Source organism: Mycolicibacterium iranicum, assembly GCF_002101705.1.
Taxonomy (GTDB): Bacteria; Actinomycetota; Actinomycetes; order Mycobacteriales; family Mycobacteriaceae; genus Mycobacterium; species Mycobacterium iranicum.
This window is the reverse complement of record NZ_LQPC01000039.1, coordinates 1-57118: the sequence shown is the minus strand read 5'-3', so window position 1 is coordinate 57118 and position 57118 is coordinate 1. Positions and strand designations below refer to the sequence as shown.

General features: G+C 67.1%; 53 protein-coding genes and 1 pseudogene (1 of these 54 cut by a window edge). 24 read left to right on the top strand and 30 right to left on the bottom strand.

Annotated features, from left to right (window positions below):
* A protein-coding gene (locus tag AWC12_RS19125) for a cysteine peptidase family C39 domain-containing protein (protein WP_085176387.1) crosses the window boundary here: on the bottom strand, window positions 1–324 show its 5' portion. The gene continues 198 nt to the left of window position 1, outside the view; the window shows 324 of its 522 coding nt (coding positions 1–324); its start codon is at window positions 322–324; its stop codon lies beyond the left edge, outside the window.
* A gap of 83 nt (window positions 325–407) precedes the next feature.
* On the opposite strand from AWC12_RS19125, the gene AWC12_RS19120 reads away from it, so the two are divergent.
* Complete coding sequence (locus AWC12_RS19120) at window positions 408–1790, top strand: acyl-CoA dehydrogenase family protein (RefSeq protein WP_024444165.1); 1383 nt, start codon at window positions 408–410, stop codon at window positions 1788–1790.
* A gap of 2 nt (window positions 1791–1792) precedes the next feature.
* Here the strand turns inward: AWC12_RS19120 and AWC12_RS19115 are convergent, their stop codons facing one another.
* Entirely contained in the window at window positions 1793–4261 is a 2469-nt protein-coding gene (locus AWC12_RS19115) for a hypothetical protein (protein ID WP_133057357.1), read from the bottom strand.
* Between the two features lie 131 nt (window positions 4262–4392).
* On the opposite strand from AWC12_RS19115, the gene AWC12_RS19110 reads away from it, so the two are divergent.
* The 7 genes from AWC12_RS19110 to glgX all read left to right on the top strand — a co-directional run bounded on the left by AWC12_RS19110 (window position 4393) and on the right by glgX (window position 11553).
* Entirely contained in the window at window positions 4393–6249 is a 1857-nt protein-coding gene (locus AWC12_RS19110; protein ID WP_085176322.1) for a hypothetical protein, read from the top strand.
* Window positions 6246–6395, top strand: coding sequence for a hypothetical protein (locus AWC12_RS31135; RefSeq protein ID WP_165762830.1), 150 nt, complete (start codon window positions 6246–6248; stop codon window positions 6393–6395). The genes AWC12_RS19110 and AWC12_RS31135 overlap by 4 nt, the downstream gene beginning before the upstream one ends.
* Window positions 6392–6811, top strand: a complete 420-nt coding sequence (locus tag AWC12_RS19105) for a hypothetical protein (protein ID WP_085176321.1) — start codon at window positions 6392–6394, stop codon at window positions 6809–6811. Before AWC12_RS31135 ends, AWC12_RS19105 begins: the two co-directional genes overlap by 4 nt.
* Window positions 6808–8094 carry a hypothetical protein gene (locus AWC12_RS19100; protein WP_024444169.1) on the top strand — a complete coding sequence of 429 codons (1287 nt, stop codon included), beginning with the start codon at window positions 6808–6810 and terminating at the stop codon, window positions 8092–8094. The genes AWC12_RS19105 and AWC12_RS19100 overlap by 4 nt, the downstream gene beginning before the upstream one ends.
* A gap of 14 nt (window positions 8095–8108) precedes the next feature.
* Window positions 8109–8786 carry a PAS and ANTAR domain-containing protein gene (locus AWC12_RS19095; RefSeq protein ID WP_085176319.1) on the top strand — a complete coding sequence of 226 codons (678 nt, stop codon included), beginning with the start codon at window positions 8109–8111 and terminating at the stop codon, window positions 8784–8786.
* Window positions 8783–9337: a pyrazinamidase PncA gene (gene pncA / locus AWC12_RS19090; protein ID WP_024444171.1), complete on the top strand. Its 555-nt coding sequence runs from the start codon at window positions 8783–8785 to the stop codon at window positions 9335–9337. The genes AWC12_RS19095 and pncA overlap by 4 nt, the downstream gene beginning before the upstream one ends.
* A gap of 68 nt (window positions 9338–9405) precedes the next feature.
* Window positions 9406–11553, top strand: coding sequence for a glycogen debranching protein GlgX (glgX, locus tag AWC12_RS19085; protein ID WP_024444172.1), 2148 nt, complete (start codon window positions 9406–9408; stop codon window positions 11551–11553).
* A gap of 223 nt (window positions 11554–11776) precedes the next feature.
* Here the strand turns inward: glgX and AWC12_RS19080 are convergent, their stop codons facing one another.
* On the bottom strand, window positions 11777–13078 hold the full coding sequence (locus AWC12_RS19080) for a maltokinase N-terminal cap-like domain-containing protein (RefSeq protein ID WP_085176318.1): 1302 nt from the start codon (window positions 13076–13078) through the stop codon (window positions 11777–11779).
* Between the two features lie 34 nt (window positions 13079–13112).
* On the bottom strand, window positions 13113–14174 hold the full coding sequence (locus AWC12_RS19075; RefSeq protein WP_085176316.1) for a hypothetical protein: 1062 nt from the start codon (window positions 14172–14174) through the stop codon (window positions 13113–13115).
* A gap of 156 nt (window positions 14175–14330) precedes the next feature.
* On the opposite strand from AWC12_RS19075, the gene AWC12_RS19070 reads away from it, so the two are divergent.
* Both AWC12_RS19070 and AWC12_RS19065 read left to right on the top strand, forming a co-directional pair.
* Entirely contained in the window at window positions 14331–15143 is an 813-nt protein-coding gene (locus AWC12_RS19070; protein WP_085176314.1) for a HugZ family pyridoxamine 5'-phosphate oxidase, read from the top strand.
* Between the two features lie 13 nt (window positions 15144–15156).
* Window positions 15157–15726, top strand: coding sequence for an orotate phosphoribosyltransferase (locus tag AWC12_RS19065; RefSeq protein ID WP_200864941.1), 570 nt, complete (start codon window positions 15157–15159; stop codon window positions 15724–15726).
* A gap of 88 nt (window positions 15727–15814) precedes the next feature.
* Here the strand turns inward: AWC12_RS19065 and AWC12_RS19060 are convergent, their stop codons facing one another.
* From AWC12_RS19060 to AWC12_RS19045, 4 genes and pseudogenes are all read right to left on the bottom strand, one after another.
* Complete coding sequence (locus tag AWC12_RS19060) at window positions 15815–16846, bottom strand: ABC transporter ATP-binding protein (RefSeq protein WP_085176312.1); 1032 nt, start codon at window positions 16844–16846, stop codon at window positions 15815–15817.
* A complete protein-coding gene (locus AWC12_RS19055) occupies window positions 16843–17622 on the bottom strand; it encodes an ABC transporter permease (protein WP_085176310.1) in 780 nt (259 codons plus the stop codon). The genes AWC12_RS19060 and AWC12_RS19055 overlap by 4 nt, the downstream gene beginning before the upstream one ends.
* A gap of 13 nt (window positions 17623–17635) precedes the next feature.
* Window positions 17636–18488, bottom strand: a pseudogene (locus tag AWC12_RS19050) (ABC transporter permease).
* A gap of 1 nt (window position 18489) precedes the next feature.
* Window positions 18490–19617 (bottom strand): ABC transporter substrate-binding protein, encoded by a 1128-nt coding sequence (locus tag AWC12_RS19045; protein ID WP_085176308.1) that lies wholly within the window; start codon window positions 19615–19617, stop codon window positions 18490–18492.
* Window positions 19618–19725: 108 nt separating this feature from the next.
* On the opposite strand from AWC12_RS19045, the gene AWC12_RS19040 reads away from it, so the two are divergent.
* On the top strand, window positions 19726–20163 hold the full coding sequence (locus AWC12_RS19040; protein ID WP_085176306.1) for a TIGR03668 family PPOX class F420-dependent oxidoreductase: 438 nt from the start codon (window positions 19726–19728) through the stop codon (window positions 20161–20163).
* Window positions 20164–20248: 85 nt separating this feature from the next.
* Window positions 20249–20815 carry a sigma-70 family RNA polymerase sigma factor gene (locus tag AWC12_RS19035; protein ID WP_024444182.1) on the top strand — a complete coding sequence of 189 codons (567 nt, stop codon included), beginning with the start codon at window positions 20249–20251 and terminating at the stop codon, window positions 20813–20815.
* On the opposite strand, the gene AWC12_RS19030 is transcribed toward AWC12_RS19035, so the two are convergent.
* The 4 genes from AWC12_RS19030 to AWC12_RS19015 all read right to left on the bottom strand — a co-directional run bounded on the left by AWC12_RS19030 (window position 20791) and on the right by AWC12_RS19015 (window position 24288).
* Complete coding sequence (locus AWC12_RS19030; protein ID WP_085176304.1) at window positions 20791–21699, bottom strand: DMT family transporter; 909 nt, start codon at window positions 21697–21699, stop codon at window positions 20791–20793. The genes AWC12_RS19035 and AWC12_RS19030 overlap by 25 nt on opposite strands.
* A 45-nt stretch (window positions 21700–21744) precedes the next feature.
* Complete coding sequence (locus AWC12_RS19025) at window positions 21745–22011, bottom strand: hypothetical protein (RefSeq protein ID WP_024444184.1); 267 nt, start codon at window positions 22009–22011, stop codon at window positions 21745–21747.
* On the bottom strand, window positions 22008–23312 hold the full coding sequence (locus AWC12_RS19020; protein ID WP_085176302.1) for an MFS transporter: 1305 nt from the start codon (window positions 23310–23312) through the stop codon (window positions 22008–22010). The genes AWC12_RS19025 and AWC12_RS19020 overlap by 4 nt, the downstream gene beginning before the upstream one ends.
* A 187-nt stretch (window positions 23313–23499) precedes the next feature.
* Window positions 23500–24288: a hypothetical protein gene (locus tag AWC12_RS19015; protein WP_085176300.1), complete on the bottom strand. Its 789-nt coding sequence runs from the start codon at window positions 24286–24288 to the stop codon at window positions 23500–23502.
* Window positions 24289–24308: 20 nt separating this feature from the next.
* On the opposite strand from AWC12_RS19015, the gene AWC12_RS19010 reads away from it, so the two are divergent.
* Window positions 24309–26237: a potassium transporter Kup gene (locus tag AWC12_RS19010; protein ID WP_234814095.1), complete on the top strand. Its 1929-nt coding sequence runs from the start codon at window positions 24309–24311 to the stop codon at window positions 26235–26237.
* Here AWC12_RS19010 and AWC12_RS19005 read toward each other — a convergent pair.
* Window positions 26220–28586: a glycoside hydrolase family 65 protein gene (locus AWC12_RS19005; protein WP_085176383.1), complete on the bottom strand. Its 2367-nt coding sequence runs from the start codon at window positions 28584–28586 to the stop codon at window positions 26220–26222. The genes AWC12_RS19010 and AWC12_RS19005 overlap by 18 nt on opposite strands.
* Complete coding sequence (locus tag AWC12_RS19000) at window positions 28586–29299, bottom strand: beta-phosphoglucomutase family hydrolase (protein WP_234814094.1); 714 nt, start codon at window positions 29297–29299, stop codon at window positions 28586–28588. Before AWC12_RS19000 ends, AWC12_RS19005 begins: the two co-directional genes overlap by 1 nt.
* Window positions 29300–29341: 42 nt before the next feature.
* Between AWC12_RS19000 and AWC12_RS18995 the strand changes: the two genes are divergently transcribed.
* Window positions 29342–30229, top strand: a complete 888-nt coding sequence (locus AWC12_RS18995; protein WP_085176296.1) for an LLM class F420-dependent oxidoreductase — start codon at window positions 29342–29344, stop codon at window positions 30227–30229.
* On the opposite strand, the gene AWC12_RS18990 is transcribed toward AWC12_RS18995, so the two are convergent.
* Genes AWC12_RS18990 through AWC12_RS18980 form a run of 3 tightly spaced genes read right to left on the bottom strand, consistent with a single transcriptional unit; the run spans window position 30206 to window position 32173 of the window.
* Window positions 30206–31066, bottom strand: a complete 861-nt coding sequence (locus AWC12_RS18990; protein ID WP_085176294.1) for a rhomboid family intramembrane serine protease — start codon at window positions 31064–31066, stop codon at window positions 30206–30208. The two genes, AWC12_RS18995 and AWC12_RS18990, sit on opposite strands and share 24 nt — an antisense overlap.
* A 1-nt stretch (window position 31067) precedes the next feature.
* Window positions 31068–31475 (bottom strand): VOC family protein, encoded by a 408-nt coding sequence (locus AWC12_RS18985; RefSeq protein ID WP_024444192.1) that lies wholly within the window; start codon window positions 31473–31475, stop codon window positions 31068–31070.
* A complete protein-coding gene (locus AWC12_RS18980) occupies window positions 31472–32173 on the bottom strand; it encodes a nitroreductase family protein (protein WP_085176292.1) in 702 nt (233 codons plus the stop codon). Before AWC12_RS18980 ends, AWC12_RS18985 begins: the two co-directional genes overlap by 4 nt.
* 306 nt (window positions 32174–32479) lie before the next feature.
* Between AWC12_RS18980 and AWC12_RS18975 the strand changes: the two genes are divergently transcribed.
* From AWC12_RS18975 to lipE, 3 genes are all read left to right on the top strand, one after another.
* A complete protein-coding gene (locus AWC12_RS18975) occupies window positions 32480–32881 on the top strand; it encodes a heme-binding protein (RefSeq protein ID WP_024444194.1) in 402 nt (133 codons plus the stop codon).
* 89 nt (window positions 32882–32970) lie between these two features.
* Window positions 32971–33441 carry an Rv1352/Rv1906c domain-containing protein gene (locus AWC12_RS18970; protein ID WP_085176290.1) on the top strand — a complete coding sequence of 157 codons (471 nt, stop codon included), beginning with the start codon at window positions 32971–32973 and terminating at the stop codon, window positions 33439–33441.
* Window positions 33438–34634, top strand: a complete 1197-nt coding sequence (lipE, locus tag AWC12_RS18965; protein WP_085176288.1) for a lipase LipE — start codon at window positions 33438–33440, stop codon at window positions 34632–34634. The genes AWC12_RS18970 and lipE overlap by 4 nt, the downstream gene beginning before the upstream one ends.
* Here lipE and AWC12_RS18960 read toward each other — a convergent pair.
* From AWC12_RS18960 to AWC12_RS18950, 3 genes are read right to left on the bottom strand one after another with little or no spacing between them, the layout of a single operon-like run.
* Window positions 34597–35733: an FAD-dependent oxidoreductase gene (locus AWC12_RS18960; RefSeq protein WP_085176286.1), complete on the bottom strand. Its 1137-nt coding sequence runs from the start codon at window positions 35731–35733 to the stop codon at window positions 34597–34599. The two genes, lipE and AWC12_RS18960, sit on opposite strands and share 38 nt — an antisense overlap.
* Window positions 35730–36602: a DUF1295 domain-containing protein gene (locus AWC12_RS18955; protein ID WP_234814093.1), complete on the bottom strand. Its 873-nt coding sequence runs from the start codon at window positions 36600–36602 to the stop codon at window positions 35730–35732. Before AWC12_RS18955 ends, AWC12_RS18960 begins: the two co-directional genes overlap by 4 nt.
* Window positions 36595–37386, bottom strand: coding sequence for a glutaminyl-peptide cyclotransferase (locus tag AWC12_RS18950; RefSeq protein WP_081659871.1), 792 nt, complete (start codon window positions 37384–37386; stop codon window positions 36595–36597). Before AWC12_RS18950 ends, AWC12_RS18955 begins: the two co-directional genes overlap by 8 nt.
* Before the next feature lie 30 nt (window positions 37387–37416).
* On the opposite strand from AWC12_RS18950, the gene AWC12_RS18945 reads away from it, so the two are divergent.
* Entirely contained in the window at window positions 37417–38577 is a 1161-nt protein-coding gene (locus AWC12_RS18945) for a zinc-binding dehydrogenase (RefSeq protein WP_024444200.1), read from the top strand.
* On the opposite strand, the gene AWC12_RS18940 is transcribed toward AWC12_RS18945, so the two are convergent.
* From AWC12_RS18940 to AWC12_RS18910, 7 genes are read right to left on the bottom strand one after another with little or no spacing between them, the layout of a single operon-like run.
* Window positions 38574–39008 (bottom strand): cupin domain-containing protein, encoded by a 435-nt coding sequence (locus AWC12_RS18940; protein WP_024444201.1) that lies wholly within the window; start codon window positions 39006–39008, stop codon window positions 38574–38576. The two genes, AWC12_RS18945 and AWC12_RS18940, sit on opposite strands and share 4 nt — an antisense overlap.
* A gap of 14 nt (window positions 39009–39022) precedes the next feature.
* Window positions 39023–40213 (bottom strand): FAD binding domain-containing protein, encoded by a 1191-nt coding sequence (locus tag AWC12_RS18935; RefSeq protein ID WP_024444202.1) that lies wholly within the window; start codon window positions 40211–40213, stop codon window positions 39023–39025.
* Window positions 40206–41186: an amidohydrolase family protein gene (locus AWC12_RS18930; RefSeq protein ID WP_085176284.1), complete on the bottom strand. Its 981-nt coding sequence runs from the start codon at window positions 41184–41186 to the stop codon at window positions 40206–40208. The genes AWC12_RS18935 and AWC12_RS18930 overlap by 8 nt, the downstream gene beginning before the upstream one ends.
* 2 nt (window positions 41187–41188) lie before the next feature.
* Window positions 41189–41935 carry an ABC transporter ATP-binding protein gene (locus tag AWC12_RS18925; RefSeq protein WP_024444204.1) on the bottom strand — a complete coding sequence of 249 codons (747 nt, stop codon included), beginning with the start codon at window positions 41933–41935 and terminating at the stop codon, window positions 41189–41191.
* 13 nt (window positions 41936–41948) lie between these two features.
* Entirely contained in the window at window positions 41949–42725 is a 777-nt protein-coding gene (locus AWC12_RS18920; protein WP_024444205.1) for an ABC transporter permease, read from the bottom strand.
* A complete protein-coding gene (locus AWC12_RS18915; RefSeq protein WP_085176282.1) occupies window positions 42722–43549 on the bottom strand; it encodes an ABC transporter permease in 828 nt (275 codons plus the stop codon). Before AWC12_RS18915 ends, AWC12_RS18920 begins: the two co-directional genes overlap by 4 nt.
* A complete protein-coding gene (locus AWC12_RS18910; protein ID WP_036463570.1) occupies window positions 43546–44583 on the bottom strand; it encodes an ABC transporter substrate-binding protein in 1038 nt (345 codons plus the stop codon). Before AWC12_RS18910 ends, AWC12_RS18915 begins: the two co-directional genes overlap by 4 nt.
* 115 nt (window positions 44584–44698) lie before the next feature.
* Here AWC12_RS18910 and AWC12_RS18905 point away from each other — a divergent pair, with 115 nt between their 5' ends.
* Complete coding sequence (locus AWC12_RS18905; RefSeq protein ID WP_085176280.1) at window positions 44699–46384, top strand: helix-turn-helix domain-containing protein; 1686 nt, start codon at window positions 44699–44701, stop codon at window positions 46382–46384.
* On the opposite strand, the gene hrpA is transcribed toward AWC12_RS18905, so the two are convergent.
* Window positions 46317–50219, bottom strand: a complete 3903-nt coding sequence (gene hrpA / locus AWC12_RS18900) for an ATP-dependent RNA helicase HrpA (RefSeq protein WP_234814092.1) — start codon at window positions 50217–50219, stop codon at window positions 46317–46319. The two genes, AWC12_RS18905 and hrpA, sit on opposite strands and share 68 nt — an antisense overlap.
* A gap of 24 nt (window positions 50220–50243) precedes the next feature.
* On the bottom strand, window positions 50244–50594 hold the full coding sequence (locus tag AWC12_RS18895; protein WP_024444210.1) for a hypothetical protein: 351 nt from the start codon (window positions 50592–50594) through the stop codon (window positions 50244–50246).
* A gap of 114 nt (window positions 50595–50708) precedes the next feature.
* On the opposite strand from AWC12_RS18895, the gene AWC12_RS18890 reads away from it, so the two are divergent.
* On the top strand, window positions 50709–51329 hold the full coding sequence (locus AWC12_RS18890; RefSeq protein WP_085176379.1) for an MspA family porin: 621 nt from the start codon (window positions 50709–50711) through the stop codon (window positions 51327–51329).
* Window positions 51280–51879 carry a hypothetical protein gene (locus AWC12_RS18885; RefSeq protein ID WP_133057356.1) on the top strand — a complete coding sequence of 200 codons (600 nt, stop codon included), beginning with the start codon at window positions 51280–51282 and terminating at the stop codon, window positions 51877–51879. Before AWC12_RS18890 ends, AWC12_RS18885 begins: the two co-directional genes overlap by 50 nt.
* Window position 51880: 1 nt before the next feature.
* Here the strand turns inward: AWC12_RS18885 and AWC12_RS18880 are convergent, their stop codons facing one another.
* Window positions 51881–52774 carry a mycobacterial-type methylenetetrahydrofolate reductase gene (locus AWC12_RS18880; protein WP_085176377.1) on the bottom strand — a complete coding sequence of 298 codons (894 nt, stop codon included), beginning with the start codon at window positions 52772–52774 and terminating at the stop codon, window positions 51881–51883.
* A gap of 149 nt (window positions 52775–52923) precedes the next feature.
* Here AWC12_RS18880 and AWC12_RS18875 point away from each other — a divergent pair, with 149 nt between their 5' ends.
* Genes AWC12_RS18875 through AWC12_RS18865 form a run of 3 tightly spaced genes read left to right on the top strand, consistent with a single transcriptional unit; the run spans window position 52924 to window position 56993 of the window.
* The gene (locus AWC12_RS18875) at window positions 52924–54078 is read left to right on the top strand and encodes a hypothetical protein (protein WP_085176274.1); all 1155 of its coding nucleotides are present in this window, start codon (window positions 52924–52926) and stop codon (window positions 54076–54078) included.
* A gap of 10 nt (window positions 54079–54088) precedes the next feature.
* A complete protein-coding gene (locus tag AWC12_RS18870) occupies window positions 54089–55546 on the top strand; it encodes a protein adenylyltransferase SelO (RefSeq protein WP_085176272.1) in 1458 nt (485 codons plus the stop codon).
* Between the two features lie 22 nt (window positions 55547–55568).
* Window positions 55569–56993, top strand: coding sequence for a WS/DGAT/MGAT family O-acyltransferase (locus tag AWC12_RS18865; protein WP_024444216.1), 1425 nt, complete (start codon window positions 55569–55571; stop codon window positions 56991–56993).
* The last annotated feature ends 125 nt before the right edge of the window (window positions 56994–57118 follow it).

Below are 57118 nucleotides of genomic sequence, written 5' to 3'. Positions count from 1 at the left end.
GACGAGCATCGCCACCGGCCGCCCCGCGTCGAGCGCATCGAGCACGTCGGCCAGCCCGTCGCGCCTGCCCCACCACAGCCGCCACCGGTAGCGGGAGCCTCGGGAGAGAACCGTGATCGCCCGCGACATCGCCGGCGGCGTCGTCCCCAACCGACGAGGCCACAGCAGGTTGATCGACGCATGCACCCGTACCTGCTCGTCCGAGAACCGGCCCTGACCTGCGAGCACGGGCCGAAAGCCGGGGTGCAGGAGCGCGGCCGCCATGACGGCGACGGCCGGCCCACATGTCGTGCCGTCCCGTTGGCGAAGCCGTGAGATCCGCATCCCACCACGGTAGAACTGGCCGATTCCCGCCGTGGCGAACTGGGTACCAGTGAACAGGTGTGCACTCAAACCGGGAGTTCTTCATGACCTTCGACATCACCCCCACAGCTGCCCAGCACGACCTCGCACGGCGCGCGCACGAGTTCGCCGAACAGGTCGTCCGGCCCGTCGCCGCCGACTACGACCAGCGCCAGGAGTTCCCGTGGCCGGTATTGGAGGAGGCGGCCACGAGAGGCTTCTACAGCCCGCTGTTCTATCGCGATCTCATCGGCGACCCGACTGGCCTGTCGCTGCCGATGTTCATGGAAGAGCTGTTCTGGGGGTGTGCAGGCATCGGGCTCGCTGTGGTCATGCCCGCTCTCGCGCTGTCGGCGATCGGCCAGGCCGCATCTCCGGAGCAGATGCTGCAGTGGGCGCCGGAGTGTTTCGGCACGCCGGGCGATCTCAAGCTGGCGGCGCTGGCGATCTCGGAGCCCGAGGGCGGCAGTGACGTCCGAAATCTGCGAACCACTGCCCGCCGCGACGGTGATGACTGGATCATCGACGGCCACAAGATGTGGATCGGCAACGGCGGTATCGCCAATGTCCACGTCGTCAATGCCGTCGTCGATCAGGAGCTCGGACACAAGGGGCAGGCCCTGTTCATCGTGCCCGGCGGCACACCTGGTCTCGACATGGTGCGAAAGCTGGACAAGCTCGGCTGCCGCGCCTCCCACACCGCGGAGTTGAAGTTCAACTCCGTCCGGGTGCCGGGCGATCACCTTCTGGGCGGACAGGAGAAGCTCGACCACAAGTTGGCTCGCGCTCGCGAAGCGGTCGAGGGCGGAAAGCACTCGGGCTCTGCGACGCTGGGTACGTTCGAGCAGACCCGGCCGATGGTTGCCGCGCAGGCGCTCGGGATCACCAGGGCCGCCTTGGAGTACGTGACGGAGTACGCCAACCGGCGTGAGGCGTTCGGGGCGCCGATCATCGACAACCAGGGCATCGCGTTCCCGCTCGCCGATATCGCCACAGCCCTGGATGCCGCGCGGCTGCTCACCTGGCGGGCGTCCTGGATGGCTGCCACGGGCGTGCCGTTCGAACGGGGCGAGGGGTCGATGTCGAAGCTGGCGGCCAGCGAGCTCGCCGTGAAGGCCACCGAGCGCGCCATCCAGACCATGGGCGGCTACGGGTACGTCAAAGACCACCCCGTGGAGAAGTGGTATCGAGATGCCAAGCTGTACACCATCTTCGAGGGCACCAGCGAGATTCAGCGAATGGTCATCTCCAACGCACTCGGCGCCGCCGACGGCAGACCGCCATTGCACGTCGATCTGGAACCGAGCGGGGGTCCGCTCAACCGCACTTTCGGCCGCGGTACCCCGATACGGACGCAGGTGGGCGCCTCGGCGCTGACGATGAAGGACCGCATTCCGTCCCCGATCATGCAGATGGCGATGAAAGTTCTTCGTCCACCGCGGAAGTAAGGCTACATTTGATCGGATCTCGCCATGGAGGTCATGTCGAGCACACCTTCTTCGCCGACCACGAGCGTCTGCAACGCGCATACTGCCTTGATGTATTCGCCGCGATTCCAGAAGCCCGAATGTCCGCATATGGCAGCAGTACTCGACACATCATAAAGACCTGCTCGCGGAACCAACTGCATCACATCGAAAATGCGGCAATCCACGTCGGCGATCATGTCGACCATCGGTTTGGGCTCCGGATCGCCCCCGAGATACACGGTTGACTGATCGAAGACCCAGCTGCCGATCGGATCGGTCAACGCCCACAGGTTCATCCACCGCGGAGTCCGCTCCTCGGGTGACTTCCTGATGTTTTCCAGTGCGCAGCTGTTGAAGTACGCCGGGAAGTTGCGCGCGTAGAGGCGCCGCAACGGGGAGCCGAAAGTCAAGAGAGGATAGCGTTCCCAAGACTCGGTGGCCTGCATCATTGTCGCCGCCGCGATGACGGTGCCCTGGCTGTGCGCCACCAGAATGACCTCGGCCGATTCCTCCGACTCCCTGAGCACCCGCATCCGGAGTCGCAAGTCGAAGACTGTCCTGCCGCCGTAGGACGGTGGGGTGAGCGGGTGGTTGGCGCGGGGCCAAAATGTGATGACATCCCACAGGATCGCCACGGTGCGTCGCGTGTTCCTATTGCGAGCGGCCAGCACGACCAGACCCACGAAGCCCGAAATGATTGCCACGGTGGCGGTTACAGATATGCCTCCCAAGCGATCTCGCACAAACGTGTTGACCGCGGGCGCAGTTACCAGATACAGCAGCACGATGGCGGCAAGCCCGAGCGCGGCCGCAACCAGGGCCAGCAAGGCGGCGAGATTGATTCCACGGTCGGTCAACGTGGCAAGTTGTCGGCTTCGTCGGATCTTCTTGAGCACCGCTGCAGCGGCGTTGGTCTCGATGTCTCGGCCCGACGAAGCCAGCTTGTCCGTGCGGTCGACGGCGCGTTGACCGAGCGCTCGCCGATACACGCAGAATGCGGCCACGAATGCGACGACTACGACCACGAGGGCGGCTACCGCAGTCCATACATACACCGGCGGCACTATCAGGGGTGCCGGTGCACTGACGGCACGCACGCTGTCCGCGACGTCCGCCCCGTTCAACTCCGCCTGCCGATTCGTCTTCATCGCTGTCGCCTCTTCGACGGAAGAGACCCAGGTGCCGAAGGTTTGGGCCGTCCAGAGACCGACCGCCGCGCTGAAACCTATGCCGATGAGCCAGCCCAACAGCGCCACGAACCACGCCGTGTAGCCCTTGAGCGTCGGCTCGTAACCGTCTGTTGCGCCCAGACGGGCCTTCGACCAGATAAGGCAGACCAGCACCAGGAGCAACATCAGCGCCTGTGCGGCGGTCAGCCAACTGACAAAGGATTGAAGGCCAGGAAGGAACGACGGCGGTTCCTGCTTCGGCGGTCGGTACGACGCCGCAACCCACACCAAGGACATCGCGAGAACTACCAGGGCCCACCAGCGCATCACGTGCAGACCACGGCGAATCCGCGCCGACGCACACGTGCCTCCCCGCCCCGTCATGGTGGTCGACGCTGTCGCCAGCACCGACAGCGCCAGCAGCACAAGATTCACAATGAGAAGTGCGCAGTCGACCGTGTCTGCCGATTCTCCGCGGCTGTCGCTCACCGGCGCCGCGAGCACCAACGCGCCGAGACTTGCCGTCCACGCGGTGACATGGCATGCGCGCATGCACCCCACCGAATCGTCGCGATTCCAGAACGTGGACTTCGTCAGCGGCGAGGGATCCTTCTCACTGACAACTGCTTCAGGTGGTGAAGCGGTGTTGTCGAGCAGTACGCGATCGGGACCCTGGACCGCGGCTCCGGTCAGCACCGGATCCGGGGGGATTGTTGCCTCCTCCCGCCCGAGCCGCCACAACGCCACGATCACCATCACCAGGGGAACGGCGCCGATCGCAAGCCGGACTCCCATTGGCCATGACGACAGCAGCGCCAGCGGTCCCCACCCGGCGTTGCAGTAGTCGATGCTCGTGCACTGCCAGACGATGATGTCGAGGACGGCTGCGGCCATCGCCGCGAGCAAGGTCAAGGTGAACGACAGGGCGAGCAACCTCAGAAGTCTGACGGCCCAGCCGGCCGCGCGAGGCCGCGCGGCGATCGGCAGCATCCAGTGCGCAAGGTTGATGAGGCTGAAGGGCAGGAAGAGCAGCCACACCGCGCGGGTCGCCTTACGGGACGTCAACCCACCCCAGGAGTACGCCTCCATCCGGCGCCACCATTTCTTCTCGTCCGGCGGCATCGCGGCCCGATCCACCCAGTCGGGCCTTCGGAAGAACCCGGCGTCGTCATCGCCGGCAACTTGTTCGAGAAACTCTTTCGGACATCCCAGCATCGCTTCTGGCGGCGTACCGGAGACCCCGTGTACGCGCAGCTCAATGACGGTCTTCCCCCCGGACATGCAGTCATATTGACGCTGTTGATCACATTTCGGAGGCGTTCAACAAAACCCGGTACCCCTGGTTTCACCTGGGTCTGTTCTGGCAACATTACCGCCCAGTAGGTTCGGCCACGCGAAAGCAAGGGGCGGCAATGGAGCAATCTCAGCTGGCGGTATCGGTGCTGGCTCAGCAGTCGGGCGGGAGCGAAGGCGGCGGCACCGCGATTCACGAGATCATCGCGCTGACGGTGGCGGGCGGGATCGTCGCGGCGATCTTGTTGTGGATCGGGTGGATGCACCGCAACCACAAGATCACGTGGCTGACCAGCCTTGCCGACTGGACGGGGCGCCGGTTCAAACGGCCGTCCTGGGTCGCTCTGCCGGTCGCGCTGTTCACGTCGTCGATCATCTGTGCGCTGTTCGGCTTCATCTGGGACGTCAGCCTGCACATCGGCAACGGTCGCGACGACGGCGCGCTGGCCAACCCGGCCCACTACTTCATCCTGATCGGTTTGTTCGGCATCTTCGTGGCCGGCTGCACCGCGATGGTGCTGCCGCTGGGCGCAGAGAACCGGCCGGGTCCGGCCGCGGTCCGCATCACCGACGACTGGTACGCGCCGGTCGGCGGCATCGTGATGGCCGGTTGCGGTATGTACGCCCTCCTCGGCTTCCCGCTCGACGACATCTGGCACCGCATCTTCGGCCAGGACGTCACGCTGTGGGGGCCTACCCACCTGATGATGATCGGCGGAGCGGGCTTCTCGACGCTGGCGGCGGCCTACCTGGAGTACGAGGGCAAGCGCTCGGTCGCGCCTGATATTCCGCGCGACGGCATCGGCCTGAAGTTTGTTCTCTACCTCGCCTTCGCGGGCGTGCTGATCGGCGCCTCGGTGTACCAGATCGAGTTCGACTTCGGCGTTCCGCAGTTCCGGCAGGTCTTCCAGCCCATGCTGATCGCTGCGGCCGCAGCCCTGGCGTTGGTGATGGCGCGGATCTTCCTGGGCCGGGGCGCCGCCCTGATCGCGGCGGTCATCGCCATCGGGCTGCGCGGCATCGTGGCATTCCTGGTGGCACCTGTGCTCGACGCACCGGTCAACTGGTTTCCGCTCTATCTCGGCGCCGCACTGGTCGTGGAACTGGTGGCGCTGACGCCACTGTTCAAGCGGCCCATCGTGTTCGGCGCGGTCTCCGGTCTCGGCATCGCCACCGTCGGGCTTTGGCTCGAGTCGCTGTGGATCAACGCCGTCTACCCGCTCGCCTGGCCGACGAGCATCTGGCCCGAGGCACTCGCGATGGCGATTCCGGTCGCCGTGCTGGTGGGCACCTGCGGGGCAATGGCGGGCATGGTGATCACCGGCCAGCGCATCCCGGGACGCAAGCTCGGTGCCGGACTGGTCGCGTTGACCGTGCTCGTCATCGGCATCGCGGCAGCCAACGGCCTGCGCTACAACACGCCGCAGGACGCGACCGCGTCGGTCACGCTCACCGAGGCCCAGGGGCCCGGCGAGGGCCGCTACGTCACCGCCGACGTACGGTTCAACCCGCCGACCCTCATCAGCGACAATCCGAACTGGGTGGCCGTGCTGGGCTGGCAGGGCGGGCTGGCCAACCAGACGGGTCAATTCGTCGACCCGCTGGAGAAGGTCGGTCCCGGCCACTACGTCTCGACCGAGCCGATGCCGGTGTCGGGAACGTGGAAGACACTGCTGCGCGTCCACGATGGACGCATGCTCACGGCGGTCCCGATCTACCTTGCGGGTGACCCCGGCATCGGTGCGCAGGAGGTGCCGGCCGAGGCGCAGTTCACGCGGCCGTTCGTCTCCGAGATCACGATTCTTCAGCGCGAGCGCAGCCCGGACATCCCCGCGTCGCTGTGGCTCATCGGATGCCTGGTGGTGCTGGTCTGCACGCTTGCGATGATTGCCGGAATCACCTGGGGCGGTGGACGGATCAACAACAGCGAATCCAGCGGCAGCGAGGCCGAGTACCAGCCGTCCGCCCAATCATGAACGCGAGGCCAGAGGTGGTCGTCCTCGCCGACCACCCGATCTGGCTCGCGGTGCCAGCGTTCGCGCCGGCCATCGTCGTGGCCGGGGTGATCGTGTACATCGCTGCAAAGAACCGGCGCAAGCCCGATCAAGACAGGGAACAGTGACAACGACTGCACAGAAATTCCTGGCCATCTCCGCTACGGCGCTACTACTCGCGGGCTGCGGGAGCACCACCGAAACAGCTGACACCCCGACACAATCCAATACAGCGACGGTGAATCCCACCGAGATGACCGACACCCAGCATGCGCCTGAGCGGCTGGTCGTCGACGTCACGATCAAGGGCGGCAAGGTCACCCCCACCAACGAGCAGCTGCAGGCAGGCCTCGATGAGCAGATCGTGATCCGCGTCGACAGCGATGCCACCGACGAGCTGCATGTGCACTCCTCCCCCGAGCACACCTTCCCCGTGGCCATCGGTCCGGCTCAGTCGTTCCAGTTCAGTGTCGGCGTCCCGGGCCGCGTCGATATCGAACTGCACGAGTTGGGCACCACCATCGCCACCGTCCAGGTGCAGTGACCTCTCAGATCCTCGCCCACGGTCTCGGTGGATCGGCAGATCTCCCAATTCCGTTCACCTACGCGCTGATCGGCGCTGCCTGGGCGTTGACGTTCACCTTCGCTGTCGTCGCGCTGGCATGGCGTAAACCACGGTTCGACGCGGCGCGACCCGGCCGGCCACTTCCCGGGTGGGTGACCCGCGCCGTCGACGCCCCGGCGACGCGCTGGGCACTGGCCGCGGCGGCGCTCCTTTTCACCGCCTGGGTCGCCGTGGCGTCGTTCTTCGGTCCCCAGAACGCCGAAAATCCGCTTCCTGGCGTGTTTTACGTACTGATGTGGGTCGGTCTGGTAGCGCTCTCGGTGGCCATCGGCCCGGTGTGGCGGGTGCTCTCGCCGGTGCGGGCGCTGCGCCGGTTCCTCGGCGGCCCGACGTTCGGTGGCAGGTATCCCGATGCGCTCGGCTACTGGCCGGCCGCAGCCGGGTTGTTCGCGTTCGTGTGGCTGGAGTTGGCGAGTCCCGACCCCGGGTCGCTCGGGGCGATCCGGACGTGGCTGCTCATCTACCTCGCCGTGACGCTGGCCGGCGCCTTCTGGTGCGGCACCCGGTGGTGTGCGCGTGCCGACCCGTTCGAGGTCTACGGCGTTGTAGCATCCCGGTTCTCGCCCTTGCGCCGCAACGCAGACGGCCGGATCGCCTTCGGCAATCCGTTCGACAACCTGCTGACGTTGCCGGTGCGACCCGGCATCGTCGCTGTCCTGTCGGTGCTGTTGGGATCCACGGCGTTCGACAGTTTCTCGGCGCTGCCGAAGATGCGCAGCTTCGTCGACGAGGTGACCGATACGGCATTCGCCGCGAGCGCATTGCGGACCGCGGGGTTGCTGCTTTTCGTGACCGTCGTCGGCGTGACGTTCAGCCTCGCGGCGCGCGCCACCGGAGGTGTCGATGCCGGCACGCGGCGCAAACTGCCTGGGCTGCTTGCTCATTCGCTGATCCCGATCGTGCTGGGATATGTGTTCGCCCACTACCTGACCTATCTGGTGGAGCGGGGCCAGCAGACGGTGCACCGGCTGTTCGGGATGGCCGATGCCGAAGTGGTGTACGTACTTTCGATGCATCCCGCGGTGCTGGCGACACTCAAGGTGGGCTTCGTGGTCGTCGGCCACGTGGCCGGGGTGATAGCCGCCCACGACCGCGCCCTGGCGGTGTTGCCGCAGCGTCATCAGCTCACCGGTCAGCTGGCGATGATGCTGGTGATGGTGGGCTACACGTTCACAGGTTTGTACCTGCTTTTCGGCGGCTGATCTAGAATTTGCCGGTGACGAGCGAAGACTCCTTGGAGCAGGCGCTTGCCGGCGGCGCACCCGAGCGCGTCGGTTGGTTCCGGTTCTACTTCGCCGACGAACGGTGGGAGTGGTCCGAGCAGGTCCAGATCCTGCACGGCTACGAGCCCGGTTCGGTCACACCGACTACCGAATTGGTGCTGTCGCACAAACATCCGGACGACCGCAAGCAGGTGGCCGGCACGCTGGAGGAGATGCGGCGCACCCACCGCACCTTCTCCACCCGCCACCGCATCATCGACACCCGCGGCGGCATCCACGAGGTAGTGGTCATCGGTGATCAGCTTCTCGACGACACGGGCCGTCTCATCGGCACGCACGGCTTCTACGTGGACTTGACTCCGACCGAGGCACAGACCACGGCGATGGTGTCGGCTGCAGTGGCCGAGATCACCGAGAACCGCGCGGTCATCGAACAGGTCAAGGGCATGCTGATGCTGATCTACCGCGTCGATGCCGCGGCGGCGTTCGACCTGCTGCGCTGGCGCTCGCAGGAGACGAACGTCAAGCTGCGCGTGCTGGCCGAACAGTTGCTGGCCGCATACGGCGAGCTCGTGTACGACGAGACGCTGCCGCCGCGCGCGGCATTCGACCATCTGCTGCTCACGGCACATCAGCGGGTGGAGCGCAGCGGCGATACCGTAAAGCCATGAAGGCACTGATCATCGTGGACGTGCAGAACGACTTCTGCGAGGGTGGCTCGTTGGCCGTCGACGGCGGAGCGGCAGTGGCCCGAGGTATCAACGACCTTCTCGCCGCTCCTCACGACTATCGACATGTCGTGGCCACCAAAGATTTTCACATCGACCCCGGGTCACACTTCTCGGCCGATCCCGACTTCGTCGACTCGTGGCCGGTGCACTGCGTCGCCGAGACGCCCGGCGCCGACTTCCACCCCGACCTGGACGTCACGCCGATAGAGGCCGTCTTCAAGAAGGGCCACTATTCGGCCGCCTACAGCGGGTTCGAGGGCGCTGACGACGACGGCACGCCGCTGGCCGAATGGCTCCGTCAGCGCGGTGTCCGCGACGTCGACGTGGTGGGTATCGCCACCGACTACTGCGTGAAAGCCACGGCCGCCGACGCGGTCACCAACGGGTTCGCCACGAAGGTTCTGCTGAACCTGACGGCCGGTGTCTCGCCGACCACGACCGCCGACGCCGTCGACGCGATGCGGATTGCCGGGGTCGATGTGACGGACTGAACCCGGCCCCATTGTTTGCAATGCCCGTTAATTGGGCAGTTTCGCGTTGACCGGAAGGAAGGTGTTCTTTGACCACAGCCGCGCAGCCCACGGCCCAAACGCCCGTTCTCGAGGTGTGGCCCGGCAAGGCCTACCCGTTGGGGGCCACATACGACGGCTATGGCACCAACTTCGCGCTGTTCAGCGAGGCCGCGGAGAAGGTTGAACTGTGCCTGTTCGACAGCGAGGGTGAGCAGACCGCGTGCATCCGGTTGCCGGAGGTCGACGGCTTCGTCTGGCACGGCTTCATCCCCAACATCGAACCCGGCCAGCGCTACGGCTACCGCGTGTACGGCCCCTACGACCCACCCAGCGGCCTGCGGTGCAATCCGAACAAGCTGCTGCTCGACCCCTACTCGAAAGCCATCGACGGGACCTTCGACTGGAACCAGTCGCTGTTCTCCTACAACTTCGGCGACCCCGACAGCCGCAACGACGACGACTCGGCCCCGAGCATGCCGAAGTCGGTGGTCATCAACCCCTACTTCGACTGGGGGGTGGATCGCCCGCCCAGCCACGAGTACGCCGACACCGTCATCTACGAAGCCCACGTCAAAGGCCTCACGCAGACCCACCCGGACATCCCGGAACAGATCCGCGGCACGTACGCCGCCGTCGCGCACCCGGCGATCATCGAGCACCTGACCTCGCTCGGCGTCAACGCCATCGAGTTGATGCCGGTGCATCACTTCGCCAACGACTCGACGCTGATCGACAAGGGCCTGTCCAACTACTGGGGCTACAACACCATCGGCTTCTTCGCCCCTGACGCGAAGTACAGCTCCAACCCGAATCCGGGCGGGCAGGTGCAAGAGTTCAAGGCGATGGTCCGGGCGCTGCACGAAGCGGGCATCGAGGTCATCCTCGACGTCGTCTACAACCACACCGCCGAGGGCAACCACATGGGGCCGACGCTGTCGATGCGCGGCATCGACAACGCCGCGTACTACCACCTTGTCGACGACGACAAGCGGTACTACATGGACTACACCGGGACCGGCAACAGCCTCAACGTCAGCCATCCGCACGCGCTGCAGCTGCTGATGGACTCACTTCGGTACTGGGTCACCGAGATGCATGTGGACGGCTTCCGTTTCGACCTGGCCTCGACGCTGGCCCGCGAGTTCTACGAAGTGGACCGGCTGGCCACGTTCTTCGAACTCGTCCAGCAGGACCCGACGGTCAGCCAGGTCAAGCTGATCGCCGAACCGTGGGACGTCGGCCCCGGCGGCTACCAGGTCGGCAACTTCCCGCCGCAGTGGACGGAATGGAACGGTAAGTACCGCGACACCGTCCGCGACTTCTGGCGGGGCGAACCAGCCACCCTCGACGAGTTCGCCTACCGGCTCACCGGTTCGGCCGATCTCTACGAACACACGGCGCGCAGGCCCGTCGCCTCCATCAACTTCGTCGTCGCGCACGACGGGTTCACGCTGCGTGACCTTGTCTCGTACAACGAGAAGCACAACGAGGCCAACGGCGAGGACAACAACGACGGCGAGAGCCACAACCGGTCGTGGAACTGCGGGGTGGAGGGGCCGACCGACGATCCGGAGATCCTGGCGCTGAGAGGTCAGCAGGAACGGAACTTCCTGACCACCTTGTTGCTGTCGCAGGGTGTTCCGATGATCTGTCACGGCGACGAGCTGGGCCGCACCCAGGGCGGCAACAACAACGGCTACTGCCAGGACAACGAGATCACCTGGATCGACTGGGACAACGTCGACACCGAGCTGCTGGAGTTCACCCGCTCGGTGTCGCAGCTGCGTGCCAACCACCCGGTCTTCCGTCGGCGTCGCTTCTTCAGCGGCAAGCCGGTGGGCCGCCGCGGGCAGGGCCTGCCGGACATCGCCTGGTTCACCCCGGATGGCGCCGAGATGACGGGCGAGGACTGGGGCTCAGGCTTCGCCAAGTCCGTCGGTGTGTTCCTCAACGGTCAGGGAATTCCCGACATGGACCCACGCGGACAGCGTGTTGTCGACGACTCGTTCCTGCTGTTCTTCAACGCCCATTACGAGCCGATCGACTTCACGCTTCCACCGACAGAGTTCGGCAAGAAGTGGCAGCCGGTGGTCTATTCGGTCGCGGGCGCGGTCATGGAGGGTTCGCGGCCACTTCCGGCGGGTGCGCAGCTCACTGTCGAGGCACGCGCTGTCATGGTGCTTCAGTCGGTCTGAGCGCTGCGTGAAAGCTGTTGTGCGCCATCACGCTTAAGCAGCCGAGTTGCGTCCGTTTCAGGATTTCGTATGTTAGCTTGAAGTTGCTGTTGCAACCGTGGCCGCCGAGCGGGCATCGGATTTTCGTTTGCCACCGGCCGGGCGGGCCGGGTGTAGGAGCCGAAGAGCGGCGGCGACCTACCTGGCGGCCACGGTTGCCAGCTTGAGGTCGACCGAGCGCGAGTTAGCCGGCGAGAATGCGGTCGATCGAGCGGATAGGAATCGGCAGCCACGACGGGCGGAACCGGGCCTCATACGCGGCTTCATAGACAGCCTTGTCCAGCTCATAGGCCGCGAGCACGTCGGCGGAGTCCCTCGGGTCTGCTCCTGCGACCGCCGCGTAGCCACTGCAGAACGCGGCACTGTTGCGATCCACCCAGCTTTGAGCCGCGGCGGCCTGCTCGGGATCACGGTTCTGATAGGCGGCGTACTCGAACGAGCGAAGGACGCCCGCCACATCCCGTAGCGGCGAGTCGGGCCTGCGACGTTCCTCCAGGGGCTGGCCGGGTTCGCCCTCGAAGTCGATCAGCAGCCAGTTCTCCGGGGTGCGCAGCACCTGGCCGAGGTGCAGGTCGCCGTGCACACGCTGCACGGTGATCGCCTTACCTGCCAGCTTGCGATACCGCTCCTCGATCAGCGCAACGTGTGACTCGAGCACCGGCGCAGCCTGCGCGGCGGACGCCAGTCGCTGCAGAGATGTGTCGACGGGGAACGGTTCCTCGGACGCGCCCAAGGTGTCGGCCAGCGTGGCATGCACGGATGCGACCGCTTGGCCGAGCCGGTAGGACTCGCCGGTGAAGTCGCCGCCCTCCCGGTCGGCGAAGAGATCCTGCGTGCTGGCCGTCGCCATGTCCCAACCCTCGGCGCTGTTGGCCGCGAACGCAGTGACCATGCCGAGGGCGCACGGTTCCGATTCGTCACCCGACCAGGACGTCTCGTAGGACCCGAGCAGGGTGGCCACATGCGGGTTGCCTGCACGGGCGAGAATGCGGTTGAGTTCGATGTCGGGGTTGATGCCGGGAGTGACCCGGCGGAACACCTTGAGCATCGCGTCTTTGCCGAAGATCACGCTGGTGTTGCTCTGCTCGGCGCCCGACACCTTCGGCGGCGCGTCGACCGGTAGCGTCACGTTCGGTTCCTTGCTGAACGTCAACCCGTCCACCGTCACCGAGGAGTCGATCAGCGACAGCAGGTGTCGCGCAGACCGCGGGTCGAACAGCGCGTCATAGGCCGTCCGCGTTCCGCCGGGGCCGGTCGCCGTCCCGATGAGAGCCCCGTCCCCGTAGCCGTCGCCGGGGGTGTCCTCCCAACGGATCAGCACCTGGTAGCGCTCGGTGCACCCGTCGGTATAGGTGACGTCGAGGAGTACATGTTCCAGGTCCTGGCCGAGTGAGGTCACCGAAGATGGTTCGGCCGAGGCGAGTTGACGGGTGCGGCCGGCGTACCAGCGCCGGTGAATGATCCATTCGCCGAATGCCAGCGTCATGGTCTGGAACCTACCCAGGTCGACCGCAAAGCAATCAGGGCAGGAAGCGCTCCGCGCCGGCCGTCCGCACGAAGCGGGCGCTGTTGGCCTGGCGATAGCCGATCATCCCGCCGCTGAACGTGAGGAACAGCAGGCCGGCGACGCCCGGCAGTGCCACCGCGGCGATCTCGGCCAGCGTCGGACTCGTCATACCGCGTGTATAGGCCCCAGCCCGGGGCGACTGTCCGCCGGCGGGAGTCGCGGGCAGCGGGGCGGTGGCGCCCGGGGTCGGCGCGACCGAACCGCGGATCACCGGGGTCCGGACACCGGCGACGCCTGGCTGCGTGACGCCGGGAGGCGCGGCCGTACCCGCGGGCGCGCCCGGCGGAGTCTTGGTCGGGCGGCCCGCCACTGTGCTCGCCCTCGGCACGCTCACCAGCGGGGCGCGGAACACCACCGGTTCGGCCATTGCACCGCCTCCACCACCGCCGCCGGCCGTGGTGGTCCCCGTCGTGGCATCGGCCACCGGAGGCGCCTCCTCCTGGATCCGGAAGGCCGGACCCGGCGCGGGCGCCGGCGCGGGGACAACCCGCAATGCCTGGAGGAACTCTTCCAGGGTCGGTACCGGGATGGCGATGGTCGTGTAGAACGTCGACGCGGTCGGCCAGGTCCCCGCGGGGATCTCGCCGGCTGCGGGTAACCGCACCCACGGAATCCTGATCGAGTTCTCGTACGTCGGAACGGCTGCGGGCGGCGGCTTGGGTGCGGGCTCTTCGCGAACCCCGGAATCGCCGCCGCCGATCTCCTCGGCGTCGGAATCGTCGGGTTCGGGGTCTTTGTCGCGGCTGATCTCGGGTTCGCCGGATTCGTCGACTGAGCCGCCGCCGGCCGGCTCGTCAGGTTGCTCGGGTTCGTCGGGCTCGTCCGGGTTCGCCTCGTCGGGGCTCTGCTCCTCCGACCCGCTGCCGGTGTCGTCGGGCTCGTTGGTGTCCTGGCTGGTGGCCTCGTCGTCGCCCGGTTGGGCAACCACGGGCGCCGCGGCGGGCACACCGCCGAACACGAACGTCGCAGCGAGCACGCCAGCAACTGCCCAGGAACGCAGCGCAGGCCCGACCATGGTGCACCCGATTCCGGAAGTTCTGTTGCTCGACTAGGGATAAAACCCCTGCAATTCTAAAACATCGACGCAAGCCGCAGAGTCCAATGCGTAGGCCGTGCAAACGCAAGTAATCAACGCCGACGTCAGTAGCCTCGCACCAGATAGGGTGCCGTCGTGACGACCGGAAGCGCGACTCGCGATCACGGGGACCCCGGTGACGCCCCCACCGTCCCACCGCCGCTCACCGCGCCGGCCAACACCGCCCGCCCGTCGGCGGCCGAGGAGGCGCGCACCATCGCCGCGTCGACCAACAGCGGCACCCTTGCCACGCTGACCGCCGACGGCGACCCGTGGGCGTCGTTCGTCACGTACGGCTTGCTCGGCGGGGCACCGGTGCTGTGTGTCTCGAATCTGGCTGAGCACGGACGCAACCTCGCGGCCGACCCGAGGGCGAGCATCGCGATTGTCGCCCCGGCCACCGAGTCGGATCCGCTCGCCAACGCCAGGATCACGCTCGCCGGACGCGTCGAGGCGCCCCTCGGTGACGAGCGCGACGCCGCGAGGGAGGCACATCTGGCCGCGGTGGCCGCGGCCAAGTACTACATCGACTACAGCGACTTCTCGCTGTGGGTCCTGCGGGTATCGCGGGTCCGCTGGGTGGGCGGTTACGGACGGATGGACTCGACCAGTGGGCAGGCCTACACCGCCGCCGAACCCGACCCCGTGACGCCGCACTCCGCGGGGGCCATCGCCCACCTCAACGCCGACCACGCCGATTCGCTCGTCGCGATGGCGCGCACGCTCGGCGGATATCCCGATACGACGGCCGCGACGTGTACCGGTGCCGACCGCTACGGGCTCGATTTGAGGTTGACCACCGACCGCGGCCTGGCCTACACCCGGATCGGCTATGCCGACCCGATCGATGCGATCGACGAATTACGTTCGGCGACCGTCGAGTTGGCACGTCGGGCGCGCCAGGGCTGAATAGGATATCGGCGTGTCCAACCGCTCACAGACCTGGCAAGCCGCATTCGACCTGATCCGCACGCGCGGACACGAGCGTCGTGAGGAGCCTTTCAGGCTCGCCAGCGGTCAGCTCAGCCACGACTACATCGACGGCAAGTACGCCGTCGACACCGGTGAGCGGCTGACGATCGTGTCCCGGGCGGTCGCCGATCTCGCCGCGGAGAACGGCATCGAGTTCGACGCCGTGGGCGGGCTGACGATGGGGGCCGACCCCCTCGCGCACGGTGTCGCGATGGTGACCGGCAAGGCCTGGTTCTCCGTGCGCAAGGAGCAGAAGAAACGCGGACGCGAGCAATGGGTCGAAGGCACCCGGCTGGCGTCTGGCACCAAGGTGCTGCTCGTCGACGACGTGATCAGCACGGGCGGTTCGACGGAGCTGGCGCTGGAGCGGATCGCACCGCTCGGCGTCGTCGTCACCGGAGTCATTCCGATGGTCGACCGCGGCGATATCGCCGCGGGCCGCTTCGCCAAACGCAACGTCCCGTTCCACGCGCTGGTGACATACCGCGATCTCGGCATCGAACCCGTCAAGGACGTTTAGAGCGACGCCCGGTTGAAGACTTCGACGTTTTGCAGGGGTTCACTCGCACTAATGCTGCACAACGTTCGAACGTGCGCTGGTGTGACGTCTAGGTGACGAGCACGCCGCCTGATTCGAGTCCCACGGTGACCTTGTCACCGGCCGAGAACTCCCGTGCCGCGGAACTGGCCATCTGAGCGCTGATCGCCGAGCCGTCGGACAGCGTCATGTTGACCCGGGAGATCGCGCCGAGGAACGACACCGACGCCACGGTCGACGTCCCGGCCGAATCGAGGGCCACGGTGACCGCTTCGGGCCGCACCATCGCCACCCCCTCCCCCTCGACGGATCCGGCGAGCGCAGGCACCGACACCCCGAGCAACGACGCCGTCCCACCCGAAACCGTGGCGGACACTTTGTTGTTGAGCCCGACGAAGTCCGCGACGAACGGCGTTGCCGGATTGGCGTAGAGCTCCGCGGGCGCGGCCAGCTGCTCCAGCTTGCCTTGACTCATCACCCCGACCCGATCGGCGACGGCCAGCGCCTCCTCCTGGTCGTGGGTGACGAACAACGTCGTCGTTCCGACCTCGAGCTGTACCCGCCGGATCTCCTCGCGTAACTGCGTGCGCACCTTGGCATCCAGCGCCGACAGCGGTTCGTCGAGCAGCAGCACCCTCGGCTGGATCGCCAGCGCCCGGGCCAGCGCGACCCGCTGCTGCTGGCCTCCGGACAACTCCTTGGCATAGCGCCCACCCAGCGCACCCAGACCCACCAGGTCGAGCATGTCGGAAGCCCGGGACAGCCTGTCCTGCTTGCCTTTTCCACGCATCTTCAGCCCGAACGCGACGTTGTCGAGGACGGTCAGATGTGGGAACAGGCTGTAGGCCTGGAACACCATGCCCATGTCGCGCTTGCTGGCGGGGACCCGGCTGATGTCGACGCCGCCCACCGTTACGGTTCCCGACGTCGCCTCGTCGAGGCCGGCGAGGATGCGCAGCGCCGTGGTCTTCCCGCAGCCCGACGGGCCGAGCAAGGCCACCATCTCCCCCGGCTCGATGTGCAGGGTGAGCCCGTCGAGTGCCCGGGTGGTCCCGTACACGCGGGTGAGATCGGTCAATTCGACTGCAACACCGTTTGTCATGTCGTCACCCCTGCTCCTGGGCCCCGTCGGCGCCCGCGCGTGACCAGCGACAGAATCAGCAGCAGCGCGAATCCGAACAGCAGTGTGGCCAGCGAAGCCGCCACCGACGTGGGACCGTCGCTCTTGCCGATCAGGACGATCTGCACCTGCAGCGTCTCGTAACCGGACAGCGACGCGATGGTGTACTCGCCGAGCACCACCGCGATGGAAATGAAAGCGGCCGAGAGGATTCCCGACCAGATGTTGGGGACCACCACACGGGTGATCGTCGTCAGCCATCCCGCACCGAGCGACCTGGCGGCCTCCGAAAGCGTCTGTAGATCGATCGAGGACAGGGCGGCGTCGATCGCGCGATACGCGAACGGCAGCACCAGGATCACGTAGACGAACGTCAGCGTCAGCGCCGATTCGCCGAGGAAGTACGTCACCCACAGGTAGACGTTGCGCAGTCCGACGACGATCACCAGAGCCGGAATGGTCAAGGGCAGCAGGCACAAGAACTCCACGAAGCCCTTGGCCCACGGAGCCCGCAGCCGCACCCAGATCATCGTCGGCACCAGCAGCACCAGCATTGCGACCACGGTGAACACGGCGAGCAGCAGCGACACGATGATCGACTGGTACAGCGCTTCGTTGGACACCAGGTTGGCCCAGGCCTGCCACGTGCGACCGCCCGCCATCAGGTTGCGGGTGGAGAAGTCGGCCATGGCATACAGCGGGAAGAGGAAGAACAACCCGAAGATGACCCAGAGTGTGCCCCGCACAAGCTTTGTCATGGCAGCCACCGCGTCACGACAACCACCGCGAACTGCGACGCACCAACAGGTTGTAGGCGACCATGACCACCGCCACCACGACGATCATCTCCAGCGCCAGCGCGTAGGCGAACCCGGCCTGCCCCCAGCACCACCTCGCTGACCAGCGAGGCCCGGATCAGCAGCGGCAGGATCGGGCTGCCCTGGCTGACCAGTGCCGCCGCGGTCGCGTACGCGGCGAACGCGTTGGCGAACAGCAGCAGCGCCGAGCCCAGAAACGCCGGCGTCAGCAGCGGGATCGCCACCTCACGCCAGTACGCGAAAGTCGACGCCCCGAGACTGACCGCCGCTTCCCGCCATTGGTCGCGCAAGCCTTCGAGCGCGGGGACGAACACGATCACCATGAGCGGGATCTGGAAGTAGGTGTAGACGAGGATCAGGCCGGCCAGGCTGTACAGCCAGCCCGAGCCTGCGAGGTTGAATCCGAACGCCTGCTGCACCCACAGGGTCAGCACCCCGTTCAGCCCGACGGTGGCCAGGAACGCGAATGCCAGTGCCACACCGCCGAACTGGGCGAGCACGCTGCACAGCGCCAGGACACCCCGGCGGATCATCGACGTCGGCGGGCTGCTCACGATCAGCCACGCCATCACCGCACCGAGGAACGCCCCGAGCAGCGCTGTCGCCCCGGACAGCAGCACGCTGTTGGCCAGCGCGGTGAGCGCCGTCCCGGTGAACAGCGCTGCGATGCGGTCGAGCGAGAAGACCCCCTCGGCGTATACCGAGCTGACCACGACCGTGACCGTCGGGATGATCAGGAAGATCACCACGACGATCAGAAACGGCAGCAGCGGCAAGGAATCCCGTAGCCGCCTACCCACACTCACCTCAGCCAACCGCGGCCGCCCAGTTCTGCGCCAGGTACTGCGAGGCGGCCTCGGTCTGCGCAGGCGTAGGCACGGTCACCGGTCCATCGACGACGGGCAGCGCGGCGGCGACGGTCGGGTCCAGGGTGCCGTCGGCAGCCATGTTGTCGGCGCGCACCGGCCGAACTCCGCCTTGGGCGAACAGGTTCTGGCCTTCGTCGCTGTAGAGGAACTCCTGCCAGAGCCGCGCAGCGGCCGGGTGTGGCGCATCCTTGTTGATCGCCTGATAGTAGTAGCCGGCGACGGGAAACTCGGGCGGCACCACGACCGTCCACGACGGCAGCTTCTTCGTCTCCGCGGTATTGGTGTAGTTCCAGTCGATGACGACCGGGGTCTGTCCGGACTCGATGGTCGCGGGCGTCGGGTCGACGGGCAGGAAGTTGCCTGCCTCTTTGAGCTTGCGGAAGAACTCGACACCCGGCGCGATGTCGTCGACCGAACCTCCTTGCGACAGCGCCACCATCAGCACACCGGAGAACGCCGCGCCGGCCTGGGTCGGGTCACCGTTGAGCGCGACCTTGCCCTGATACTCGGGCTTGAGCAGATCGTTGACACTGGTCACCGGTGGCACCTTTGACGAGTCGAAACCGATCGACATGTAACCGCCATAGTCGTTGACCCAGGTGCCGTCGGCATCTTTGAACGCCGCGGGGATGTCGTCGAACGTCTCCACCTTGTACGGCGCGAACATCGAGGTGTTGGCCAGCGCGACCGACTGTCCGAGGTCGAACACGTCGGGTGCGCTGCTGCGGCCCTTCTGCTGATTGGCGGCGTTGATCTCGTCCTGGCTCGACGCGTCGGGCTGCGCGGAGTTGACCGTGATCCCGTACTTGTCGGAGAAAGCCTTGATGATCGCCCCGTAGTTCGCCCAATCCGGCGGCAGCGCAATCACATTGAGCTCACCCTCGGCTTTGGCGGCCTCGACGAGGCCCTCCATGCCGCCGAAATCCTCGGCCGACGTCGCTTCGGCGGCGTTCACACCCGATTCGGTCTGCGCACCCGCGCTCTCTCTGTCCGGCGGCGCGCACGCGACTGCGCCGGTGAGCAGGAGTGCGCCGAGTGTGGCGGTGAGGACTCTGGAGAAGGGCATGCAGAACCTTCCGATGGGCAGGAAGCCACGCAGTGGCCCGACGGTTACCGCCGCACAACTGGGCGGTGAATGAATCCAACCAGCAGAGCGCAACCCTACCCTGGTTGCATGCCGGTACCCGATGGCTTCGACGACACCGACGCTGCCGCCGCGTTTTCCGTCGCGCCCGTGGCGATGCTCGCGACGGCCGGCACCGACGCCGTGCCGCACCTCGTCCCGGTGGTGTTCGCCGTGCCCGAGCACCGCCGCGACATCCTCTACACCGCAGTCGACGCGAAACCCAAGTCCACCCAACGGCTGCGCCGGCTGGCCAACATCGAGAACAATCCCGCCGTCACCCTGCTTGTCGACCACTACGACGACGACTGGTCGCAGCTGTGGTGGGTGCGCGCCGACGGGCTCGCGACCATCCACTACGGCGGGGTGGAGATGACGACCGGTTACGCGCTGTTGCGCGCGAAATATCCCCAGTATCAGCGCATCGAACTCGACGGCCCGGTGGTCACCGTCGAGATCCGTCGATGGACGTCCTGGCATGGGGGTTAACCGGTAGTCCGGCGTCCGGTTCTCCGGAACGCATTGGGGGGCCAGCAGGGCAGACTCGGCGCGCCGCGGACGCGAGAGTTCAATCATGCCTCACGACGAACTCCTCGCCCACCGTTTCGAACGCGACGCCGTTCCGCTGTTCGCCGAGCTCTATCGACACGCCTTCAAGTTGACCCGCGACCACGCCGACGCCGAAGACCTGCTGCAGGAGACCGCAGCGAAGGCGTACGCCGCCTTCGGCAGCTTCACAGAGGGCACCAACCTGATCGGGTGGCTGTACCGCATCATGCACAACACCCACATCAGCGCCTACCGCAGGCAGCAGCACCGCCCGGCGTTGCAGTTCACCGACGAATTCAGCGACGGTCAGCTGTTCGAACACGGGACGGAGGCCGGGTCTACCGAGGACGTTGTGCTGGCCGCGACCACCGACCCGGCGATCGCCGCGGCGATGCGTGCACTGCCCGAAAAGTACCGCACCGCGGTCTATTACGCCGACATCGAAGGACGGAAGTTCAAGGAGATCGCCGCGCTGATGAACGTGCCGATCGGCACGGTGATGTCCCGACTGCACCGCGGCCGCAAGCAGCTGCGCGCCGTGCTGGCCGACCTGGCGCTGACCCGGGGCTATCCCCTGCCCGATGCCGCGTGAGCTGACTCCTCGCCGCCGCTGAGGCTTTCCTCGTAGGCACCTTCATCGCGGCCCAGCGCGATGGTGCCCGCAGCCATCGCAATCGTCGACATCACCAGCGCAACGGCGTCCCACCGTCCGACGTCGAGGTGCTCACCGAGCACCACCGCACCCAGGACGACCGCGATCACCGGTTCCAGAACGAGCATGGTCGGCACCGAGGTCTGCAGAGAACCGGCGTGGAAGGCCGACTGCTGCAACATCATGGCGATGACGCCGAGTAACGCCAGCAGGTAGAGAACGGGCGTCGTCAGGACGGCTGTCAGACCGCCGTGCGTCAGCATGTGCATGACGAGCTTGGTCAGCACCGCCACCACACCGAAGAGCACTCCGACCGCGACCGCGAGGAGCACGGCGCGGATCCAACCGATGATGCGCGTCGCGACGATCACGCACGCCAGCACCGCCACCGTGCACACGATGGCCACCACCGTCGATGTCGTCAGCGAGGCTTCGTAGTCGCCGGGACTGGCCTTGGCCAACAACACGAACACCGCGAGCGCGACGGTCAGCAGCACCGCCCACGCCCATTCGCCGCGGGTCACGGTGCGGTGGGCCAGTCGCGCGCTCAGCGGAAGGGCGAACAGCAACGCCGAGACGAGGATGGGTTGCACGAGAAGCAGCGAGCCGTTGGCCAGCGCGAGAGCTTGGAAGACGAAACCTGCGATGGCCGATGCGGTGCCCGCCCACCAGAGCGGTCTGCGTAGCAGCGTCCGGAACATGGCGGCGCTGATGCCGTCTTCAGCCGGAACGTCGAGGGTGGCGCGTTGGCGGACGACGATGCCGACAGCGAGGAACACCGCGGCCAGGAATGCCAGCAGGACGGTAAGACCATGGCCGATCACTGCACAAGGACAGCACACATCACGGCGTAGCGCCCAGTCCGGCAGCTAGGAGGCCTCGCGACCACCGACCACCCTGAGTCGGGGCGATTCCGTGGGTTGCTGGCCGCCGTCCGGACTGATCTTGTTGTTGACTCCGGCGACCACCGAGTCGACGCGGCGAATGGCGCTGTCGACGGCGGTGTCGACATCATCGGCAGCACTGAGCAGGTACGCGCGCACGTTGACGCGGAACCGCTCGCCTGCACGTCGCAACCGGCGCCGGAACCGGTCGTCCACCTCGACGGTGACGTAGGGCAACACCTGAAGCTTCATAGTCGCGACTCTATTGCACTCGCCCCTGGTTGCACCTGCGTCAGCGGACGGCCCGCGGTTTCACGCAGGGTCAGCACCGCCACCAGGGACACGACCGCCGCGGTGATCAGATAGAAGGCCGGTGCGATCGAGTTGCCTGTCGCGGCGGTCAGCCACGTGACGACGTAGGGCGTCGTGCCACCGAACAGGGCGACGCACATGTTGTAACCAACCGAGAACCCACTGAACCGGACGCGGGTCGCGAACAGTTCGACCCCGGCCGACACCGCACAGGAGATGTAGACGGACTCGATCGCCGCGAGGAGGCAGTGCGCGGTGATCGCGGCGACGAGCGACCCCGACGTCAGCAGCAGGAACAGCGGGTAGCCGGCCAATGCGAAGGCTACCGCCCCGCCGATGAGCAGGGGGCGACGCCCGATCCGGTCCGACAGTGCGGCCAGCGGCAGGATCAGGACAAGCGCCACCAGGCAGGCCAGCGTGATCGAGGTGAACGCATCCGACTTGGAGAAGTTCAGCGTCTTGATGAAATACGTTGGCAGGAAGGTGAATACGACGTAATAGCCGATGTTGAACACGATGAACAGGCCGATCACCTGCAGAATCTGGCGCCACGATGTGCTCAGCGCCTCCCGCAGCGGTTTGTCCGCCGTCTGGTCGGCCTTGTTCAGCTCGGCGAACTGCGGGGTGTCGCCCAGCCGCAGCCGGATGTAGAGGCCGACGAGCCCTAGCGGGCCGGCGATCAGGAACGGGATGCGCCAGCCGTAGCTGTCCATCGCCGCGGCGGGCAGCAGCGCCTGCAGCAGCGTCACCGTAACCGAGCCGAGTAGGAAGCCGACCACGCCCGACCACGCCATGAACGTGATCGTCAGGCCCCGGCGCCGATCGCTGGCGAACTCCGCGAGGTACACCGCGCCGCCGCCGTACTCTCCGCCCGCCGAGAAGCCTTGCAGGCATCGAAGCCCGAGCAGCAGCAGTGGCGCCGCGACGCCGATCGCCTGGTAGGTGGGAAGAAGCCCGATGCACAGTGTGGCGCCCGACATCAGCAGGATGACTATCGCGAGCACCTTCTGGCGGCCGATCCTGTCGCCGAGCGGACCGAAGAAGAACCCGCCGAGCGGACGCATAAAGAACGCCGCGGCGAAGATCGCGAACGTGTTCAGCAGAGCCGCCGTCTCGTTGCCGGCGGGGAAGAAGTGCGCGGCGATGTACGTCGCGAGGAACCCGTAGATGGCGAAGTCGAACCATTCGACCGCGTTGCCGATCGAGGCTCCCGTCACCACACGGCGGATGTCGTGCTCCATGGCGAACTCCCGAATTTAAGCGTGGCGCTGAGCATTTCGCTTACCGCACCTGGTGAGGACGCGACCTTGCTGGGAACATATCGCCTGACACGTGGTCACGGCAGCGGGGTCCGCGAATGCACGGATTGTGATGGAAAGTTCGGGTGCGAACGTCACCAACCGTGCGCTCGCGGCCGCCGGCGGGACGTCAGTTGCCGACGGCCTTCTTGGCCGCTTTCACGGCATCCGCGGCTTCCTTGCTGGCCCGCTTTCCCGCGGCGTAGGCATCCTCGGCCGCCTTCAGCGCCTGCTCGGCGGCGGCCAGTCGGCGCTGCGCATCCTGATGCTTCAGGCGTGCAGTGGCGAGGTCGGACTGTAGCTCGGTGAGTGCGGCGTCGGCGTCGGCCTTCGCGCGCTCGGCGACGGCGACGGCGCGCCTGTCCGGCTCGGCCTTCTTGGGCACGGCCTTCTTGGGGTCGGCCTTCTTGGGCACGGCCTTCTGGGGCGCGGGCCCGACCGCGGCCGTGAACCCGAAGTCCCCGAATCCCGACCACTGCTCCGCCTTCGCCAGGCGACCGAGCCGCGCGGCGACGTCCGGGTCGGCGACGGCGGCCTGCCACGTGGACGTGACATCGTCGCGCAGTGCGCCCGACGGGGATGCCAGACCGCTGTTGCGCAGTGCGGTGCGGGTGAGCTCGTCGACGAGCCTGCGCTGCTCGGCGGTCAGCGCACGGATCGCCTCGCCGTCCATCGCCGCGTGCGCCTCGCGCAGCCGCGAACCGAGATCGGTCAGCTCGGTCCTGGCGGTTCCTTGCAGGGCAAGGGCGTTGACCACCCACGCCGCCGCCGTCGGTTTGCGGCTGCCGCTGATCCGCCGCGCTGCCTCCGCGTCGCCGCTCTTCTTGGCGGCCGCGGCCAGCTTCGTCCGCAGCGCCGTGAAGTCCTCGGGTTTGGCGGCATAGAGCTCGTCGAGCGCTTCCTCCACCGCAAACTGCATGACGTCCGTTCTAACGCGAAATGTCGATCGCGTCAGCGACAATGATGCCCATCGACAAGAATCTGCTGCGGCCGGCGATCGTGGTCGGCGCGCTGGGTGTGGTGTTCGGCGACATCGGGACCAGTCCCATCTACACCCTGGCCACGGTGTTCGACCCCACCGATCCGCATCCGGTGCCGGTCTCGGCCAACAACGTCTACGGCGTCGTCTCGCTGATCTTCTGGTCGGTGATGACGATCGTGACGTTGACGTACGTGACGCTGGTGATGCGCGCCGACAACCACGGCGAGGGCGGCATCATGGCGCTCATCACGCTGGTCAGAAGATTCGGAGCACCCAGGAAACGCCACACCACCGTATTCCTGTCCGCACTCGGTCTCTTCGGCGCTGCACTGTTTTTCGGCGACAGCATGATCACCCCCGCAATCTCCGTGCTGTCGGCCGTGGAGGGTCTCGAAGTCGTCGACCCCGACTTCAAGGACCTCGTCGTCCCCGTCACCGCCGTGATCATCGTCGCGCTGTTCTCGGTTCAGCGTCGCGGCACCGCAACGGTCGGCCGGTTCTTCGGCCCGGTAATGATCCTCTGGTTCGTCTCGATCGCCGCCCTGGGTGTCGGCGGCATCGCCCGCAATCCCGACATCTTGCGCGCACTGTCACCGACGTACGCCCTCGGTTTTCTCGCGGGCCATTTCCACATCGCGTTCTTCGCGCTGGCCGCCGTGGTGCTCGCGGTGACCGGCGCCGAAGCTTTGTACGCCGACATGGGACATTTCGGGCGCAAAGCCATCACCGTGGGTTGGCTCGGTCTGGTGTTGCCCGCGTGCACGCTGAACTACTTCGGCCAGGGCGCCCTGGTGCTCAGCGACGAACGCACGGTCAGCGCACCGTTCTTCCTCCTCATGCCGGAGTGGTCGCGGATCCCGCTGATCCTGCTGGCGACCGCGGCCACCGTGATCGCCTCTCAGGCCGTCATCACCGGGGCGTTCTCGGTCGCGTCGCAAGCTGCGCAGCTGGGGTATCTGCCGCGCCTGCGTATCCACCACACCTCGGCGTCGACGATCGGGCAGATCTACGTCCCGTGGATCAACGGCGTACTGCTGGTCGCCGTGCTGATTCTGGTGTTCGCGTTCCGCAGCTCCTCTGCGCTGGCGTACGCGTTCGGTATGGCGGTGACGGGCACCATGACGATCACCACGCTGCTGTTCCTGTACCTGGCGCGCACCCGCGCCGGCGCGCCGCTGTGGCTGGTGATCCTCGGGGGCGGCGCGCTGCTGTTCGTCGACCTGATGTTCGTCGCGGCCAACATGACCAAGCTGGTCCATGGCGCGTGGCTGCCACTGCTGATCGCGATCGGTGCGTTCACCATCATGACGACGTGGCAGCGCGGACGGGTGCTCGTCACGGACGCCAGACGCGAGGCCGAAGGCCCGATGCGTGAATTCATCGAGGGGCTCAGCACCCGAGAGCCGCCTTTGGTGCGGCTGCCCGGTACGGCGGTGTTTCTCAATCGCGGGGACGACACCGCGCCGTTGTCGATGCGTGCCAACGTCGAGCACAACCATGTGCTCGCCGAGCACGTGGTGATCATCTCGCTGCACATCCTGCCCGTGCCCCGTGTTCCGGATTCGGACCGGATCAGCGTCGACGATCTGGGCGTTCCCGACGACGGGATCATCCATGTGAAAGCAGCTTTCGGCTACATGGAGCGCACCGACGTGCCGCATGCGTTGAGCCTGGTCGACCCGGCGCAGACCGAGGGTCCGCTCGACCTGGACCGGGCCACCTACTTTCTTTCGCGGCTGGAGCTGTGTCAGGGAGATGCACCGACGATGGCACCGTGGCGCAAGCGGCTCTTCATCGCGACGTCCTACCTCACGGCCGACGCGGCTGCCCACTTCGGTCTGCCGCTGGACCGCACGGTGCTGATCGGGTCACGACTCCAGGTCTGATCTCCGTTGCCGCCGCAGCGGTTCGCGGCCGGGCGGCTGCAGCGGGGGCGCCAGCAATGCCTTGCGATGCTTGACCTTCACCGTCGTCGGCTTCTCGGTGCTCAGTTCGAGGTTCTCGCCGGCATGGCGGATCTCCAGCGTGCCCCCCGGCCCGTCGCGCAGCGTGTAGGTCACCGACGTGTGGTTGGCCTCGACGGTCACCCGAAAGTTGCGCCAGCACAACCGGAAACACAACCGTGAGATCCCGCTGGGTAATTGTGGGTCCAGCGACAGGATCCCTTCGTCGTCGCGTAGACCACCGAATCCCCCCACCAGCGCGGTCCAGCTCCCCGCCAGCGATGCCAGGTGCAGCCCGTCGCCGGTGTTGTTGTGCAGATCCCGCAGATCGATCAGTGCCGCCTCGTAGGCGTAGTCATGTGCGAGCTCCAGGTGCCCGACGTCGGCACACATCACCGCCTGGGTGCACGCCGACAGTGACGAATCCCGTGTGGTGCGCCGCTCGTAGTAGTCGACATTGCGGGCCTTCTGCTCGGGGGTGAAGGCGTGGCTCTGCCACTGCATCGCCAGCACCAGGTCGGCCTGCTTGATCACCTGGGCGGGATAGAGGCGCACATATGGTTCATGCAGCAGCAGTGGATATTTCGTGTTTTCGGTGAAGTTCCACTCCCGCAGGGTGGTGAAGCCTTCGCACTGGGGATGCACACCCAGTTCCCGGTCGTAGGGGATGTACACCGCGTCGGCCGCATCCCGCCACGAGGCGGTCTCCTCGGTGTCGACGCCGAGGTCGCGTGCCGCGTCCGGGTGGCGCGTACACGCGCCGACGGCGCTGCGCAGGTTCGCGGCCGCCATCAGGTTGGTGAAGATGTTGTCACGCACGACGGCGGTGTATTCGTCGGGGCCGGTCACCCCGTCAATCCGCCATCTGCCGTAGCGGTCGTGGTGCCCCAGCGACAACCACATTCGCGCGGTCTCGACGAGAACCGCCAGCCCGCACTCCTTTTCGATCGAGTCGTCGCCGCTCACCACGCGGTAGCGTTCGAACGCCATCGCGATGTCGGCGTTGACGTGGAAGGCCGCAGTGCCGGCGGGCCAGTACGCAGAGCACTCCTCGCCACGGATGGTGCGCCACGGAAAGCTGGCGCCTTTGAGATCCAGTTCAGCGGCGCGCGACCGCGCCAGGTCGAGTGTCGACGCCCGCCACCTCAGAGCATCGGCGGCCGCGCGCGGTGCCGTGTAGGTGAGCACAGGAAGAACGAATCCCTCCATGTCCCAGAACGCATGTCCGTCGTACCCGGTTCCGGTGAGGCCCTTGCCCGGGATCGCCCGCCGCTCGGCACGCGCGCTGGCCTGCAGGACGTGGAACAGCCCGAACCGCACGGCTTGCTGACAGTCGGCGTCGCCGTGCACCTCGACGTCGGCACAGTCCCAGAAATCGTCGAGGAATTCGCGCTGGGCGTCCAGGAGTCCCTGCCAGCCGGTGTATCTGGCGCCGGCGATCGCCGCGGCCACCTGGTCGCGCAGCGCGGGCCGGGAGCGCAGACTGGACCAGCCGTAGGCCAGGTACTTGACAAGGCGCAGCTGCTCACCGGATTTCAGCGCGCATACGACGGTGGTACGTGCCCAGTCTTCGCCGGCATCGCCGCTGATGTCGACCCGGCCGTCGCCCTCGATGAGGTGGTCCATCGCCGCGGCCATCGTCAGATCGCTGGCGCGGGTTCGGTGGATCAGCATCGCGCCTCGTTCGCTGACCTCATGCTGCACGGCTTCGAGCGGCTTGTTCAGGACCGCTGCCACCCGCGGGTCGTCCGACTGCGCTGGCTGATCCTCGTTGGCGACGAGTTCGGACTGCACCGTCAACAGGACGTCGTCGACCGCCTCCACGATGTACTCGACGGCGGCCAGACCCCGCTGCGCCAGGGAGACCAGCCGGGTCGAATTGACCTTGACCGATTTGCCCGACGGCGCAGTCCATTCGACCGTGCGGGTCAGCGTCCCCGCACGAAGATCGAGAACCCTTTCGTGCGAGTGCAATTCGCCGTACCGGACGTCGAACGGTTCGTCGTCGACCAGCAGTCGGATGATCTTGCCGTTGGTGACGTCGACGATCGACTGGCCCTCCTCCGGGTAGCCGAACCCGGCCTCGGCGTAGGGCAGCGGCCGGTTCTCGTAGAAGCCGTTGAGATAGGTGCCGGGCAGTCCGTAGGGTTCGCCCTCGTCGAGATTGCCCCGCAACCCGATGTGGCCGTTGGACAGCGCGAACAGCGACTCGGTCTGCGGCAGCAGGTCCACCTGCAGCTGCGTCTCGCGGACCTGCCACGGTTCGACCGGGAAGGCTTCGTCGGTGATCATCATGACGAGAGCAACTCCCCGAGGTCTGTGACAACGATGTCGGCGCCGTTGTCCCGTAACGCATCTGACTGTCCGACGCGGTCCACACCGACCACGAGTCCGAACTTTCCCGCGCGGCCCGCGGCCACGCCGGCAAGCGCGTCCTCGAACACGGCCGCCTCCTGCGGTGTCACGCCCAGGAGCTCAGCTGCGCGCAGGAACGTGTCCGGTGCGGGCTTGCCCCGCAAATGTTCCTCGCGCAGCGTGACACCGTCGACCCTCTGCTCGACGAACTCGTCCAACCCGGTCAGCTCCAGAACCTCGCGGGTGTTGGCGCTCGAGGACACCACGGCGCGCCGCAGGCCCGCCTCGGCGGCCGCCTCCAGATAGCGACGCGATCCCTCGAACACCTGCACCCCGTCGCTCTCCAGGGTCTGGCGGAACATGTGGTTCTTCCTGTCGCCCAACCGGGTCACGGTTGCGTCGTCGGCCGAGATGTCGCGGCTTTCCAGGAACGAGCGGATCCCGTCCGCGCGAGGCTTCCCGTCGACGTAGTTTTCGTAGTCCGCGCCCGCATCGAACGCACGGAACGGGACGCCGTCGAGCGAGTGGAGGTATTCGTCGAACATCGCCTTCCAGGCGCGCCGGTGGACGCTGGCGGTGTCGGTGAGCACCCCGTCGAGGTCAAAAAGGCATGCGCGTATTCGATCCGGAAGTCCGAGCTGTCCTGGCATGCCCCCACCCATACCCCCTTTCGCCTCAATAGCCTGTGTCTCATGCAGATCGGTGTGGTGTTTCCCCAGACGGAGCTCGGCGGCGATCCGATGGCGGTGCGCGCCTACGGACAGCGCGTCGAGGAGCTCGGCTTCGCGCACCTGCTCGCCTACGACCATGTGCTTGGTGCGGATCCCGCGGTACACACAGGGTGGGCGGGTCCGTACGACATCGACACGACGTTTCACGAACCATTGGTCATGTTCGGCTTCCTGGCCGCCGCGACCACCACGCTCGAGCTGGTCACCGGCGTGATCGTGCTGCCGCAGCGGCAGACCGCGCTGGTCGCCAAACAGGCCGCCGAGGTCGACCTGCTCAGCGGCGGACGGCTGCGGTTCGGGGTGGGGCTGGGCTGGAACGCGGTCGAGTACGAGGCGCTGGGCGAGCAGTTCGACAACCGCGGACGGCGGTCCGAGGAGCAGATCGCGCTGTTGCGGGACCTGTGGACGCAGCGGTCGGTGACGATGGACGGGCGCTATCACCGCGTGACAGGTGCCGGCATCGCGCCGCTGCCGGTGCAACGCCCCATCCCGGTCTGGATCGGCGCGGCGGTCCCGCGCGGCTATGCCAGGGCAGGCCGACTCGCCGACGGTTGGTTCCCGATGCATCCGCCGGGTCCCCGGTTGGACGAAGCCAAGGCCATCGTCGAGGCCGCCGCGCGCGAGGCTGGTCGCGATCCCGATCGGATCGGCATGGAGGGACGCGTCAACTTCCAGGGTGACCACGACCGCGTCACCGCCGACATCGACGCATGGGCCGCCGCGGGGGCGACACATCTGTCGGTGAACACGATGGGCGCGGGCCTGCGCACCGTCGACGAACATCTGGCGGTGCTGGAGGCGATCGCCGTTCGCGCAGGATTGCAGCTAGAGGCCCATCAGGGCCCGTAGGTCGGCGGTCCTCCACACCACCAGTCCGATAAAGACCACGAGCAGTGCCGCCGCGGCCGCGCCCTGTACGAGGTTGCGCTGCTGTCGCGGCGCGTAGGCGAACGCGGCGGCCACCACCGCGCCGGTGACCAGACCGCCGATATGACCCTGCCAGCTGATGTTCTGCGACGTGATCAGCGGATAGACGAACGTGAACGCCAGGTTCAGCACGATGATCATCAGCACCGAGCGCGTGTCCATGTTGAGCCTCTTACCCACCACGAAGGTCGCGCCGAACAGTCCGAAAACGGCGCCGGACGCGCCTGCGGTGAGCGCATTGAACGTCAGCAGGTAGACCAGCACCGAACCGCCCAGTGCGCTGAGCAGATACAGCGCGATGAACCGCATCCGGCCCAGCGCGAGCTCCAGCGGCGGGCCCACGAAATACAGCGCCAGCATGTTGAACGCGATATGGGTGAGCCCGAAGTGCATGAAAGCTGAGGTCAGCAGCCGGTAGACCTCCCCGTCGGCCACGGCGGGCGGCCACAACGCCAGTGCGCGCTCCAGTTCGGGTGAGGCCATCTGCAGCGCGAAGATCAGCAGGTTGATGCCGATCAGCACGTAGGTGACGACGGGCGTCAACGACCTGGGCCGCTGGGCGCCGAAGACGTTGGTCGCGGGACGCACCGAGCGGGCAGCCTCACCGACGCAGTCGGCGCACTGGTGCCCGACGGCGGCGTTGCGCATGCATTCGGGGCAGATGTACCGGTTACAGCGGGTGCAGCGGACGTAGGTCTGACGGTCGGGGTGCCGGTAGCAGGTCGGGATCTGCTGTTGCGGCGGGTACTGGTAGCTCACGTCAGAGTGTCCCGAAGAGTTCGATGTGGTTGCCGTCGGGATCGGCCACGAACATCCAGCCCATGCCGGGGACGGGTTCGAACTCGGTGACCGGTTCGACGACCTGGTAGGGCGAGGCCTCGAACGCCTCGCCGACAGCGCGCAGCCCGGTCACTCCGATGGTGAAGTACCGCAGTCCCGCCTGGGCCCGGCCGCCACCCGGTGCGGCGGGTACCGGCGGTGGTGTCGTGTAGGTGACGAGCTTGAGCACGCTGCCGCCGAGTGAGTACCGCCGCTGCGAGCCGCCCTCGAACTCAATCTCACCCTGCGGTTCGAGCTCCAGGAAACCCTCGTAGAAGGCCACCATCGGTTCCAGATCGGTGGTCACGAGCCCGACTTCGATACCGGGTGACAGCAGGTCAAGTTTCACTTCACGTTTCTCCCGTCGCTTCGCTCGCCCGGGTCCGTTTCTCCCGTCGCTTCGCTCGCCCGGGTCCACTGTATGGGGCGATCCCACACCTCGGCGTTGACGGCGTGCTCGACCGGCCTGCGCCGCAGCGGGCCGTGCCTGCCCTTCGGCCAGCCCACGACGATGTGGCCGGCCAACATCCAATCCTCGGGCACCCCGACAGCGTCCCGCAGCAGCCGTTCGCCGTCGTAGGACGCCCAGCTGGTCAGGCACGCACCCAGGCCCTGCGCCCGTGCGGCGAGCAGAAAGTTCTGCATCGCCGGGAAGATCGACCCGCCCAGCAGCAGCTCCGACGCGGTCGGGAAGCGCCTCTGGGTGAACAGCACGGACGTGAACTCTCCGGCCCGGTCGTGCAGCTCGTAGGTGGCCCTGTTGTTGCGCGCCCGCAGGCTGTCGTCGTCCGGCGCAGGACGGCTCATGCCGTAGACCGGTTCGATGACGGCCAGCGCGTGCGCAGCGGCCTTGGCGACGACGGCGCGTTGCTGGGCAGAACGCAGGACAATGAATCGCCACGACTGCGCGTTGGCTCCCGACGGCGCCCACGTCGCCGCCTCCAGACAGCGTCGCAACGTCGTGTCGTCGACAGGTTCGTCGGTGAACCGCCGGATGGTGCGGGCGGTCGACATCGTCTCCCAGACGTCGCTCGTGCTGTCACGCATGACTCAGAAGCTATCTGACGTGATGGCTGATAACGATTGGACAACAACACAGATCACGATCATTTAAGTGAATCCCGCAAACATTGAGAGACCTCATAGTTTTGGCGGTCCAATTTCGTTGACGGCGAACAGTTTCGGCGCAAATGAGGTCAAAGTCACTGCCGCTGGGCGTAACGCCTGCGCCCTTTCGTATTCCGGGGCGCTCGGCCACGTTTGGGCACTTCTGATCTCGGCTACCTTTGATTTCGGGCGGGGAAAGCAGTAATCGATTCGCCAAGAATCACAAATGAGAAGGACCCATTCATCATGATTTTCAGTGGTACCGCCATGCGTAAGGGCATGGCCGGCATCGGGGCGGCGTGCGTGTTCGGCGGTCTGGCCGCAGCAACCGTGACTGCGCCGATCGCGTCGGCACAGCCGGCCCAGTGCACCGCCAGCTCCCTGACCGGCACCGTCAGCTCGGTCACGGCTCAGGCGCGCCAGTACCTCGACACTCACCCGGGCGCCAACCAGGCCGTCACCGCGGCCATGAGCCAGCCGCGACCCGAGGCCGAGGCCAACCTGCGCGGCTACTTCACCGCAAACCCGGGGGAGTACTACGACCTCCGAGGAATCCTGGCGCCGCTCGGCGACGCGCAGCGCAACTGCAACGTGACGGTGTTGCCACCGGAGCTGCAGTCGGCCTACAACACCTTCATGGCGGGCTGACGCCGGAAGAGACACACGATGCGGCGGCGGGTGATCCCGCCGCCGCATTTCTTTCTCGCCATGCGAACCGGCAATTAGACTCGCTTCCTATGAGGCTCACGAAACCTGCCGCGGTCAGCGCGGCGGTGGTTGCGAGCTGGTGCGTGCTCGTTCCGATCGCTTCGGCTCAACCCGCTCCCGCACCTGCGCCACCACCGCCCGCACCAGCCGAAGCCCCCGCGGCACCCCCTGAGGGTCTGAAGACCACGATCGATGCCAACGGCACCTACACCATCGGCACCGACATCGCTCCCGGCGTCTACCAGTCGGCCGGTCCTGTCGACGGTGGTGCCTGCTACTGGAAGCGCACCGCGGGCGACAAGCTCGTCGACAATCGGTTGACGAAGAAGCCTTCGTTCGTCCAGATCATGCCGACGGATACGTCGTTCACGACCAGCGACTGTCAGGCCTGGCAGCTCACCAACGCGCCGATGCCGCCCGAGCCGGGCCCCGGCTCGCTGCTGGGAGATCTGACGCAGGCGATCGGCAGCGGCATGTTCTCCGGAGGGCCGCCGCCCTGACGGCCCCCGAAGCAGTAGCAGCCGAGGACCATTCGGGGGTAGACCCGGCCTCGGTCGAGCGGATCTGGCAGGCCGCCCGGCACTGGCACGCGGCAGGGATGCAGCCCGCGATCCAGGTGTGCCTGCGCCGCGACGGCAAGGTGATCCTGGACCGGGCGATCGGACACGCCTGGGACGACGATCCGCAGCGACGCGTTCCCGTGTCCACCGAGACACCGTTCTGCGTGTACTCCGCGGCCAAGGCCATCACGACGACCGTGGCGCACATGCTGGTCGAGCGCGGCGCTTTCTCGTTGGACGATCGGGTGTGCGACTACCTGCCGACCTACACCAGCCACGGCAAGGACCGCACGACCATCCGGCACGTGCTTACCCACAGCGCGGGCATCCCGTTCGCCACCGGCCCCAAGCCGGACCTCAAGCGGATGGACGACAGCGAGTACACCCGCGAGATGCTCGGCCGGATGAAGCCGGTTTATCCCCCCGGTCTGGTGCACATCTATCACGGCGTCACGTGGGGACCGCTGATGCGCGAGATCATCAACGCCGCGACCGGACGCAACATCCGCGACATTTTGGCCGAGGAGATCCTTAACCCGCTCGGTTTCCGCTGGACCAATTACGGCGTTGCGGCACAGGATGTTCCATTGGTTGCCCCCAGCCACGTGACGGGCAAACCGCTGCCCGCTCCGGTCGCCAAGGCGTTCAAGACGGCCGTCGGCGGCACGCCCCAACAGATCATCCCGTTCTCCAACACGCCGCGATTCCTCACCGGCGTCATCCCGTCGTCCAACACCGTGTCCAACGCCAACGAGCTGTCGCGTTTTGCGGAGATCCTCTGTCGCGGTGGAGAACTCGACGGGGTTCGGGTGCTGTCACCGGAGACCTTGAGGGCGGCGACGAAGGAGGCGCGCAGACTGCGGCCCGATCTCGCAACCGGGCTGGCCCCGATGCGGTGGGGCACCGGATACATGTTGGGGTCCAAGCGATTCGGGCCGTTCGGCCGTAACGCCGCAAGCGCGTTCGGCCACACCGGGCTGACGGACATCGCGGTGTGGGCTGACCCGGAACGGGCACTGTCGGTCGCCGTCGTCAGCAGCGGCAAGCCGGGCAGCCACCGCGAAGCCAAGCGCTATCCCCAGCTGCTGGACCGCATCAACGCCGAGATTCCCAGGGTTGACGGCAGGGCCTGATGCCGCGGTAGATGCCCCAGCGCACGATCCAGGGCATCAGCACGCGCTCGAACGTCCAGGCGGGGAACCGGAAGGCCCGCCCGTTGGGCGTGAAGACCTCGAGCCCGTCGGGTTGGATTCCCAGCACCGACCCCCACCGCCGCGTCGGCGCCCGGTATTTCCGTAGAGGCTTGCCCTCGAACGACGCCAGCACATTTCGGGCCAGCAGCCCGTCGGCACGGTTGCGGGCCGAGCTTCGCAACGGATCGGTCGCCGCCACATCGCCGACCGCGAAGATCTCCGGATGTCCCGGCACCCTCAGTTCGGGGGTGACCCGCACGAATCCGCTCTCGTCGAGCATGTCCGCCGGTAGCCAGTCGGTGTTCGGGCGAACCCGGCCGATCGCCCACAGCACGGCGTCCGCGGTGGACGGTTCCTGCCCGGTGCTCCAGCGCACCGGATCGTCGGTCAGCGTGTCGCCGGTGAACCCGGGCGCCAGTTCGGCCCTGTGCCCGGGCCGCAACACCACGCCCGCCTCGTTGAGCCGGCTACGAACCTTCGCCCAGGTCCGCGGGTGATGACCGGCCAGCGCCCGGTCGCCCGGGAAGCACAACTCGATCCGTTTGTCCGGCCACGCGGCGGCGATCTGGGCCGCGCTGCTGACCGCTGCCGCGCCGCCTCCGACGACGATGACCGACCGCGCGGCGGAGAGCTTCTCGTGAGGGTCGCGCAGACCGTCGCCGACCTCGGCCGCGGTCTGCAACGTCGGCTGCCGCCAGAAGCCGTTCGTGACGCCGGTTGCGATGACGAGCACGTCGTAGGCGACCTCGGTCGTCGACCCGTCGGGCAACGTCACCTTCACGGTCCTGGCATCTGCGTCCAGGCCGGTGATGGTGCCGTGCACGGTGCGGACCCTGTCGAGTCCGCGGAAGCGCCCGAACGGGATCCAGTTGTGGCGGGCCCAGTCGTCGGGTCTGGCGAGCCGCCATCCGAGTTCCTGTCCGCTGACCAGCCCCGGTTTGGCCGAGATGCCGACGACATCGGCGTGCTTGGACAGCTTGATCGCGGTCAGCACCCCTACATCGCCCAGCCCTGCGATGACCACGCGCCTGCCGGTCATGCGCTGACCTTCGACGGCGGGCGGGGCACGAACCGCGACACCCTGTCGATGACCGCCTGGTAACCGGGGCGGCGTTCCAGGCTGCGGGCCTCCATCATCGGGATGCTCGCGCCGAGGAACATCGCGAGCATCGCCGCCGCGCCGACCAACACCCACCAGGACCCCGGTGATGCAGCAATACCGAAGAGCGCCAACGCGAACCAGAATCCGAACTCGCCGAAGTAGTTCGGGTGCCGCGACCAGCTCCACAATCCGCGGTCCATCACCTCACCGGGCCGCTTGTTCGCGACGAACCTGTGCATCTGCACGTCGGCTGCGAATTCGAGTGCGACAGCGGCCATCCCGACCACGAATGCGGCGACCGCCAGCCACGGCAGGCGGATCTGCGGCGTGGTGATCGCAACGTAGACCGGAAGCATCCCGAGGAACACCTGCACGGTGGGGATCAGGTGGATGGCCACCAGATCGGCGACGAATGCGAACTTGCCGGCCCGCTCCCGGAACATCGGGTAGCGCCAATCCTCGTGGTGCAGACCGGGAAACGCGTACACCCAGTTCCCCGTCAGTCGCACTGCCCACACCGTCACCAGCACCGCCATCAGCCAGGTGCTCAGCGTCGTGACACCGCTCTCGTACCACCAGTAGAACAACAGCAGCGGCGGGATGACGCTCCAGTACGCGTCGTAGAAGCTGGAGTTGCGGTACGCGCGGCTGAATCCGAATACGACCAGGGTGGCGATCACGTCCGCGATGAATGTGTCGAGCCACAACCTTCCGGTGGAGGGTCCCCAGATCAGCCACGCCGCCGCCGCGGCCACCGCCAAAACATAGGCCACCGTGACGATGGCGAGCGATCTCGATTTACCCACCGAGGCGCACCCGGAACGTCTTGGGCCAGAACTTGCCGGTCAGCAGGAACTCGTCACCCTGCACATGGGCGATGCCGTTGAGCACCTGCGCGGTCGGTGGGATACCGCGTTCGCGGAGCGCGCCGGCGTTGACCAGAAGGGTGACCGCGCCGCTCGACGGGTCGATCCGCGCGATGTTGTCGGTCGGCCACACATTGGCCCACACCTGACCGTCGACGCACTCGAGCTCGTTGAGCCCCTTGAGCTGCCCGCCGTCGTTGCTGACATCGACACCGCCGATCTCCGAGAAGTCCGCGGGATCGTGGAACGTGAGGCGGCTGGTGCCGTCGCTGCGGATCAGTCGCTGACCGTCGTAGCAGAGTCCCCAGCCTTCGCCGGACAGCGGAACCTCACGCACCGGCGCCATGGTGGACCTGTCCCATTCGACGGCCACGCCGTCCTGGTAGGTCAACTGCCAGATCTTTTCCCCCACCAGGGTGATGCCTTCGCCGAAGTAGTCGGCGGGGATGTCGACTGCCCGGGTGACCGTGCCGGCGGCGGGATCGAGTTGGCGCATCTGCGACTCACCGGCCAACCCGGTGCCCTCGTAGAGGACGGAGCCGTTGATCTCGAACCCCTGTGTGAAGGCGGCCGGATCGTGCGGAATCTCCGCGAGGACCTCCGGTTCGATGACGGGCGCGGGGCCGGCTTGAGCGACCGGCGGGGAGGCGGAGCAGCCCGCCACCACCGCCAGTGCCAGCGCCGCACACATCCGCGGGGCGGCCCTGTGAGAAGAGGGAGTCATATCGTCGTTCTACCGTGCAACGATGGCGGAATGAAAGCCGTCAGCTGTGTGCGCAGCACTTTGGAAGTCGTGGACCTGCCGTCGCCGAGGCCCGACGAGGGCCAACTCGTGCTCGATGTGCTGCGGTGCGGGATCTGCGGATCCGACCTGCATGCCAAGGATCACGCCGACGAGCTGACCGACGTTTTCGCCGAAGGCGGCTATCACGACTTCATGCGCAGCGACACGTCTGTGGTGATGGGCCACGAGTTCTGCGGCAGGGTCGCCGAGCGTGGACGCAAGGTCGGCAAGGAGTTCACCCCGGGGACGACGGTGGTGTCGTTCCCGCTGCGCCGCGCGGGCGGCGGTGTCCACCTCATCGGCCTGTCTCCGCTCACTCCTGGGGCCTACGCCGAGCAGGTGGTCACCGAGGCATCACTCACCTTCGCGGTGCCCAACGGCCTGGATCCGGCGACCGCCGCATTGACCGAACCGATGTCGGTGGCACTGCACGCCGTGCGGCGCAGTGAGATCACCACCAGGGATGTGGCCATCGTGCTCGGCTGCGGGCCGGTCGGGCTGGCGGTCATCTGCCACCTGAAGGCACGCGGGATCGCCACGATCGTCGCGAGCGACTACTCGCCCGGCAGGCGAGCGCTCGCGACCCGGTGCGGCGCCGACATCGTCGTCGACCCCGCTGTCGGTGATCCGTACGAGGCGGTGCCCGCGAAGAAGCGCGGGCTGACCGAATTGCCTGCCCTCTACGAGCTCGCCGTCGGGTCGATGGAGAAGCTGCGCAGGATTCCCGGCTGGTCGCACGTCTACCGGATCGCCGACAAGCTCGGCGGCACCGCACCCAAGCGGCCGGTGATCTTCGAATGCGTGGGTGTGCCCGGGATGATCGACGGGATCATTCGCGCCGCTCCGCTGGCGTCCCGCGTGATCGTCGTCGGGGTCTGCATGGGCGAGGACCGCATACGTCCGGCGATGGCGATCGGCAAGGAACTCGACCTGCGCTTCGTCTTCGGGCAGACGCCGCTGGAGTACCGCGACACGCTGCACATGCTGGCCGACGGCAAGCTCGACACCTCCGCGCTGGTGACCGGGACGGTGGGGCTCGGCGGGGTCGCCGCCGCCTTCGAGGCGCTCGGCGACCCCGAGACCCACGCGAAGATCCTCATCGACCCGGCGAGCAGTGCCGCAGCTCCCTAGATCTTCAGCGGGGCGTTGGCCGAGTCGAGATGCTCGACGGTGGTGAACACCAGGTCGCCGTCGCCGACGTTCTCGATGTCGTGCAACAGGTATTCACCAGCCGCGAACGTGAAATGTCGGGTTTCGCCGGCCTGATAGGAGACCTCGCGGGTGGTTCCGTCCGCGGTGTGCTGCCTGCTGCGGCCGGCGTTGACCGCCGTCCAGAAGTAGTCGAGCACATGCCGGTGGGCGTGCCAGCGCTGCCCGGGGGCGAGCCTGATCTCCCAGACACGCACGCGGTCGTTCTCGCTCAGGAGGCGGGAACCCACGTGCCCGTCGTGGGAGTGCGACTCGAACTCGGCCTTGAGCTCGTCGGTCCAACCGTCGAAGTCCGTGGCGACGAGCTCGCCGGCCAGCGGGGCGTCGGTCAGGAAGTCGGAAGCATTGGTCATTGTGAGCCTTTCGGTTAGCGGCCCGGGCCGTAGAGGCCGAACCTGTTGTCGGGGTGTCCGGGAATCCAAGCGCCGGTGACCTGTGAGCGGGTCCCCATCTCCTTGACGCGGCGCAGCAGCCGTTGCGCGAGCTCCAGTTGCCCCGGCTCCCATTTGGCGAGTGCCTCGGCGACGTCGGAGCTTTCCGAGAGTGCGTCATGCAGTGCCCACGCGTTCGCGGCGGCCTTCGCGGTGCCGGCCGCCGCGTGCGGCCGTGCCGCGCTCGCGGCATCCCCGACGAGTGCTACCCGGCCCATGGCCATCTGGTGCGCACCGACGTCGTACACCGCTTGCAGGTAGGGCTGCTCGGTGCGGAGCACGACCTCCGCGGCCGCCGGGGCGAGCATCTGCTCGGCCGCCGAACGCATCTCGTCGACGAAGCGGTCCTGCACCTGACCGGGATGCAACGACACGCCCGCGATGAAGCCGCGTTTGTCGGTCATCAGCTCGTCGAGGGCGTGACCTTCGGACACGTTGCGATACCACACATAATTGAGCAGGCGCGTGCCCTCGGCCAGGCCGCCGTCCGGGGACGGGATCGGGTAGACGTTGATGTGCGTGTGCGGACCGAAGCTGTAGCTGATCGAATCTCGGAGCAGCTCAAAGGTTTCAGCGGTGACGTCCCGTTCCGGGACCGTCCCGCGCCATCCGACGTAACCCGAGTACTCCAGCCGCGACTCCGGCGAGATCCGGCGTCTGCTCGGCGAGGTGATGCCGTCGGCGAACACCACCAGATCGGCCCGCTCGCGCCGTCCCGAGGTGAACCGCACCTCCACACCGTCGGCGTCCTGGTCGAAGCCTGCGGCGTACTCGCCGAGGTGATAGTCAGTGGTCCCGAAGTCGGTCAGCAGTGCGCGGTAGAACGTGCCCCAGGAGGTGTAGCTCCAGGGCGCCTCCTCGCGATGCACCACACTGTTGTCGGGACCGAGGTACTGGACATAATGCGTTGACGTACTGACTGTCTCGGGATGCTGGCGGCTGCACTCGACGAACCATCGCAGTGTGTCGGGTTGCAGGACGATGCCGCCCCCGCGCCCGTCGAGGTTGGTGGGCGTGCGTTCGAAGACCTCGGTGTCGAATCCGAGTCTGCGCAGCAGCAGCGCAGTGGTCAGCCCACCGATCGAACCGCCGATGACAAGCGCGCGATGTCCCGTCCAGTCATTCATGTCCTTCTCCTGTCATGAGCCCGAGGAACGTCCGGGCGTTGGTCTCCAGGGCGGCGTCGTCGATGCCCGCCGCGTGCGGCAGTTTCAGGGGATCGCGGGTGCCCATGTCGAACGGATAGTCGCTGCCGGCCATCAGGTGGCCCGGATCGGCCTTGGCCGCAAGCAGTTTGAGAGCGTCGACATCGTGGGTGAGTGTGTCGAACCATAGTGCGGCGAATGCGTCCTGCGGCGCTCGCGATCCTGAGGCCCGGACGTCGCTTCGCTGGGTCCAGCCGTGCTGCCACCGGCCGACCAGGGCGGGTGCACATCCCCCACCGTGGACCAGACAGATTCGCAGACCCTCGATGTCATCGAGGACACCGCCGAGGGCGAGCGCCGCGGCAGCGGTCGCCGATTCCACGGGGTTGCCGATGAGGTTGTTCAGGTAGTAGGACGACCACTCCGGCCGAGGCAACTGCATCGGATGCACGAGCACCGCGACGTCCAATTCGGCTGCTGCCAAAAGGATTTCTCGCATCGGGGGCACATCGAACGACGTCGTTCCCAGCAGCGGCGGCATCGCGATGCCCCGCAACACCTCCGATGACGCCAGCTCCCCAATCTGCTTGCGGGCCGACTCCGGCTGGTGCAGCGACACCAGACCGAGACCGAGCAGGCGCCCGCCGCTGTCGCGACACACCTTCTCCAGTTCCTGGTTGTACGCGCCGACGAAACTGCCCACCTCTGGGTGGTCGACGACGGGGAAGGCGAACGGCGGAGCGGACAACACACGCGCGCCGAGCCCCGCGGTGTCGGTGTCGGCGAGCACCCGCTCGATGTCGCTCATCGCATCGGTCTCGATGGACAGCGGCAGCTCACCGAGGTGCAGTTGTCCGTCGCGATCGGCGAGCGGGGGCACCGGTGAGCCCGGCGCGAGGCCGAACAGATCGCGAGGCAGCCAGTGGGCGTGGACGTCGATGGGGCCGGGACGCATGTTCACGCCGCGCTCCCCCGCGCCTCGAGTGCCTCGAACCGGGCCAGGATCTGTGCCTGCAGGACCGCGACCGCCGGATCGGAGGCCCTGCGCGGCCGGGGCAGGTCGACGTCGATGACCTCGTGAATCCTGCCGCCCGGCTCCAGGACGACGATCCGGTCGGACAGTTGAACGGCTTCGGTGACGTCGTGGGTGACGAACATGACGGTGCGCCGCGACTCCAGCCAGATGCGTTCGAGGTGCTCGCGCAGCGTGCGCGACGTCATCGCGTCGAGATGGCTGAACGGTTCGTCCATCAGCAGCACGTCGGGCTCGACCGCGAAAGCCCTTGCGATGCCGATACGTTGCTGCTGACCGCCGGACAGCTGGGCCGGATACCGGTCGGCACAGTGGCTGAGCCCGACGAGGTCGAGGTAGTGGCGGGCCCGCTCCTGCCAGCCGGCGTGCTCGTGCTGGACGAAGCCGAGGTTGGCGATCACGGTACGCCACGGCAGCAGGCGAGGATCCTGGAACACGTAGCCCACGCGCGCATCGCGGGAGCCCGCCCGCAGCCGCACGCTGCCCGAGGTGTGTGTCTCGATCCCGGACACGATGTTGAGCAGCGTGGTCTTACCGCTGCCGGACGGTCCGACCACGGAGACGAACGTCTCACCGGAGATGGTCAGGTCGACACCGTCGATGACGCGGGTGACTGCGCCACGACGGTCCGTGAACTCCTTGACCAGATTCTGAATTTCGATGGAGGCCATGATTTCTCGCTTTCTATGCGGAACGCCAGCGGGTGGCGAAGCGCTCGATGGGACCGAGGATCAGCAGGTCGGCGACGACCAGCAGGAGGATGAAGACGAGCACCCAGGCAAGGAACCCGTCGAGCTGGTTGGCGTCGTACCAGTAGCGTGCCCGCCAACCCACACCGGAGGTGGAGCCGAACCATTCCGCCAGCAGAAGACCGTTCCAGGCGCTCATGATCGCGAATCGCACTGCAGCGACGGTGGATCCGGCCACCGCGGGCGCCACGATCTCGCGCAGCACCCTGGCCTGGGGCACGCCGAAGGAGCGCGCCATCAGCACCAGATCTGCCGGTACCGCCCGCGTGGCCTTGGCGATGTTCACGACCACGAACGGCAGACCGGAGAGAAACACCGTGACCACCGGGGTCAGCCAGCCGAAGCCGAACCACATGGTGGTCAGCAGCGCCCAGATGACGGCCGGGATCGCCAGTGCTGCGGCCGTGAGGTCGGAGAACGCGAGGTCTGCCACTCGGGACAACCCCATCAGCACGCCTACCGCGGCGCCCACCACGAGCGCGGCGGCCAACCCGAACACGAAGCGGTTCATGCTGATCGCCAGGTTGTGCCACAGCTCGCCGACCGCCGCCTCGGAGCCCAGCCGCTGCACGGTCACCGCGACCGACGGCACCCTGTTGCCGATCGTGACGGCGACCTGCCATGCCACCAGGATGCTCAGCAGCGACGCGACAACTGCGGTCGCCGCGGTGGTCTGGCCGCGCAGTCGACTGTGCAACGTCTGCGTGCTCATGCGATTTCCTTCCGCCACGCGAAGAATCGGTTCTCCAGGTATGCGAGGCCCCGCTCGATCAGGACCATCGCGATGATGAAAAGGGCTGTCCAGGCGAGCATGTCGGCGACCTGGAACTCCTGGTAGGCCTTGCGGATCATGAAGCCGACCCCCGAGCTAGCACCGAACACCTCTGTCAGCGCTTCAACCTTCCACGCCATCGCGAAGCCGTACCGCACCCCGGCGAAGACGAACGTCGCCAGGGCGGGCAGGTACAGGTGGCGTAGGACGTCGGTTCGGCTGCGGTCGAACGCCTGGCACATCGCCAGCAGGTTCCCGTCCACCGATCGCACGCCTTCGGCGACGTTCATCGCGATGAACGGCAGGGCTACCAGGGCGGAGACCACGATCGGACCGCCTGCGCCGACGCCGAAGATCAGCAGACCGAACACCGCGTAGGTCAGACCGGGCATGTTGCCGAGCACGAACAGCGGCAGCGAGAAGTACGCCGCCATGAATCGCGAGCGCCCCATTGCGAATCCGACGAGCAGGTCGCCGACCATCGCGATGGCGAAGCCGGCCGCGATCTTGCCGATGCTGGCGGCGAAGTTCGTCAGGGCCTCGCCGGAGACGACGATGGCGACGAGCTGTTCGCCGACACCGGAGGGCTTCGGCAGGATCGGGTCGTCGATCCACGCGGCCGCCGCGGCCCAGGCACCAAGGGCGAGGATCAGGGTCAATCCGGACACGAGCCAGCGCCGATGGCGCAGCGGGCTGCGCAGCGGCCGTCGCGCAGGGTGCGCGGGTTCGGGCCGGAGGTTCGGCGGGGCGACAGTCTGGGTCACGGCTGAACTCCTTCGGTCGGCAGGAACTGCGGGTCGGTGACGTCCTCACCGATGACACCGGTGGCGCGCATCAGGTCGAAGATCGAGCTCTCGTCTGCTGCCCACTGCGGGTCGAAGCGGACTTCGTCTGTCACCCAGTCATGTTGGTTGACATAGGCTTTCATGAACTCGATGTCCTCAGGTGTCGCGACAGCGAAGTGCTGGGGGTAGCGCTCGATCATCGCGTCCCGATGCACCTGCCATTCGGCGAGCCCGCGGTCCCAGAGGTCGAGGAATGCCGCCACTTCGCCCGGATGGCCGTCTACCCAGTCCTTGCGGGCGACAAAGACGTTACCCATCGGTCCGTCGTGGCCGGGGGCGACGAGCTCGGCGAACAGATCGGCCGAGGATTTGCCGTCGTAGAGGGGGCGTACCGAGCCGTCGCGTAGTTCGCGCGCGGACAAGTCCGGATAACAGATGCAGGCGTCGATCTCACCGCGTGCCAAAAGGTTTGACAGGTTCTGTATGTCGGCGACTACCACGTCGAAGTCGCCGTCGACCACGTTCACACCATGCATCTGTGCGGCCAGCGCACTCCACACCAGCGTTCCCGACACGGTCGTGAACACGCCCAGGCGTCTGCCCTTCAGGTCCGCCAGGGACTGCGCCGGATCGTCGCGTCGTACCAGGATGCGGCTGCGCTCGGCGTTGTATTTGCCGATGATCACGGTTTCGCGCTGGGTCTGCTCCTCCAGCCCCGGCACCTCGAACGACGCCGACGAGATGATGTCGGCATGTCCGCCGGCGAAGAGCCCGAACTCGTCCCAGGTGGCGCTGGTCTCGATGGTGTAGCCGGTGTCGCGCTGCCACTGGTCGACGATCCCGGTCTCGTTCATGTAGTCCCAGATCGGATCCGGCGCGAACGTGAAGCGGATGACCCCGTCCCGGGCCGAGCGCGAAGAGGCGGGGCCGCCCAATCCCGCCGAACATCCGGTCAGGAGCGCGAGCATCGCAATCGCGACCAGGGCCACGCATGTGCGGAGCAACAGAGTCACCGCGACCTCCTAGTGGTGTGAGGGTCCAGTTCTGTGACGGTGATCACGGGTTCCACGATGCGCGGTGTAGGCCAAACCCGGCAATGTCTGAGCAGACATACTTAATATAACTTTTATGTCTGATGAAACACCGCTGGAGGGATGGCTCGGAGCTCTCGCCGAGATCGGCGAGGCCCTCGGCGGGGACGAGCCCGTCCTGGACCTGCTGGACCGGGTGGCGCGGACGGCATGCACGCTGCTCGGCTACGACTTCTGTGCGGTGTTCCTCCCCGATCGGGACGGGCGCGCGCTGACGATTCAGGGCTCATACGGCTTGTCGGCCGACTACATCGCGCAGGTCAATGCCAGTCGGCCGATCCTGCTCGACGTTCGCGGTAACGAGGAGGCGCCGACCAGCCTTGCGTTTCGCAGCGGCGACGTCGTCACGCTGGAGGACATCCAGTTGGTGCCCGACTTCACCTGGGGTGGCGTGGCCCGGGAGCAGGGTTACCGCGCCCTCATCTCGGCTCCACTGCGACGGTCGGGGACTGTGGTGGGTGCGCTCAACGGCTACCGCACCGCACCACATCGCTTCGATCGTGCCGAGATCACGCTGGTGACGACGCTCGCGAGTCAGGTCGCCATCGCGCTGGCCACCGCGCAACTTCGTGCGCAGGAGCAGGCGACGATTCGCGAACTCCGGCGCGCCGAGGAGGTTCACACCCTCCTGATGGCGACTGCGCTGCGCGGCGAGGGCGTGGCGGGGGTCGCCGAGGCACTCGCGGCTCTGCTCGACCGCGCGGTTCTGATCGAAGACGTCTACCACGAGGTACTGGCCGAGGCGGACTGGACCGAACCGAGTACGCAGGATCGCCTCGTCACCGACGTGACCCTCGAGGGCGCCCCTGTCGCGCGCATCCATGTCGCCACAGGCGGTTCCGAGGATCCGGGGCTGTCCGGGCTGGACGTGCGTGCGGTGGAGCACGCAACGGTGGTCACGGCCCTGGAACTGCTTCGAGCCCGCACCGCCGCGGAGGTCGAGCAGCGGATCCGCGGATCCCTGGTTTCCGATCTGCTCGCCTCCGACAGCGAGAACGTGAACGAGTTTCTGGACAGAGCGCGCCGCCTCGGTTGGGATTTGGCCGGTGGCCACTGCCTCATCGCCGTCCGCCCCGCCACCGAGCGCATGTTGGCGGCCACCGACCGATTCGTCGCGGGGGCCGCTTCTCGTCCGCTTGCCGCGCTACACCGCGGCGATCTGGTGCTGGTCTGGCCCGCACAGGCCGGATCGGCTGTCGATATCGCCGGGCGCATGATCGAAACTTTCTCCGCCACAGGAATTGTCGAGCGCGCCATGGCGGCAGTGTCACCGGTCGTTGCGGCGGGCGACCTGCCCGCCTCGTTCTCGACCGTCCGTGGCGCGCTCGACCTCGCAGGCGAACGGACAGATTCCGCGGTCATCGACCTCAACGAGATCACCGTCGCCCACCTGCTGCTGCAACTCGACGATCCGCGCCGGCTGCGCGCGTTCGCCACGGCCGTCCTCGGGCGCGCGGCGGACTACGATCGGACCCGCTCCACCGAGTTGCTGCACACCGCCAGGGTTCTCGTCGATCACGACATGGACAGGCGGGCCGCGGCGATCGCCTTACACCTGCACCCGAACACCGTCGCGCAACGCGTCCGCCGGCTGGAAGAACTCACCGGACTCGACCTCGCGCGTCCCGCGGATCTGTTGCAGCTCACCGCCGCCCTCACCGTGTCGCAGATTGCCGCGCTGCACCAGCCGCATCGAGCGCCCGGTAGATCCGCTGCTCGCTGACCGGTCGCGCGGTGCCGAGCTGCTGGGCCCAAAGACTGACCCGCAGCTCTTCGATCATCCGCGCGATGTCGGTCACCTCGGATGCCGAGGCGCGTGCCGGCGACAGCGCGGCGCGCAGTTCGTCGTAGGCCTCTTGCACCGCCGCCACACGCTCCATACGTTCGCGGTCGGCGCCCAGGGCGTGCGGCAGACGTTCGAGGCGACGGCTGATCGCCGTCAGATAGCGCGCGAGGTCAGCCAGATGTGCGGCACCGGTCGCGGCGACGAAGCCCGGCCCGACCAACCTCGCCAGCTGCGCACGGATGTCGGCGATCGCGTCAGCCTGCGCCGCCGAGGGCTTCTGCGGCAGGGCGAGTTCGACCTCGTGCAGCGCGGCCAGCACCTTCTCGACGCGGCGGACGACGTCGACGGTCATCTGCGCCAGGCCGGAGGCCAACCGCTGCCGAGCGGCGCCGAAGTCGGCTTTCGTCCACACCGGAGAAGGAACGAGAACGTCCACCGCGGCGGCTGCGCAGTCGTCGATCAGCGCGGGCAGCGAGCCGTCCGGGTTGTTGCCAAGGACCAGCCTGGTTCTGGTATCGAGGCTTTTCTCAACGTTTTTCGTCACCGATGGGGCGGCCAGCAGCAGCAGGCGTCGGCATCCGCGGGCCATGACGGCGTCCTGCTCGACCTTGTTCGCGAAGACCTTGACGTCGACGCCCGAGCGTCCCGGTACGAACGCGGGATACCCGCGCACGGTGTGCCCCGACGCGCCCTGGCGTTCCACCATGCGCGGCAGCTCGTCGAGATCCTCCGGCCAGGTGCTCAGCCCTTGACGTTCCAGGTCGCCGGCAACGGTGGCCGCGACGGCCTGGCGACTGGGTGCGGCGAGTCGGCGCTGCAGTTCGTCGAGATTCTTGCCTCGGGACACCACCGATCCGTCGGCTGCTTCGACGGCGAACGTCACCCGCAGATGCGGGGGCAGCTTCTCCAGGTCGAACGCATCGACCGGGACGAGAATGCCTGTGCGGCGCCGCAGTTCGCTCTGCACCGCATCCAACAGCGGCCCGCTGTCCGGCGTGATGGCATCCAGAAGCGCCTTCGCGGTGTCGGGGGCGGGAACGAAATTGCGACGCAAGTCTTTCGGTAGCGAACGGATCAGCGCGGTGAGCAGTTCCTCCCTCAGCGCGGGCACCTGCCAGGCGAAATCGTCTCCGCCCAGCCTGGCAAGAACGTCAACGGGGACGTGGACGGTGACGCCGTCATCGGCCGCACTCGGGTCGAACCGGTAGCTCAACGGAAGGGACAGGTCACCGGCCTGCCAACTGTCTGGCTGCTCTGCTCCGGCGTCGCTGCGCAACAGGTCATCTCGTGTGAGGGTCAGCAGGTCCGGAGTCTTGTGCCGCTGCTTGCGCCACCACCCGTCGAAGTGCCGCGCCGACACCACGTCAGCAGGCACACGCACGTCGTAGAACGCGAAGATCTCATCGTCGCCGACCAGGAGATCGCGACGTCGGGCACGGTCTTCCAACTCGGCGAGTTCCTCACGCAGCCGGGCGTTGTCGCGGAAAAAGTGGTGTCGCGTCTGCCAGTCCCCCTCGACGAGGGCGTGCCTGATGAACAGATCGCGCGCCACCTCGGGGTCGACCTCGGCGTAGCCGACGCGACGTCGAGCGACCAGCGGCAGGCCGTAGAGAGTCACCCGCTCGAAGGCCATCACCGCACCGCGCTCGGCGTCCCAATGCGGCTCGCTGTAGCTCCGCTGCACGAGATGGCCGGCCACGCGCTCGACGACCGCGGGTTCGATTCGCGCGGCGGTCCTTCCGAAGAGCCTGCTGGTCTCGACCAGGTCGGCGACGACGACCCACCGCGGCGGCCGGCGGCTCAGCACCGATCCGGGCGCCAGCACGAACTTCGCGTTGCGGGCGCCGGAGTAGGTGCGCCCGTCGGTCTCACGCATCCCGACGTGCGAGAGCAGTCCCGCGGTCAGCGCGGCGTGCACCGTGGCCGCGTCGGCCGGCTCGTCCTGCTCCCTGATCCCCAGGTCCCGGCAGATTCCACGCAGTTGGCCGACGAGGTCCTGCCACTCTCGGATCCGCAGGTAATGCAGGAACTCGTCGCGGCACATCCGTCGAAACGAGCTGCCGGAGCGCTCCTTTCGCTGCTCACCCAGGTACCGCCACAGGTTCAAGAACGAAATGAAATCCGAGTTCTCGTCGGCGAACCGGGCATGCTTCTGACGAGCGGCGTCCTCACGGTCGGTCGGCCGCTCCCGCGGGTCCGGAATCGACAGCGCGGCGGCCAGCACCAGGACTTCGCGGACACATCCCTCGGATTGGGCTTGCAGGATCATGCGTCCGAGACGCGGATCGACAGGGATCTGCGCGAGCCTGCGTCCGACGTCGGTGAGCTCGCCGTCACGATCGAACGCCCCCAGTTCCTGCAGCAGCGCCACACCGTCGCGGATGCTGCGGGCGTCCGGCGGATCAAGGAAACCGAAACCCTCGATGTCGCCGAAGCCGAGCGCGGCCATCTGCAGGATCACCGCGGCCAGGTTGGTGCGCAGAATCTCCGGATCGGTGTATCGGGGCCGGGATTGGAAATCCTCCTCCGAATACAGCCGGATGCACACGCCGGGTGCGGTACGGCCCGAACGGCCGGCGCGCTGAGCCGCCGAGGCCTGAGAGATCGGCTCGATCGGCAGCCGCTGCACCTTGGTTCTGCGGCTGTAGCGCGAGATGCGGGCGGTACCGGGATCGACGACGTACCTGACCCCCGGCACCGTGAGTGAGGTCTCGGCGACGTTGGTGGCCAACACGATTCGCCGCGCGGTACGGCCAGGCTGGAAAACCTTCTGCTGTTCGGCGGTCGGCAACCGAGCGTAGAGCGGAAGCACCTCGGTGTTCACATCGACAACGCCGCGCAGGGCTTCCGCGGTGTCGCGGATCTCGCGTTCCCCGGACAGGAAGACCAGGACATCGCCCGGCGGCTCGGCCTCCAACTCGGCCACCGCGTCGATGATCGCCTCGGTTGGATCTCGCATTTCAGTGCGGACCACCTCGTGGTCCGGGTCGTCGGGATCTTCGGCACCTTCGACAGGAACTGTCACTTCCAGTGGGCGATAGCGGATCTCGACGGGATAGGTGCGGCCCGAGACCTCGACGATCGGCGTTCCGGAGAAGAACTGTGCGAAACGCTCCGGCTCGATCGTCGCGGACGTCACGATCACCTTCAGATCGGGCCTGCGCGGCAGCAGGTTCCGCAGATATCCGAGGAGGAAATCGATGTTGAGGCTGCGCTCGTGGGCCTCGTCGATGATCAGCGTGTCGTACCGCAGCAATCTGCGGTCCCGTTGCACCTCGGCGAGCAGGATGCCGTCGGTCATCAGTTTGACGAGCGTGCGGTCGCTCGCCTGATCTGTGAACCGCACGGTGTAGCCGACCGCCTCGCCCAACGGCGTGCCGAGCTCGTCGGCGATGCGGGCCGCGACGGTGCGGGCGGCGAGCCGGCGGGGCTGGGTGTGGCCGATCGTGCCGCGAATTCCTCTGCCGAGTTCCAGGCAGATCTTCGGAAGCTGCGTGGTCTTGCCCGAGCCGGTCTCGCCGGCCACGATCACGACCTGGTTCCCCGCGATGGCCGCGGCGATCTCGTCGCGACGCTCGCTGACCGGTAGATCCGGATAGCTGATCTGCGGCACGGCGGCCAACCTGGTGGCCACCAGCGCTTCGGCTGCCGCGAAGCGCTCTTCGAGACGCTCCAGCTGTTGCTGGGTGGGGTTGCGGAGCTGACGCAGACGGCGCCCCAGCTGGGCGGCGTCCTTGATCGTCAGATCGTCAAGCCTCGCACGCAGGGACACCCGGCCACGATAGGCGCAGATCCGTCACCGCGGAGCACGGGTGCGGGCGTACAGCACGGCGGCCGCGAAGACGATCTCGGCGAAGGCCACTGCTGTCGCCAGCTGCATCGCGATCGCCATGTCGACCGTCGCAACGGACGCCGAGCCGCGACCGTGCTGATGACCCGCCATCGGTATGTGCACCGCGATCATCGCGACGTTCATCACCGCCACCATCAACCAACTCCGCACGGTGTCGAAGCGCCACAACTCATAGGCGCAGTACAGACAGACCGCTCCCATCGCGATCGTCACCACCCCGGGCGAAGACGCATGCAGCACAGCTGAACTCACGGCCAGCAGAGCCCCCACCGCGCGGACGATGCCCGTCTTCATACCCAAGTAGACAACGTCTGCGGAAAATTCTCATCGCAAGCGCGCAAACCGGCCGTCTGGTTGAATATCGGCGTGCGGTGGCGGACTACGTTGGGCACCGCGATGGCCGCGGCGATGTCGATGGCGACGGCAGTGACCGGGGTCGGGTTTGCTCCCGCCTCGGCGGAACCTGTGCCGATGCGCCCTCTCAGCTACGACAAGGTCTCCCGGGACGGCTGGCAGCTGAACATCAGGGTGGAGAACGAGGTGGTGAACTCCATCCCCAACCTCGCCAACGCCCAGAATTCTCGCGAAGGCTTCGTGACGGCGTCGGCGACGGCAACGGCGGTCGGCGGAGCCAACCCGATCACCGACAGCATCTTCATCCTCGGCTATCAGCTCGGGTGCCAGTCGGATGTGTCCGCGGGTCTGCAGTACGGCGTGACCGGTGGTGGCGGACCGTCGGGCGCCGTCGGGATCGGCGGTGGCTCCCCGGTCAGTGCGTCGCTCGGCCTCGACGGCGGAGCAGCCGGATTCGTCCAGTCCGTGTTGCAGCCCGGCGTGATCGTCGATCTGCCGCTGTCGAACATGACGCTGAGCCCGAACGGTCAGGCGATGATCGACATCGACAACATCCACATCAAAGCCGATGCGTGCGGCGGTGACGTGACCATCCGCTCCTACGCCTACCTGAGGATTTCCACCGATGCCGCACACACCCAGTTCGCGATCTACGGTGATCCGATCAAGATCTAGCGGGTGGTGGCTCCTGCTGGCGGGGGCCACTGTTGCGCTGGCTCCGACGGCCTCGGCCCAGCCCGTCAATCCGGTGAATCCGCCGAGCATTCCCGATTTCGCTGAAGTGATTCCCGGCCTGCAGCCTGGCAGCTTCTCGTACCCCTACAACGTCATCGTGGTCGGGCCGCCCCCTGCAACGGACGCCCGCGGCACCCGCATCAGTGCGGGCGTCGACCCGGACATGAAGGCCGATGGCTTGCCCGGCAGCAGCCTCGGGAACGCGCCGCAGGCCGACGGCCCGCTGGTGACGGCCAATTCGCGCTACGGGATCACCGCCGGACTGGAACCCGCGGCAGGTGGAAACCCCGGGCCCGACGTCCGCGCGGGCATCGCTTCGGTGCCGTCCGCCGAGGATCCGAGCGGCCAGCCGCCGCAGACACCGGTGCCCATCGAGTCGAGCCAGCCCGACGAACTCTCCACACCCGGCGGCTATCCCGCGCCGATCCTGGAGACACCCGGCACGGTCCGCGAAGGTCCGGCCGGGGTGTTCGGGCCGCTGCCCCAGTAGGTCAGGGTGTGTCGGGCGACCAGTACGCGAGCATCTCGGCGAGAGTCTCGAAGGCCGCGGTGTTCACGCCGTAGGTCGCCTCGAAATGCACACTGAGCGGGAAACCGAGATCGGCAACTCCGTCGATGACGCGCTTGTAGAGGTCGAGCATCAGCTGGCGCCGGCCCGCGGGATCGGTTTCGGCGAGCTTGCGGACAAAGTCCTGCTCGCGGCCGACAGCCTCGTTGCCGGGGTCCTGGATGAGCCAATTGATAAGTCCGACACGGCTTTCCACTTTCGGCACAAAACCGAAGGACAGCAGGATCTCGGGGCGGTGGTCGGTCTTGTCGGCGAATTCGGTGAGCATCCTGACGATCGCGTCGGAGTACAGCAACTGCGTCATGCCGTAGGTGGCGCCGCGATCGCACTTGAAGTTGAACCGACCGTGCTCGCCCTCCCGCGTCGGGATCAGGATGACGCCGCGGTTCTCGACCAGCCCGTCGAAAATCGACAGCGCATCCGTCGGCGCGACCCCCGAGCCCTCGCCGTCGCTGAGGGTGCGAGGCACGCCGACGAAGGCGATCCCCTCGAACCCGCTGTCTCCGAGCTCGGTGAGCCTGCCGCGCAGCGTCGGCTCGTCCATGAACGCGGTGACCTGTGTGCACAGCCCCTTGATGCCGGGCAGCTCGGGCTTGATCATCGTCCAGAAGTCCAGGACGTCGAGCTTGGGCTTCATCTCGACCGGACGGTCGCCGTCCTCCTCGATCATGCCGGGGATCATGACGTGGCGGATCCGCCCGGCCAGCCCCGCCTCAGCCGAGCACCGCAACACCTTCTCGGCGTCCTCGAGGGCCTGTTCACGCCCCCGCTCCACGTTCGGCGGCACGAGCTCCAAGGCGATGGTGTTCAAGCTCACAGCATTGCTCCACATCTGAAGGCGTCTTGTCCCCCGGCGGCCTGCCGACCTCGTCGTCGTGGCCCCTCGTTGCCCCGCCGGTCGGGAAAAATCACCATACCTGTGGCGACGCGCGAGGCCTCAGTGAGCTTTTATGGGGTAGATCTCCCATGAAAATGCTGTCCAAATCATTCGCGCCCCTCGTCCTGCTCATCTGCCTGTTGACGGCAGCCTGCACCGGCGCCGAGCCCGGCTCTCCGGGGTCGGCGACGGGATCCTCGACCGCCACGACCTCGACGTCGCGCTCCCCCTTCGAGCCCACGACGACCCCGAAGCCGCCCGACACCACGGGACCGCTGATCGCCTACCGCGCGGCGGACGAGATCGGCCTGGTCGAAGGCACCAGCGTGGTCGCCACCGCGAAGGGCTCGTTCACACCGTCGAACGACCTTCTCACCACCGATGACGGCAAGTTCGTGTTCGCGCGGACGACCGACAACCAGCTGGCCACGATCGAGGTGGCCACGGGTCGGGGTTCGACCCGCCCGGTCACCGTCGGCCCTGTCGTGGGTACCGGCGGCGGAAGCGCGGTCGTGTGGTGGGAACAGCCGAATCGGTTGATGCGGCTCGACCTGGCCGACCCGCAGACGCAACCCGAGCTCGCCCAGATCGTCGACCTTCCCCCTGTCGCCGGGGTGCGGCCCGGCGACCCCCGGCTGGTGATCGCGCGGGGCGGCACCGCGGTGATCGCCCGCGTCGAGGCGCCGCCGTCGCCGTTCGGCGGTCCCGACACGCTGTATGCGGTGCGGGGCCCGGGGCCGCCGACGTCGTTGGGCCAGGCCGACGCCAACAGTCCGGTCGCGGTGGCACGGCTCAGTCCGGACGGCGCGTCGCTGTCGTACGCGCTGTATCGCGCCACCGACGCCGCGTGCGGGACGGCAGCCGTGGTGACCTCAGACGCCAACGGCACCCAGCAGACCTTCGATGTGGCCGCGGCAGACGTCAACGCCGGCTTCCGGGTGACCAAGCTGTGGTGGCCGACGGCCGGACCGCCGAAGCTGAGCCTGACGACGTGGGTGTGCGGTCAGCCGCAGACCTATCCGCCGGTGGTCTGGCAGCTGTCCGGTGACCAGATCGCGCAGACGACGCCGCCGACGTCGGCGCTGCAGACCGCGGATGTGGCGCCGGGCCAGCGGGCGCTGATCCTGCCGCGCAGCGATGCACCGACTGATCCGGCCGGCTCGCTGGTGTTCGAGGAAAGCTCGCGCCGCATATCCATCAAGGGCGGCGTCGACGCCATCGCTGTGATCCCGCCGTCTCCGTAGGCTGGGTGGGGTGAGTATCGCGCTGCAGAGCCGCTTCGCCGGCGAGCTGCCCGAGCTGACGGTGCAGTGGAAAGCCGAGGAGGCGCCTGAACCGCAGCTATTGGCCCTCAACGAACCGTTGGCGGCCGAGATGGGCATTGATGCGGCCTGGCTGCGCAGTCCCGAGGGCCTCGGCCTGCTGACGGGAACGGTCGTGCCCGCTGAGGGGACGCCGGTGGCGCAGGCGTATGCCGGACACCAGTTCGGCGGATTCCAACCGCGTCTCGGGGACGGGCGCGCGCTGTTGCTCGGCGAGATCGAGGATGCCGGCGGAACCCTGCGAGATCTGCACCTGAAGGGCTCTGGACGCACCCCGTTCGCCAGGGGTGGCGACGGCCTGGCCGCGGTGGGCCCGATGCTGCGCGAGTTCGTGATCAGCGAGTCGATGCATGCACTCGGGATTCCGACGACGCGGGCACTGGCCGTGGTGGGCACCGGTAAGGCGGTGTATCGCGAGACCGTGCTGCCGGGGGCGGTGCTCGCTCGGGTCGCGTCCAGTCACCTGCGGGTCGGGACTTTCCAGTTCGCGCCGCTGCTGATGCAGGCGTCGGGGAACACCGATCTGCTTCGGCGGCTCGCGGACTTCGCGATCGCGCGCCACCACCCCCAGGCCGCCGAGGCCGAGAACCCCTACCTCGCGCTGGTCGAGGCGGTCAGCGTCGTGCAGGCGCGGCTGATCGCGCGGTGGATGCTGGTCGGCTTCATCCACGGCGTGATGAACACCGACAACATGACGATCTCCGGCGAGACGATCGACTACGGCCCATGCGCCTTCATGGAGTCGTTCGACCCGGCGACGGTGTTCAGCTCGATCGACAGCTGGGGCCGCTACGCCTACGGGAATCAGCCCTCGATTGCACTGTGGAATCTGGCGCGTTTCGCCGAGACGCTGCTGCCTCTGATCGACGACGACAGCGAGAAGGCCATCGCGATGGCCGAGCAGTCGCTGGGCGGTTTCGCGCCGCTGTACGAGGCGACGTGGATCGACGGAATGAAGGCGAAGCTGGGCGTGCCGCGCGCATCCACCGACGAGGCGGGGCCTGTCATCCAGGATCTCCTGGCGCACCTGCAGCAGAGCCAGGTTGATTACACCTCGTTCTACCGCCTGCTGGCGATGGCGGCGCGCGGCGACAGCGAACCGGTTCGCGGCGAGTTCATCGACCTCGCAGCGTTCGACGGCTGGCTTGCACGCTGGCGGGCGCTCGAGCCGGATGCCGATGCGATGGACAGGGTCAACCCCGTCTACATCCCGCGCAACCACCTGGTGGAGGAGGCGCTCACCGCGGCGACGGGCGGCGATCTGGCCCCGCTGGAAGGGCTGCTCGACGCGATCCGGTCGCCGTTCGATGGACGGCCTGGACTACGGCGATATGCCGAGCCCGGCCCCAAGGAGTTCAGCGCCTCCTTCCAAACCTTCTGTGGAACGTGAGCGCTGCGGCTAGCGTGCATCCGTGAGCGCCGACAGTGTCCGTCTCGGACTGCAGGACCTGATGTTCATCTACGGCGAGACGTCGAGTTCGAAAATGCACGTCGCCGGGCTCCTGCCGTTCACCCCGCCCGCCGACGCGCCCAGTGACTATCTGCGCCAGATGGTCGACGAGGCGCGCAGCCAGGAAGTCGTGCCGCCGTGGAATCGCAAGCTCGCCAATCCTCGGCTGCAGTTCAGCCCGCTGCACAGCTGGGTGACCGATAAGGACTTCGACTTCGACTACCACGTGCGGCGGTCGGCGTTGGCCAGCCCCGGCGACGAACGCGAACTCGGCGTGTTGGTGTCTCGGCTGCACAGCAACCACCTCGACCTGACGCGGCCGCCGTGGGAACTGCATGTGATCGAGGGCCTCGAAGGCGGGCGCTTCGCGCTGTACATGAAGATCCACCACGCTCTGGTCGACGGGTACAGCGCGATGCGGATGCTGGGCCGCAGCCTGTCCACCGATCCGAAGGACCGCAACACCCGCATGTTTTTCAACGTGCCGTCGCCGTCGCGCGCGCGGCGCTCGTCCGGGGAAGGCGAATCGTCGAACCCGCTGACAGCGGCACTGCGGGCGCTGGGCGGGGTGACTTCGGCGGTCACCGGCGGTGTCAGTTCGGCGGTCGATCTGACAGCTGCTCTGGTCAACACTCAGCTGCGCCGAGACGGCGACAACGCCCACATCTCGGGGTCGGCGTCGGCGCCTCACAGCATCCTCAATGCACGGATCAGCCGTAATCGCCGGTTCGCCACGCAGCAGTACGAGTTCGACCGCTTGAAGAAGCTCAGCGCTGCGCACGGGTCCACCATCAACGACGTGGCGCTGGCGATCATCGGCGGTGGACTGCGAAAGTTCCTGAGCGACTTCGACAAACTGCCGGATCGATCGTTGATCGCATTCTTGCCGGTGAACGTGCGGCCGAAGGGCGACGAGGGCGGTGGCAACGCGGTGGGGGCGATACTGGCGCCGATGGGCACCGACATCGAGGATCCGGTGGAGCGTCTGGTGGCCATCACGGCTGCCACGCGCGCGGCGAAGGCGCAGCTGCAATCGATGTCGCCGGCCGCGATCATCGCTTACAGCGCGGCGCTGTTGGCCCCGGCGGGCGGGCAGATTGCGGGCGCGTTGACCGGCGTGCAGCCGCCGTGGCCCTACACGTTCAACCTGTGTGTGTCGAATGTGCCGGGGCCACGGGAGCCGTTGTATTTCAACGGTTCCCGGTTGGAGGCGACGTACCCGGTGTCGATCCCTATCCACGGAATGGCGCTCAACATCACGCTGCAGAGCTACGCCGACACGATGAATTTCGGCTTCGTCGGCTGCCGCGACCGCCTGCCGCATCTTCAGCGCCTCGCGGTGTACACCGGGGACGCGCTGGAAGAGCTCGAGACCGCCTCTGCTTAGAAGGGCGACATCAGAACGGTGGGGGTTCGTCGCGGTCGGTGTGGTGTGGTGGTGGTGGTTGCCAGCCGGGTTCGAGGGGTTCGGGTTCGATGGGGTCGGCGATGAAGCGTGCGAAGGGGCTTCGG

Excerpts from the sequence above, each read along its gene's own strand:
- AWC12_RS18895 (WP_024444210.1), bottom strand. The coding sequence starts at position 50,594 with ATGAAGACGGGCATCGTCCGCGCGGTGGGGGCTCTGCTGGCCGTGAGT.
- AWC12_RS18995 (WP_085176296.1), top strand. The coding sequence starts at position 29,342 with ATGCAGATCGGTGTGGTGTTTCCCCAGACGGAGCTCGGCGGCGATCCG.
- AWC12_RS19080 (WP_085176318.1), bottom strand. The coding sequence starts at position 13,078 with ATGACGCTGGCATTCGGCGAATGGATCATTCACCGGCGCTGGTACGCC.
- AWC12_RS19015 (WP_085176300.1), bottom strand. The coding sequence starts at position 24,288 with ATGCAGTTTGCGGTGGAGGAAGCGCTCGACGAGCTCTATGCCGCCAAA.
- pncA (WP_024444171.1), top strand. The coding sequence starts at position 8,783 with ATGAAGGCACTGATCATCGTGGACGTGCAGAACGACTTCTGCGAGGGT.
- AWC12_RS19005 (WP_085176383.1), bottom strand. The coding sequence starts at position 28,586 with ATGATCACCGACGAAGCCTTCCCGGTCGAACCGTGGCAGGTCCGCGAG.
- AWC12_RS18935 (WP_024444202.1), bottom strand. The coding sequence starts at position 40,213 with ATGAATGACTGGACGGGACATCGCGCGCTTGTCATCGGCGGTTCGATC.
- AWC12_RS19010 (WP_234814095.1), top strand. The coding sequence starts at position 24,309 with ATGTCGATCGCGTCAGCGACAATGATGCCCATCGACAAGAATCTGCTG.
- AWC12_RS18925 (WP_024444204.1), bottom strand. The coding sequence starts at position 41,935 with ATGGCCTCCATCGAAATTCAGAATCTGGTCAAGGAGTTCACGGACCGT.
- AWC12_RS18890 (WP_085176379.1), top strand. The coding sequence starts at position 50,709 with ATGTCGATGGCGACGGCAGTGACCGGGGTCGGGTTTGCTCCCGCCTCG.
- AWC12_RS19110 (WP_085176322.1), top strand. The coding sequence starts at position 4,393 with ATGGAGCAATCTCAGCTGGCGGTATCGGTGCTGGCTCAGCAGTCGGGC.
- AWC12_RS31135 (WP_165762830.1), top strand. The coding sequence starts at position 6,246 with ATGAACGCGAGGCCAGAGGTGGTCGTCCTCGCCGACCACCCGATCTGG.
- AWC12_RS18885 (WP_133057356.1), top strand. The coding sequence starts at position 51,280 with ATGCCGCACACACCCAGTTCGCGATCTACGGTGATCCGATCAAGATCT.
- AWC12_RS19035 (WP_024444182.1), top strand. The coding sequence starts at position 20,249 with ATGCCTCACGACGAACTCCTCGCCCACCGTTTCGAACGCGACGCCGTT.
- AWC12_RS18920 (WP_024444205.1), bottom strand. The coding sequence starts at position 42,725 with ATGAGCACGCAGACGTTGCACAGTCGACTGCGCGGCCAGACCACCGCG.
- AWC12_RS19115 (WP_133057357.1), bottom strand. The coding sequence starts at position 4,261 with ATGTCCGGGGGGAAGACCGTCATTGAGCTGCGCGTACACGGGGTCTCC.
- AWC12_RS19020 (WP_085176302.1), bottom strand. The coding sequence starts at position 23,312 with ATGGAGCACGACATCCGCCGTGTGGTGACGGGAGCCTCGATCGGCAAC.
- AWC12_RS18930 (WP_085176284.1), bottom strand. The coding sequence starts at position 41,186 with ATGCGTCCCGGCCCCATCGACGTCCACGCCCACTGGCTGCCTCGCGAT.
- AWC12_RS18960 (WP_085176286.1), bottom strand. The coding sequence starts at position 35,733 with ATGACCGGCAGGCGCGTGGTCATCGCAGGGCTGGGCGATGTAGGGGTG.
- AWC12_RS19055 (WP_085176310.1), bottom strand. The coding sequence starts at position 17,622 with ATGACAAAGCTTGTGCGGGGCACACTCTGGGTCATCTTCGGGTTGTTC.
- AWC12_RS19075 (WP_085176316.1), bottom strand. The coding sequence starts at position 14,174 with ATGGTCGGGCCTGCGCTGCGTTCCTGGGCAGTTGCTGGCGTGCTCGCT.
- AWC12_RS18950 (WP_081659871.1), bottom strand. The coding sequence starts at position 37,386 with ATGACTCCCTCTTCTCACAGGGCCGCCCCGCGGATGTGTGCGGCGCTG.
- AWC12_RS19060 (WP_085176312.1), bottom strand. The coding sequence starts at position 16,846 with ATGACAAACGGTGTTGCAGTCGAATTGACCGATCTCACCCGCGTGTAC.
- AWC12_RS19045 (WP_085176308.1), bottom strand. The coding sequence starts at position 19,617 with ATGCCCTTCTCCAGAGTCCTCACCGCCACACTCGGCGCACTCCTGCTC.
- AWC12_RS19120 (WP_024444165.1), top strand. The coding sequence starts at position 408 with ATGACCTTCGACATCACCCCCACAGCTGCCCAGCACGACCTCGCACGG.
- AWC12_RS18875 (WP_085176274.1), top strand. The coding sequence starts at position 52,924 with ATGAAAATGCTGTCCAAATCATTCGCGCCCCTCGTCCTGCTCATCTGC.
- AWC12_RS19040 (WP_085176306.1), top strand. The coding sequence starts at position 19,726 with ATGCCGGTACCCGATGGCTTCGACGACACCGACGCTGCCGCCGCGTTT.
- AWC12_RS19000 (WP_234814094.1), bottom strand. The coding sequence starts at position 29,299 with ATGCCAGGACAGCTCGGACTTCCGGATCGAATACGCGCATGCCTTTTT.
- AWC12_RS18905 (WP_085176280.1), top strand. The coding sequence starts at position 44,699 with ATGTCTGATGAAACACCGCTGGAGGGATGGCTCGGAGCTCTCGCCGAG.
- AWC12_RS18940 (WP_024444201.1), bottom strand. The coding sequence starts at position 39,008 with ATGACCAATGCTTCCGACTTCCTGACCGACGCCCCGCTGGCCGGCGAG.
- AWC12_RS18980 (WP_085176292.1), bottom strand. The coding sequence starts at position 32,173 with ATGCGTGACAGCACGAGCGACGTCTGGGAGACGATGTCGACCGCCCGC.
- AWC12_RS18975 (WP_024444194.1), top strand. The coding sequence starts at position 32,480 with ATGATTTTCAGTGGTACCGCCATGCGTAAGGGCATGGCCGGCATCGGG.
- AWC12_RS19025 (WP_024444184.1), bottom strand. The coding sequence starts at position 22,011 with ATGAAGCTTCAGGTGTTGCCCTACGTCACCGTCGAGGTGGACGACCGG.
- AWC12_RS18970 (WP_085176290.1), top strand. The coding sequence starts at position 32,971 with ATGAGGCTCACGAAACCTGCCGCGGTCAGCGCGGCGGTGGTTGCGAGC.
- AWC12_RS18945 (WP_024444200.1), top strand. The coding sequence starts at position 37,417 with ATGAAAGCCGTCAGCTGTGTGCGCAGCACTTTGGAAGTCGTGGACCTG.